Here is a 57,671-nt window from a genome sequence, read left to right as displayed (position 1 = left end):
CTGGGAACACCCACGACGGGCACCATTCTCGACCCGGTCAATTCGTACAACAGCAACGCCAGCACGACCGAAACGCGCATCAGTTCGATTTTTGGCCGGATCAACTACTCGTTTGCCGATCGGTATTTTCTGGAAGGCAATTTCCGGCAGGATGGGTCGTCTAAATTCGCGACGGGCCGACGCTGGGGTTTCTTCCCGTCGCTGGCGGGCTCCTGGCTGCTGTCCGAAGAGTCGTTCCTGAAAACCCAGAATGCGGTCAGCAGCCTGAAAGTGCGGGCGTCGTACGGGCTGGTGGGCAACCAGAACGTAAACGCCTACCAGTACCAGACCAACTACTTCAACTACGCCAATGCCTACGGGTTCAATAACGCGGTTGTGGGTGGGGCTGGCTTTAACTTGGGCAACCCTGACCTGACCTGGGAGAAATCGGCCATGCTGAACATTGGTACCGACGCCAGTTTTTTCCAGAACAAGCTGTCGGTTTCGGTCGATTATTTCAACAAAGTGACCAGCGATATTCTGTACAGCCGGCAGGATATTCCGCTTCTGTTTGGGGCCGGATTTCCAGACTTCAACGTTGCCAAAGTCCGCAACAAAGGCTGGGAAGTCAGCGCAACCTACAACCTGAATACCAACGCCGTCAAGCAAAGCTTCAGCGTCAACCTGGCCGATAACCAGAACACGCTACTGGCGCTGACCTACGGTTCGGACCAACAGATTGCCAACGCCGATGTGTTTGGCTTTATCCGGAAAGTTGGACAGCCCATTACGCAGTACTGGGGCTATAAAACAAACGGCTACTTTCAGAATCAGGCCGATATCGACAACTCGCCTAAACCGGATGGCGCTACCGTTGGCCCCGGCGACATCAAGTTCACCGACTTCAACAGAGACGGTAAAATCGACGACAGCGACAAAATCGTACTGGGCAATCCGTTTCCCCGCTACACGTTTGGCTTCACGTACCGACTGGCCGTGAAGGGCTTTGATCTGAACCTGTTTATTCAGGGCGTGGGCAAACGCGATGTGCTGCTGCGAGGGGAGGAGGTCGAACCGTTCCACTACAACTACGGGGCAACCATGTATGAGCACCAGACGGATTTCTGGACGCCCGACAACCCCAACGCGCGCTACCCGCGCCTGGCGGCCATTGGGTCGCCCTCGAACACCAACAACTGGCGCAATGGGTCCGACGTGTACCGCTACAATGCCGCTTACGCCCGGCTGCGAAACGTGCAGATTGGTTACACCCTCCCCACCAAGCTAACGCAGAAGATTGGTGCCCAACGCCTGCGGGTATCTCTGATTGGGCAGAACCTGCTCACGCTCTCGCAACTCAAATTCATCGACCCCGAAACGTCGGAGTTTAACAACAACCTGAGCCTGGGCTCGTCGTCGAACAGTGCTCGCAATTACCCACTTCCCGTTTTCTACGGAGTTGGTCTCGACCTCAGCTTCTAACCCTCTACCCCAGTACAGATCATGAACTTTCTTAACAAGATAGGCAGCCTGTGTATGCTGCTGCTGCTGGTGGCCGGCTGCGGACCGCTGGATATAGCGCCGGTCAATCGCTTCACCGAACTCAACTTCTGGACCACGAGCGAGAACGTGAACAATGCCCTGAACAACATCTACAGCGGCTTGTATACCAGCACGTTGTATTTTTACAACGAAGCCCTGTCCGACAATGCCTACACCGCGCAGGGGTCGGGCGCGGGCAATCCGGAAGCCATCGCGAGCGGCAGTTTTACGTCCACGCTGCCAAAGTTTCAGAACGACTGGTCGTTTTACTACCAGGGCATCAAGTCGTGTAACATCTTTCTGGCCAACGTCGATAAAAACACCACGCTTTCGGCGGCCGAGCTGGCCCGTATGAAGGGCGAGGTACGTTTTGTGCGGGCCTGGCACCATTTCAATTTGATGAAATGGTACGGCGATGTGCCCCTGCTCGACCGCGACCTGACGCCCGACGAAGCCAAAGTCATTTCCCGTTCGCCAAAGGCCACGGTGCTGAAATTCATCACCGACGAGCTGACGGCAGCCGCTGACCTGCTACCGGCCAAAGACGCGTATTCAGCCGCCGATAACGGCCGGATTTCAAAAGGCGCAGCCCTGGCCCTGCAAGCCCGTGTGTTGCTATACGAAGGCAACCGCATGGCCGACGTGGTCACGCTCTGCGAAAAGCTGATCAATGACCCAACGACCAACGGTCGGTATGGGCTGGCCACGAGTTATAGTGACCTGTTCAGCAGCCCCACGGTCAACAAAACCAGCAACGAGTCGATTCTGGCCCTGCAGTACGTACCGGGCCTGCGTACCTGGTCGGAGTACTTCGATTTTGCCCCGCGCTCCGTCGGTGCGCGAACAAACAGCCTGGCCCCCACGCAGGAACTGGTCAACGACTACGTGACCCTCAGTGGCAAAGCGATTACCGAAGCCGGATCGGGGTATTTGGAAAGCGCGCCCTACGCCAACCGGGACCCCCGGCTGACCGCGACCGTCGTTTACGACCAGTATAGCTGGCGCAACGCCGATGGCACCACACAGATCATCTACATCAAGCCCGGCTCAGACCCCGTTCGGCCCGCCCTGAACGAATACACGCTGAACGGACAGGGGTCGCCCACGGGCTACTACTGGCGCAAATACTACGATCCCAACAGCCTGGCCGGCTTTGCATCGGGTTTAAATCTGCATTTGATCCGGTATGCCGATGTGCTGCTGATGTATGCCGAAGCCAAACAAAGCCTGGGGCAGCTGACGGCCGATGTGTGGGATAAAACGATTCGGCCCCTGCGGCAACGCGCTGGTTTTACCGACCCAGCCGCCCTGACTTTCCCAACCGCCGGCGATCTGACGCAGGTGGTACGACGGGAGCGCCGGGCCGAACTGGCCATGGAAGGCCTGCGCATCGACGACATCCGGCGCTGGAAGGTTTCGGAAACCGTGCTCAACGGATTCGCCCACGGTGCCAAATTCGGCGACCCCACCATCGACAATGGCTACATCCGGGCGCAGCGACGCCAGTTCGACAAAGCCAAACACTACCTGTGGCCGCTGCCGGCTTCCGAGTTGAATCTAAACAAGGCCCTGACCCAAAATCCTGGTTATTAACCGTATCAATTTCCATGAAAAACCTGTTCATCAGGACCGGTACCGCGCTGGTTGCGCTCCTCGCCGTTGTGTCCTGCAAGCAAACAATTCGGGAGCTGAACCCGTCGGTTACGCCCGTCAGCACCCTCAAGGCGCCCGCCAACAACGCCAGCGTCAGGCTCGAACCCACCACGCCTGCCAGTGTGCAGTTTACCTGGGAGCCAACCCAGACCACCGAGGGTGTGTTGTATGAAGTCGCCTTCGACAAAACCGACGGCGACTTCAGCAAGCCATTTTACAAAACCGTTTCCGACGGATTGGGGGTACAGCCGCAGCTGACCCTGAGCCACAACGACCTGAAGAAAATTGCGGCCCTGGGCGGCATAGGCGCTTCGTCGACCGGCAGTGTCAAGTGGACGGTGCTGGCGTCGGTTGCCTTTAACCGGCAGGCAGCTACCGCCAATCGCGTGCTGACCATGACCCGCCCCGCCGGGTTCACCGAACTGCCCGACAGTCTGTACCTGACCGGTACGGCCACCGAAGGGGGCGACGACCTGACCAAAAGTGTGCGGTTCAGAAAAGTAGACGACGGCATTTTTGAGGTCTACACATCCCTGAAAGCCGGTACATACGCCCTGACAGACAAACTGTCGGGGACGGGCAAAAAATACTACGTGGCCAACGACACCATCCGGGAAGGCGGCTCGCGCACGACCCTGACCGGTCCGGCCAAAACCTACCGGTTACGCTATGACTTTAACATAGCCTCGACGCAGGCAACCGAAATACAGTCGGTCGGACTATTTATGTCGGCCTACAACAAGGAAATCGGTACGCTGGCCTATGCCGGCAATGGCACCTGGACAGCCGCCAGTATCCCTGTCGAGTTTTATCAGTTTTCGTGGGGCCGGGATGAGCGGTATAAATTTGCCCTTCACACCGCCACCACCACGGAGTACCTGGGTAGTTCGAACGTGAACAACAACAGCCCAACCGGCGCCCCGGCGTCTTATTTCTACCTCCAGCCGGTTACGAACGCGCAGTGGGACAATACGTACAAATTCGATCCGGCGGCCGATCTGAAGACCGTGAAAGTAGACCTTTTCCTGCGGGCCAACGCGCCTTACAGCCACCAGATAACGGTGCTGAAGTAAGCGCTGGCATTCAATCGGCACGCTGCTGCTCTTTTTAACCAGCTGTGCCAGTTGCCGTGGGGCAGCTGGCACAGCTTTACGACTCTCGTTATGAACCAACTTCTTGTCACCGGGCTTTTACTCGTTGCCGGCGTTACGCTCGTATCGTCGTGCGCGGAGAAGGAGCCTTCCCCCGCGGTCGGGCCGGTTACCACCCCGCCCGTCGTACCCATCCCAACCGTGTCGCGGTATCTGACAGCGGCCCGAAAAACGCATGACTACGTGCTGGCTAACCTGCTGACGCCCTACAAAAGCTACCGGGTCAATACCACCACCGACCCCAACTCGGCGTATGAGTGGTACAATGTAAGCCAGATTTACGCCGATGCCGCCCTGGTGAAGCTGGGCGACACGACGTACGCGGCCTACATGAACAATAGTTTCAACTGGATGAGCCACTTCTGGGACGACGCCAGTTCCAACGGTGGCTACTATGCGTTCGTGCGCATCGACGGCACCGGCAAAGGCTCCGATCCACTGAAATACATCGACGACAATTCGCTGTCGGGTGTGATCTACCTCGACGCCTACGAGGTTAGCACCGGGGCCCGGAAAACGGCGTACCTTGAGAAAGCAAAGGCATGTGCCAACTGGCTGATCAAAAGCGGCACCTGGGACAACACCTTCGACGGGGGGTTCTGGTGGAACACCGCCAAAACCGTAAAGCCGACCCAATCTAACGGGCTAGCCATGCAACTGTTCGCCCGTCTGTATAAAATCACCGGCGAGTCGGTTTACCGCGACTGGGCGTCGGCCGTCGATAAATGGCTGTCCAGCAAATTATACGAAAGCAGCACGGGCCTGTTTGTCTGGCAGATTGATCAGACGGGCAAACGCTTTACCGAAAAATTCACCTACGACAACGCGATCATGGTCGAAGCCTTTCTGCAGTACGGAGAAGCGATAAACGATCCGTCGTATCAGCTGAAGGCGCAGACGCTGGGCAACGCCATGAACCGGACGCTGTGGGATAAAACACACAACGTGTACATTTTCAATACGAGCGACCGGCGAATTAGCCCGGCCTGGTGCGGGTGGGGCTCGCAGGCCATGATCAAGCTGTACGAATCGGATAAAAATGCGTCGTGGCTGGGGTACGCCCAGGGTAATATCGACGCCATTAACACCGTCTTGCGAGACCCGAACTCAGGCGGCTACTACCAGTTTGCCGGTTTGGATGGTGCCGGTCGATACACCAACATCGAGGGCGTCGATGTGGCCTGGATGCAGCGCCTGCAAGCCTTACTGGCCCCCTATCGATAACCCGATGAACAGCCTCCAATCAATATCTTCCGGCATGAACTACCTGAAACGCATTACCCTTTTTCCATCACTACTCCTGATTGCCCTGCTGACATCCTGCGCGGTGAAGCGGCCCAACGTACTCCGGTACGTCGATCCCAACATCGGAACGGCCCACAGCCGGTGGTTCTTCTACACCCCCGCAGCCGTACCCCACGGCATGGCCAAACTGGCCCCCTCTACCAACGGCCACTACGGCAATAACCAGGGTTGGGAAGCGGTGGGCTATGATACCCGGCACAACTCCATCGAAGGGTTTGTGCACTTCCACGAGTGGCAGGTGGGTGGCGTGAGCATTATGCCCACCACCGGCGCGCTACAGGTAAAACCCGGCGAACTGGATAAGCCCGGCAGCGGCTACCGGTCGCGGTTCGATCGCAAAAACCAGGTGGCCGAACCGGGCTATTACAAAGTCTTGCTGGACGATTACCAGGTTACCGCCGAACTCACCGCCACCAGCCACGTCGGTTTTCACCGCTACACCTTTCCTAAAAACGATCAGTCGCGGGTGCTGCTGGACATTGGCAGTGTGCAGGGCGAAAGCGGGGCGGTACGGACCGCAACCATCCGCATGACCGACGATACCCACTTCGAAGGTTCGGTCGTAACGTACCCGAAGTACGTAAAAACCTACGATGCCAACGGACAGGTGGCGATGTACATCTGGGGGGAAGTGAGCCGGAAACCCCGGTCGGTTGGGGCCTTTTCAGAAAGGGGTGTTCAGCCCAACAGCCGCGAAGCAACCGGCAAGGGAGCCGGTCTGTTTCTGGAATACGCCACCAGCGCCAACGACGCTATCGAGGTAAAAGTGGGGTTATCCTACACCTCGATCGCCAATGCGCGAGCGAATTTTGAGGCCGAAGCAGCGGGATTGACGTTTGAAAAAGCCCGTAAACAGGCGCAGGAAACGTGGCAAACCGAGTTGGGCAAGCTGGCCGTCGAGGGCAACGAAACCAGCAAGGTGAAATTCTACACGGGCCTGTTCCATGCCCTGTTGGGCCGTGGTATCGCCAACGACGTAAACGGCTCGTTTCCCCGGCACGATGGTGGGATTGGCCAGTTGCCCCGCGACAAAAACGGGAAGTTTAGCTACAATTTTTACAACACCGATGCCATCTGGGGCGCCTACTGGAATTTGACCCAGTTGTGGGCATTGTCTTATCCCGAACGGTATACTGATTTTGTGCAGACCCAACTGGCGGTTTATAAGGAGCGCGGCTGGTTTGGCGATGGCATTGCCAACAGCAACTTCGTGTCGGGGGTGGGCACCAATTTTGTCGGGCTGGCCATTGCCGGAGCCTATCAGGCGGGTATCCGGGATTACGATACCAACCTGGCATATCAGGCCATCCGGGCCAACGAACTCGACGGACAGAACCGGCCCGTGGGCTCGGGCAAACTGGATGTGGAAGCCTTCGTAAAGCGTGGGTACGTACCTTACCTCGACGCCGACAAAACCGATTCGACCGGGTCGCACTTCTCGGCTTCCCACACGCTGGAATACAGTTTCAGCGCCTTTGCGGCCGCCCAACTGGCCAAAGCCATGGGTAAACAACCCGACTACGAGCAATTTTTGACGGCCTCCAACGGGTGGCAACGGCTCTACGAACCGGGCCAGAAACTGGTTCGGCCCAAAAAGGCGGACGGCACCTTCGTCGACAAGTTCGACCCGTACGAACCGTGGCGTGGTTTTCAGGAAGGTAATGCCGTGCAGTACACCTTTTTTGTGCCGCAGAACCCGAAGGCGCTGATTGAGGCCATCGGCGAAACCACCTTCAACAACCGGCTCGACAGCATCTTCACGACGGCGCAGAAAAATGGGTTCGGGGGCGGTAAAGAGATCGACGCTTTTGCCGGCATCAAGTCGATTTACAACCACGGTAACCAGCCCAACCTGCACATTAGCTGGCTGTTCAACTTCTCGAAAAAACCGTGGCTCACCCAAAAATGGACCCGCGCTATCTGCGACGAGTTCTACGGCACAGAGCCTATCCACGGCTACGGCTACGGGCAGGACGAAGATCAGGGCCAGCTGGGCTCATGGTACGTGATGGCTGCTCTTGGCTTGTTCGACGTGAAAGGCTTTACGGATCTGCGACCAATTATCGAGCTGGGCAGCCCCGTTGTCGACCGGGCCACCATCCGGCTGGGCGATGGCAAACAGCTGCAGATCGAAGCCAAAAACAACTCCGCCCAGAACGTATACGTGCAGTCGGCTACCTTCAACGGAAAAGCCCTGACCAACTGCTGGCTCTACCGCGATGAACTGATGAAGGGTGGCAAACTCACCTTTGTGATGGGCAGCCAACCCAACACAAACTGGGGTATTCAAACGCCCCCGCCTTCGGCCCAATAAGGGTAATGTTGCAGGCGATTACGCGCATCAAAACAGAAACAAAGTATGCTGTCAAGTAAAAAATGGATCGGGTACGTTGTCGGATTGCTGTTAGCCAGCGGGGTTGGCGCAGGAAAGCCGGCGGTGGGGCAAGCGCTTAAACCGTCGGCGGTCTACCTGAACCGGGCGCGGGAAAGCTACCAGAATGTATGGAACCGATACCGAGTGCCTACTTACGGATTGTTTTCTGAGAACTACCCTTCGAATCAGGTCGATTCACTCACGTACATGCAGGGGGGGGGCGTTCAGGAAAAGGCAGTTAGTTTTCTCTGGCCTTTTTCCGGCTTGTTTTCGGCAACCAACGTGCTGCTGAAAACGCCGTCGGAACGGCAAACGCAACTGCGCTACCTGGACAGTCTGGTGGCGGGTATGGAAACCTACCGCGACACAAGCCGCTCGCCCGCTGGTTATCAGGCGTATCCGAGTCAGTTTGAAAAAGCCGACCGGTATTATGACGACAATGGGCTGGTGGGCATCGACTACATGGAAGCTTACCTGAATACCCGCAATCCCCTTTACCTGACCCGGGCAATGACTGTTTTCGCCTTTATCCTGAGTGGCTGGGACGACGAGCTGGGCGGTGGCGTAACCTGGCTGGAAGGGCATCGCGATCAGAAACCGGCCTGCTCCAACGGGATGGCTACGCTTACCGCGCTAAAGCTGTATCAGGGCACCAAGGACCCCTACTACCTACAATGGGGCCAAAAATTTTACAACTGGATGCACGCCAGCCTGCTCGACTCAACCGGGGTGTATGCCAATGACCGCAAAGCTACGGGGGCGCTGAATCGGGTTTTCTATACCTACAACTCCGGCTCCATGCTCGAAGCGGCCGTACTACTTTACCAGTTTACCGGCGACAAGCAGTACCTCAACCAGGCTGAACAGTTGGCTAAAGCCACGTTTGTTTACTTCGACAAGCGACCGCATCCGGCTCCAATGGCCATTCAGATCGACCTGCCCTGGTTTGTGACGGTGTTGTTCAGGGGCTACGACGCCCTGTACCGGGTCAACGGTGATTATCGGTACGTGGCCAGGATCAGGGAAAGTCTCGATTACGCTTGGCAGCATTCCCGCGATCAGTACGGACTAGTTACGCACAGCTGGATGCCCGACCCCAAAGAACTGGCAAAACCGAAATGGTTGCTGGATCAGGCGTGCATAGCCGAGTTATACGCCCGGCTGAGCCTGCTCGAAAACGAACGCGAAACGAAACGATAAACTCACATGGAAGAAAAAGCGGTCATCGCCATCGACTTGGGAGGTACCCGTATCAAGCTGGGGCTGATCAGCGCCGGTACCGTTCTGCAGACGAGCCAGATGGAGTCGCAGTCGGGTCAGGGGTTACAGGCCCGGCTGCCTCAGCTCGAAACGGCCATCAACACAATGCTGAACCAGGCTCGCCTGACAGGCGCCGATCTGGGCGGCATCGGCATCGCCATACCGGGTATTGTTGACCCGGTCAACAAGCGGGTGCTGACGATAAACGGCAAGTACGCTGATGCACCCGACCTCGATCTGCCAGCCTGGGCCCGCGAAACCTGGGGCCTACCGCTATACCTGGAAAACGACACCCGCGCGGCTCTGCTCGGCGAATGGCGGCACGGCAGCGGAAAGGGCGTCGACAACGTTGTGCTGATGACGCTGGGTACGGGCATCGGCACATCGGCGGTCATCGAAGGTCGGTTGTTGCGCGGCAAGCATTTTCAGGCCGGTATTTTGGGCGGTCACGTGATCATCAACACCCACGGAAACCAGTGCAACTGCGGCACCGTGGGCTGCGCCGAAGCCGAAGCGTCGACCTGGAGTTTGCACCAGCGGGCAACTACCCACGCAACCTACCCACAGAGCTTATTAGGCCAGTACGATACGGTCGATTACGAAGCCGTGTTCCGCTGCGCCCAACAGGATGATGCGCTGGCGATCACGCTGCGCAATCAAAGCATAGATACCTGGGCCGCCTGCGCTTACAATCTGGTGCAGGCATACGACCCCGAAATTCTGATTTTAGGCGGAGGGGTCATGGCCAGCCGCGACGTTATTATTCCCCCCATTCAGGCGCGCCTGAATCAAAACGCCTGGGCAACTTGGGGCCAAGTGGCCGTTGTGCCGGGCACCTTATCCGACTCCGCAGCCTTGCTGGGCGTCTCCACTTTAGCATACAACCTCGATATATGAACGTTTTAACACCATCACTCTTCGACAAATTCCCCAGCATTGCCGTGGACGGGGAAGCCTGCACGACAGGCTGGGAACCGATTGCCTCGGCCCTTCGAAGCCACATCCGGTCGCTAAAGCAGACCAAAACCGTCGTGGCCGTCGACACGTACCTGGGCGTGTACACCGACGAACTGATTGCTGGGCTGCGCGCCCTGTCAGACCAGCCCATGCTCATCGAAACAAGCCAGGCCCTGCGCAGCCAGTCCGAAATCGACGCCCTCGTCAGGGACTTCGTGACTGACGATCCGGTGTTCGGGTACGTTTGCCCGTTTGAGCTGCCGGTTTTTTTCGACGAAACGAAACTGGCCGCGTGCCGGCAAACGATTCAGGCCGTTGCGGAAGGCGTGGTGCTGGTTGTAGGTGTGGGGGCCGCCCTGTTCGTCGATCAGCCCGATCTGTTGCTGTACGCCGATATGCCCCGCTGGGAGATTCAGCTTCGATTCCGCAAGCACCGGGTGGGTAACCTGGGCGCTACCAATACCGATGCCGTGTTTGCGTACCAGTACAAACGGGCCTTCTACGTGGACTGGAAAGTGCTGGACCGCCACAAAAAGCAGTACATGGATCGCTGGGATTACCTGGTCGATACCACGCTCGAAGGCACCCCCAAACTGATTAGTGGGTCAGCCCTCCGCAAAGCCATGGCGCTCACCGTTCAGCGCCCCTTTCGGGTAGTGCCGTTTTTCGATCCGGGCCCTTGGGGTGGGCAGTGGCTAAAAGAAGTCTGCGATCTGGATCGGTCGGCGCTCAACTACGCCTGGGGCTTCGATTGTGTTCCTGAAGAAAATAGCCTCTTGTACAATTTTGACGGCGAGACGGTTGAAATTCCGTCGATCGACGTGGTCTTCAGCCACCCGGTCGAACTGCTGGGTGAGGCCGTTTACGACGCGTTTGGTGCTGAATTCCCCATCCGGTTCGACTTTCTGGACACCATTGAAGGCGGCAATCTCAGCCTGCAGGTGCATCCGCTGAATGAGTACATGCGGGAGAAGTTCGGCATGGGCTACACCCAAAACGAGAGTTATTATTTTCTGGAAGCCAAAGACGATGCCTGCGTGTATCTGGGCCTGAAAGAAACGATCAACCCGGCCGATATGATCGGCGATCTGGAAAAGGCGCAGCACGGCGGAATCGATTTCGACGCCGACAAGTACGTTGAGAAGTGGCCCATCAGAAAGCACGACCACGCCCTGATCCCCGCCGGCACGGTTCACTGCTCCGGGGCCAACAGCGTAGTGCTCGAAATCAGCGCGACCCCCTTCAACTTTACCTTCAAGCTCTGGGACTGGGGCCGAACCGGCCTTGACGGACAACCCCGGCCAATTTCTCTTGAACACGGAAAAAACAACATTCAATGGGATCGCACAACCGAGTGGACGAAGGCCAATCTGCTCAATCAGATTGAGGAGATTGGGCGCGGTGATGGCTGGCGCGAGGAGCGCACCGGTCTGGATGCAGATTCGTTTATCGAAACCCGCCGACACTGGTTCTCGGCAACGGTCACGCACCATACGCAGGGCGTTGTAAACGTGATCAATTTAATCGAAGGTGACGAGGCTATTGTCGAAAGCCCGACGGGTGCCTTTGCCCCGTTCGTGGTTCACTATGCCGAAACGTTCATCGTGCCGGCTTCGGTAGGCGCTTATACCATCCGGCCGTTTGGACTGAGCGAAGGCCAGGAAATAGGTACGCTGAAAGCCTACATACGCACCGAAAAGCTGCACGATCAGCCGTTGAAGTAATGGCTTCAGAACGGGTTGGGGAATTATAAGGAACTGGTAGTCGGATCAACTTCATAGCGCCCGCCTGGTGGCCCGGCAAGCATCAAACGTATGACCTCTTACTGGCACCCACCGCTTCGGCCTTTAGAGTGTGTTGGGGAATTACGTTTTGTGATAACTCTCGATTCGTTGCAACATAAGCTGACTATTGGCCAGATACAGCCAACTCACCGAAGAAGATACTGTATGTTCGTAATCTTTGACGATGCGCCGGAAGTAGTTCGTCCAGGCAATGCTTCGCTCGACCACCCACCGCTTAGCGACTGGTACAAAGCCTCGAGCTGATTCCGGCCTAGAGGCCTTCTCAAAATCAATGCTCCAATGAGTCAACTCATGGGCGAAGACCCCGTTGTAGGCTTGGTCGCCGAAAACCTTTGCCAGTCGTTCGCCGACCCGCCACAGAATCGACGACACAAGTTGTTTGCCTAATGCCCCATCGGCTCGGTTAGTCGCATCTACATCAGCGATCCAGAGCCGCCCCTGCGTATTAACAATGAAGGTTCGCTTTCGTCCGTTGACCCGCTTATGGGCATCGGTACCCCGGTAGCTATCAATGGTGGGCGAAAGTTTAACCGACCGCCCGGCGGCCCGGTGTGAGTCAATGCATAATACAGATGGGTAAGCTTGTCGGTTAGCCTGAAGTCGGTCCAGCTGATTCAACTTCGCGTCCATCTGCTCGAAAATGCCCTTACCTTTCCATTGGGAAAAGTAATAATAGACGGCTTGCCAATGGGGCCATGCAGGGGGTAGATTCCGCCACCGCTCGGATTTCCATGGTTTATGCAAGCACCGGCATATAATTTTTGTCATACTTCTGACCTCGATGCACTACTGATCAAACCCGATGAATGAGCCGCGTCGGCGGTCCGATTATTGCGCACCGCGTTGAGCACGGACATCTTGTTTTTGCCCTCACCTACCTTGCGCTGGTTGTAATCACCCAGTTCTCCTTTCATCCGGACCGCTGACATAGCTCCCAAATGGAAGACTGATTTTAACCGCAGACGAGCATGCTGATTCACACGCGTCTTTCCTCGGACACTACTACCTGACTTATACTCGAAAGGGGCAACGCCCGCATGACACGCCAATTTCTTGGGGTCGTTGATGGCTTTAAATTCATCAGTGGCCACGATCACCTCAGTTGCAGTAGCCGGACCGATGCCAGGCACAGAAGTGATCCACTCAAACAGCTCGCTGAGTCGGCTATCCTGTTTGATAAGATCGTTGATTTGTTTGTCAACAACGTCTAAATCGGCATCGAGTGCTTTTAGCGAAGCCTGGCAGTTCTTACTAAGTTGTTTTTGCAAGGCTGCATCGATGAAGCCCTGTTGCTCAGTAAGGGGTTGTTGTAGTTGCCGACGGACCAGTATCAGCCGCTGCCGGAGACTGCTCAAAGCAGCCAGTTTCTGTAAAACAGGGCGGGGCGGTTGCCATAGGCGCATCTGATCCCGAAAGCGAAAGGCATACTCGGCGATGCGTTGAGCATCAATAGCGTCGGTTTTGCCTCGTTGTAAACCGCCCGCCTTTTTGATCTGCAAACTGCTTTCTAACCGCCCGGCGGCCCGGCAAAGAGGAAAAGAAAGCTTGTGCAGGCAGGCCAGTAAGTGGGCGTTGTAGATGCCCGTATGCTCCATACAGCAAACCGATTCGGTAACCTTAAAACCAGGCAGCACCTTGATGAGTTTGAGGGTGGCTTTGATTCCGGCTTCCGAGTTAGCCGATTGGCTTTGTAAGACGATGGTTTTACCATCAAATACAGCCCAGTCCAGTGTGGCCTTGGAGATATCAACACCAATAAAATAGCGAATGTCCATGAGCAATGACAATTTAGAGGTCCACCAAGCAATCACTTACCTAATCACTCAAACCCTTGCTAATGGGGCTGCATTCCCGAATTTCCATTTGAGTCTGGGTAAGCAAAACAGGGTGGGTCCTGAATCCGAGCATAGAACTGATACTCTGCGGCCCCATAGGCTAGTCCACCCTGTTGACTTGTTGGAAAGCTATCCTACATCTTAGAATCTTACCAAAGGCCAAACCTAAAGGGCGGCCCCGTGGCATCCAGTGCGCAACAACCATAAAATTCCATCCATTATTTGTCGAAGATCATGTTTACGCTTGCGCTGAAGATCGAAAAAGGGCGAACCGGGTCGCCGGAGCGATTGCCGCCCACTGGTAGTCAGTCATCGGACCGCCGAAGCGGTGGTTGCCACTGAGAAGTCATTATTTGTAAGCTTGCCGGGCCGCCGGGCGGTCGCTACAAAGTTGGCCTGACTACCAGCTTTTTGCAATTCCCCAACACGCTATTAGGTGTGAAAAGGTTGAAGGGAAGCAAAGGGTGATTCACTGCTAGGTATCTGTAGGATTCCAGCGCCACTCGACTCGAATTTTACCAGTCAGGGATGGATACGACGATTCTATATTCCTGTAAAATAAGACGCACCTACTGGCAAAACGTTCAAGTTCCTGAGCCTCCAGAACGCCCCATTCTTCAGACTCGATCATGTCTTCGTGTAACGCCCGCCGGTGGCGAATTGAATCATTCAGGGTACTCAAAACGGTGGGGATATCAGTTAAGATGTAGTGACCATCGTCGGCCTGCCGGACGTGTAAGGTAAATTCGCGGGTGCGTTTAACAACCTTCGCATTTTGATACGGAAATTGACCGGGACGTTGTTTCAGGCTCGTTATAAAGGCATGCTCAGCCCACTTCATGCGTTGCGGAATCAGAATTTCGACCGTTAGAGCCGCCATCTCGTCGGGTGTGAGGGAGCGAAACACGTGTTGCCCAATTTTAGGATTAATTAGGTCTTCTACCAACACGTTCAGCCGGAAGTCATCATTGTTTTCATTACGAAAAAAAACATCCGGCAATAACTGACTCAAGAAATTGCGCCGGTAGTTTTTAAACAGCCCTACGGCCGTGGGTATCTCGGCTATTGGCGACCGGTAAAAGTCCGTTACAGGATTACTGAACCAGTCGCGTTCGTCTAATTGCGGCACTACTCGTTGTACCCATTCGTTCACCCGCTGACGAGCCGTTTCGGGTTGGCTCAGATCAATCGTTAGAAAGCGATAATCGGCAATATCAAACGGGGTTTGGTCCAGTTCAACGGCGAACGAAGAGTCCTTAAGGACAATATAGGGTTTCCCAAACGCGTGGTAAATGCCCAGTTCGTACATTACATTGGGATTGTTGCCAGTCAGATCAGCCACTAATAAGTCGGCCTGCTCCAAATCAAGCAGCACCTGCCGCATAATAGAGCCAATATCACCTTCGTCGGGCGTTTTTACTGTAAATCCATAAGGCTCAAGCAACGGTTTGACAACCACGTCGCGCAGGAGGTAGAGCCGGTCCATATTTTTCATGGGACCAATAATGAAGCAACGGCGAAGGCGCTGGTTTTCATTCATATAAGAGTGAGGATAGAGGTAGAGGTGGATTATATGTTGGACAACCCGTCTTTTTCTACTGTAAGCTACTTTAAAGCATATATTTGCTGACCCTGTCCCATCACTTTTAACCGATTGAAAAAATAGGGTAGGCCCACGATCTGTGTGAAATCTTTGTTCTTCTCATCGTCTAGTAAATCGTCGAACGTCATCAGAAAATAATGATATTTTTGAGCGCGTAACGTTGCCTTCTGCGTCTTCCAAAGCGTTTTGTCCGTTATGGGTAACCACCCGGACAGTAGCTTTTCGGCGTTCCAGCGCCGGTGCTCCACCTCACCCAATAAGCGTAGCTCGCTCTCTTCCCAGTTCATTTCGTCATGAATCGAATCCCACTTTCGGTTCAGTAGTCGCAGCTTCACCCAGGCATGATCGGCGGCCTGAATGTTCGATTCCCGGTCAATCTCTTTCAGGGTCTTCCAGCAGATTTTACTCCACTTCATAAATTGCTGGTTATTTTGGTCAGCCCATTGGAGCAGTTCGTTAGTTTTCTCTACATTGGCCTAATGATAGTCTGAATTCCATTTTGTTTCGTTTTTGAACCCTAACTCCTTGAGTTTAGCTCTCAGACCAGGTAACTCATCCATCACTGCTTCGTCGTTGTACAGGCAAGCGTATAACAGGCCAATTTGCCGGGCAATCAAATTCATTGATTTGCCCTGTATTGCTTTCGCGGAACATTCATGAATGAAATTGCCAAAGCAGAAAACCGGAACGTAGGAAGCAATGCTATTTAATCTCATTTCCACATACTTTTCCTCGTCGGGGTCCGGAAAGTTATAGAAGCAAAAGGTTTGTACGTCGGTTTGCTGTTCACTCGTGGTTTGTCCTGACTTCAGCCACTCAATACGCGGTAAGATACTGCCCAAAAAAGAGGCTGATTCTAATCCTGAAGGTAAGCAGACGTAGAGGCTTACGGCATTAGTCGGCTTTACAAATTCATATAAAGAAAAGTGCGGATTTGTGAGTTCATTCTCGGCGGTGGGTAATAGCTCAAACTCAATAATAGGATTCGTATGGCAAAAAAATGTGTAGTCATTGATTTTGGCGTTGTAACTGCCTGTCTCAAACAAACCTCCGCCACGTTTTTGATCTAGTTCCGGGTGCCTCTCACGGAAAGCATCAACGGTCTTCTGTTCATCGGCTAAGTAATATACTCTAATGTGTAGTTTCTTGTCAGGGGTGAAGTGCCTCAGGCGCAGACAAGTCATGGCAACAGCCTGCCCCAGTAGTCCGAAGCCCACAATGATAACCTGAGCCGTAGTAGCCTGTGTGTGGCTGTTGGCCAGATCGAAACGGTCGATTGGGTGGCGCAGCAATAATCGCCGGGCAGTATTTTCGTGGATGCTGAAAATACGAAGGTGCTCACGGGAAATCCGCTGGAGCAGGTCTCGTTGCCGACGATTGTGCAGATGAACGTACCATGCTAAATGATCATTTTTGTTGGGTTTACTGACGATGATTTCATCCATTTCCTGCGTAGAACGGAAATTTTCTTCGTCTGATTCGCTAACAACGTACACTTCTTCAGCCAGCCAGAAATAACTGCTTGCCAGTGACTGCCGTGATGTGACGTTGCCCGGCAAAATCCAGACTTTATAGTCACTTAACATGGTAACAAATTTGGCATCCAGGTTTTCGGCTAGTAGTATGGTCCGTGTTGCCTTCTGACTGGTCAGATCAATGGCTATATTGACAGCCATAACGCCATTACCGACTACCACGCTGAATTTCCTCTGGAGCAGTTTGCGTAGGTTGCGCCACAACCAGAATTTAATTCGCGTTACATTTTCCCGACCGGCTGCTAACGCAAAAGCCAGAATGAAGATGTAACCAGCCAAAAAGCCTCCCAAAATTCGGGCGATTTCAAGAAAAGACTTTACGTTCTGCGCAACTCCATCCGGTAAAGAACAGAACACCGAAGCATTCAGTGTAATTAGATTAGCAGCCGCAAAAAAACTATCGCCAATCGAAAGCGCGTTTGTTTGCAAAAAACCAATTGTACCCAGTATTAGGACGGCCAATGCAGTAACTAACGGATACGCAAATTGGAGGAGTACTCCTCTAGCGTGCTTCCACTTCTGGTAAGCTAACCCGGCCAATACGTAAAAGCCCAACAAAACGAGCCACACAGCAATGTCCTGGAAGCCCTGATAGTCGCTGACTATGTCGATTACTAACAGTATTGCAAACAAAATTGGACCGATAATATACCAGCCAATATCCTGGGGAAAGTGGCTTCTGATTCGTTCGCTTAATGAGTCTGTCACCGGCCGGTCAGGTTTAGTATCAACCCATTCGTAAATGGAGCCTACGGGCAGGTCGATACCTTCCTTGGTAAATCGACGACCAATTGGAAAGCGGTTTTTAGAGCGGGGTACTACCAGATGGTGAAGATGTTGAATGGGTACTTTATGCTGAATAATTGATCCGTTCAGGCATTTACCCATCACCATCATGCGAGCGACGTCGGAGGTTCTACCAACGCCCCCGCCATCTATGCCATCCCAGAGAGCAATTAGGTGGTCGCAGTGCTGCACTAAGAACTGGCCTAACTTTTAGTATTGCTGATTTCGCTGCTTAGCGGTCAATTTGTCTGGATATTCCTCATACAACCTCACCCGAATAGTCGTCGACTTAGCTAAAATATCCTCAAAAGTTTTCTTGGCTGACTCGTAATAAACTTTTACTGGATTACCAGCAGCGTCTTTATCCTCCCGCTCTACGAAACTTGTATCAGTATATTCCTGTGGCTTCATTGTCAACGGTACACAGATAACCGTATCCTCGCTGGCACACTGGGCAACCCATTGATCGGCACCCATTGCGTACGCGGAAATGAGTAAAATTGGCTTGCCCGCGTTCATCTTCAACTGCGCTAATTTTACCCGAACCTTTTCTGTAATCCGAGACTTGTCCTCATCCAGCAAGTCCCGATGGCCGGTTACACCCACTACCAGATAATCGGCGTAGTCTCTGATAAGTAGTTTTTTGAACGCTTTTTCGGTAAAAAATTCTTCTTCGGTGTGGGCAGTAGGCATAACAGATGAAGATGTTGACGTTCAATATTTTGAAAAAATTATTCCGTTTCTAACTGAACATCTGTATTCCCCGATTTGGGATACTGAATCAATGTGTATGGTTTAAAACCGTCTTTTTTTAACGGTTAGCGAAAATTGTCTCGCTGCATTTGGTAAGGCTGTTGAGTACTGAACAATCCCCGCTTGTCGCTTGAGCAATGGCTTGCCCGGTTATGGTGGCTAATAAAAGGACTAAAGCAATGTAGAAACGAGTGGTTATCGAACTAGGGTGTGTGGACAATTAAATTTGCGTCATGCTACGACGCTACGAAATTAATGACACCGACTGGAAGCGAATCGAGCCTTTATTAAAAGGGAAGGCGGGTGATGTGGGGCGCAATGGAACCGATAACCGCTTGTTTATCAATGCAGTCATCTGGATGGCACGCAGTGGTGCCGCCTGGCGGGACTTGCCCCAACGCTATGGCCCGTGGAACTCGGTGTACCGACGCTTCCGGCGATGGGCCAAATCCGGTCACTGGCAAGCCATCTTTCAAGCGCTGCAAGACCCCGACCTCGACTGGGCCATGATCGATTCAACCCTTGTGCGTGCCCACCAACAGGCAGCAGGCCAAAAAAAAGTACGGCCGACCAGCAGGCCCTCGGACGCAGCCGAGGTGGACTAACGACTAAAATTCATGCTGTTGTTGATGCCTTGGGCAACCCCCTGCGCGTGCGTCTGACGCCAGGCCAGCGAGCCGACAGCCAGCAGGTGTTGGCCTTACTGGATGGGATTGATCCACAAGCCGTCATAGCTGATAAGGCCTACGATACCAACGCCCTTATTGGCCAGCTGGCCGACCGAGGGGTGGAGGTTGTCATCCCGCCTAAGCGCAGTCGGCTACACCCACGAGGCTACGATAAAAACCTGTATGCCGACCGCAACAAAATTGAACGCTTTTTCAACCACCTCAAAGCCTACCGACGTATTGCCACGCGTTACGATAAAACAGCTTCGTCGTTTTTAGCTTTCGTTCATGTTGCCTGCGCTTTACTCTGGTTACGCTAATTGTCCACACACTCTAGTTCACCGGCAACTCCGCTTTTACGTCCTGCAGATTCGAGTTACAGGACGGGCAAAAGTTATATGCGGCCTGAACCGGCGTTTTGCACTTCCCGCAGACGGTGGGGCTGTTACCTAAATTTGTCCCGCAACCTTGGCAGAAAGCGTACTCTACCTGATTAAGGGTCCGGCAACGGGCACATAGCTTGCCCCTGGGTAATTGAGGTGATGTTGTTTCCAGTTCGCCTAAGCGCTGGTACTTACCAGACAAGATACGCTGATAATGATCCGACTCGGCCCACTGGCATATTTCGCGGACTCGCAGACTGGTGTAGGGATGAGTCTGTTGCATCATGAATTGAACCCTCAGATATTTGGCAACCAAGTTATCGTCGGTCAGTTCTTCAAAATCCTGCGCCTGTTCCAACAGGGCTTCGACGCTCATCGTCTCCCCGTACAAATTGGAATAACCCGCCAGTTTACCCAGCATATGTGACACTGCTTCGATGTCTTGCGTGGCTAACAAGGCTGCCCGGTCCGCCGAGAATTCTGCCCGTCGACTCCATTCGAGCAGCGTATTCTGCATCCCAAAGTCAAAAATATCTTTAATGAACGGGATGGGGACTGGTATCTGATTGAACAGTTCAGCCCCTAACATCCGGATGGCGTTGGTGAGCGAATTGTACAGCATGTGGTCGCACTTGACGTGACCCAATTCATGCGCCAGTACACTCATCACCTCTCCTTCGTTCATAACATCGAGTAGGCCCGTATGCACCACAATAGTATAACGGTCAACGCCCATCGCGTACGCATTGACGACGTTGTTCTGCACAATGTATAAATCGGGCAAACGCCGAACGTCCAGCACGGTGGCGGCTTTCAGGTAAGCCTTGTAAAGGGATGGGTACTGCTTTGGCCCCACCCGTATGTTGGAAGAAATGAGTTTGTAGCGTTCAATGCTCTCTGAGAACGTGCGCAGCAGAGCCACGGCCGGACGCAGTTTTTCCAGCTTGGTTAACATCCCGACGGCCGAGCGGTCTAAGGTATGTTGAAACTCGAAGGGCGATAAATCTTGGAAGGTCTTTTGTTCTGAATTGGCACGCATGGTGTGGTTGGCTAAACATGGTTAGAACGGCCAGCTTTTGTTAGGCGACTTATACGAGTAGTAAGCCGCCACACCGCATCCGATGCCGATGAGGGTCACTGGTGGAAACAACAGCGGTATGCACAAGACCAGAAGGACGACGGTGCTGAATTTGACTGTGTCGGCCGCCGTTGACACGGGCGGTGGTGTGGAAGCCTGCTGTAAAGGGGGGCGGGAAACCTGAGAAATGTCTTTGCCGCATTTTTTACAGACCTGGGCGTGATAGTCATTGGCCGTGCCGCAGTAAGGGCAGTGGATAGTAGGTTCTGAAGACATGATTGAGTGGGTAGAAGTTACACCCGAATATATTGGAAAACAGATATACTATCGACGCATTATCTTAAATTTAATCGTCCACATACCGCTTGGTAAATACGCGCCAGATTTTAATTTATTGATATGAGAGTAGGTTTGTAAAGATGTTGGCTTACTAGAATATGGCAACTCTCTCACCAGCTGATTACGAACTACTGCGACGGCGCTGTGCCGCCCTCAAAGACCAGAACTGGTCCCAGGTCAAGATTGCTCAAGCACTGGGACTGACCGAAGGCTGGGTTAGCCAGACCCTCAAAAAATATCGCCAAAACGGCCTTCAGGCTCTCACCTGGAAAAAGCCGGCTGGGCCAACTTGTCGACTTAACCAGCAGCAGTTGGCTCAACTGGTGACAGAGTTGAACAAAGGACCACTTGCCCACGGCTTCGAGGGTCAGGTGTGGACCCGTCAGCGAGTGAATGCTGTGATCACCAAACTATTCGGAGTCAGCTATGACCCCACTCAGATAGGCCGACTGCTCAAAAAGGCGGGCTGGAGCCGACAGAAACCAGCTCGGCAAGCTCGCCAGCAGGATCCGCAGGCGGTTACCAATTGGCGGGAGGAACGCCTACCGGCTCTCAAAAAAAGCCAAAGCTGAAAGGCGAACCATTCTCTACGTGGACGAATCAGCCTGCTATCTGCTACCCTTTGTGGCCCACAGTTGGGCTCCCAGGGGGCAAACGCCCTTGTTAGTGGAGCAGGCCGGTCGAGCACACCTCAGTCTAATTGCGGCTATCTCGCCGACAGGCCGCTTGTATTTAGCTGGTCAAGATCAGCCATTCGACAGTGAAGCTATCTGTTGGTTTCTGAGCAAGCTCTGCTGGCAGTACCGGCGTCAAAACATGGTGGTGATCTGGCAGGGCCGCCCTTTAGGTTTGCAGCATGGTAAAATTCCAAGATCTGGCTAGTTTGCCGAAAGTAAACAAGGTAGGCTTCCCTACAGGGCCGCAGAGGTTTCGCTCTATGCTCAGATTCAGGTCCTACTTTGTCTTTTTTGCCTAAGTCTCAAATGGAAATTCGGGCATGATGGCCCATTAGTAAGGGTTTGAGTAACCAGGCGAAGATCTCCTATTTTAAACTGCCACTTTCAACGCTGTTATCACGCATGGACATTCGCTATTACATCGGTATCGATATTTCTAAAGCTACGCTTGACTGGGCCGTCTTCGACGGAAAAGTAACAGTACTACAAACGCAAACTGAGAATTCTGAAACAGGTATCAAAATCGCACTTAAAGCTATTGCTGATCTACCTGATTTCAGTAAGTCAGAAATAGTTTGCTGTCTTGAGCACACGGGAATATATAACGCCCACTTATTGACTCATCTTCACAAACTTCACATTCCCCTGTGGTTAGAAAACAGCCGCTTCGGCGGTCCGATTGCAAATCAAAAAAGCAGGTGGGCTGCAACGAGGTAAAAATGATGCTATTGATGCGGTACGCATTGCTGAATACGCTTTCCGGTTCCGAGATAAAATGCGGCTTTGGCAGCCGTCTAGGCCTGTACTGCAGAAGTTAGCGGCCTTAAGTGCCCTACGGCACCGCTTGATTGGCGTTCGACGTCAACTTGAACAACCCTTAGCTGAACAGCAGAGCTTCGGAGAGCCAACCCTGTACAAACAACTTACAAAAACCTGTCGAACGTCAATAACATCGATCAAAGCGGATTTGGAAACGGTTGAGAAGCAGATCCAAGCTATAATTGATCAGGATGATCGGTTGAAGCAGTTATTTAGCTGGATTACCTCCATCCCAGGCATAGGCCCAGCTACGGCTACCGAATTGTTGGTTGCTACCGATGAATTTATTACGATCCATGATCCAAAAAAGCTAGCATGCCACGCTGGTGTGGCTCCTTTTGAATACCGCTCAGGTAGTAGTGTACGGGGTCGCACCAGTGTGAGCCAGCATGCTCGAAAACGATTGAAATCCTTATTTCACTTAGCCGCTATGTCGGCCATTCAAGTGAAAGGTGAGATACGCGACTATTATCAACGAAAACTAGCCGAAGGCAAGAATAAAATGCTAGTGCTCAACGCCGTTCGCAACAATCGGACCGCCGACGCGGCTTATTCATCGTGTTTGCTCAGTAGTACAGCGTTAACAGAAATATGATAAAACTTATGTGCCAACGCTTGCTTAAACCATGGAAATCTGTGCGGACGGTGCCGCTATTCATCGATCACAAACCGTTCGGAACTGGCTTCATAGTCGACCCGGCCGAGTTCATCTAGAGCGATTACCCGCGTACAGTCCTATGCTCAATCCCGTAGAGCTGGTATGGAGCCAATTGAAAAGGGCACTAAAAAATCGAGTATTCACGAGTTTGGAATCGCTTCAGACTGCTGTAATGGAGGAAGTTGACTTTTTACAAGCAGATCGAAAACGAATTCGCTGTTTCTTTCGAAAGAAGCAGGTTGCGTTCTTTACAAGCTAGTTCACGCATCTATATTGATCCTAGCCAGCGCGATCATATTCGCTTCATCCGACTCTTGAAAGCCCAACAGGCTAACACCCAGAAAAAAGTGGGTGCTCTGGTCAATCTGGGCTTGCGACACGCCCAACGCGTTTGGAAGACCTACCTGGAAGGGGGCATCGAGGCCTTTACCAAACCCAAACAGCCCACTTATCTGGGCAAACTCGATACCACCCAAATCACCCGCTTCCGGGCCTATCTCCAGGATGATCAGGCCCAGACTGCCCGCCAGACAGGCAAGCCTATCTGGCGGGCAGTCTGGGCGTAGTCTACACCATCGGGGGTGTTCATGACCTCTGTAAACGGCTGGGCATCAAAAAGAAAACAGGTCGTCCGGTCCATAGTCACCAGCGACCAGGCGCCATCGAGGAGTATAAAAAAATTTGAGTCCTTGGCGGCTGATTTTCCGCCGAAGCAGATTCTGTTCATGGATGAACGACGAGCGGGCACGCGTTCCGAGTCGGGGCGCAAATGGGCCCCGACAGGTCATCGTCCCTCATGTCGGGTGCAGATTGGCTACCAGAGTTTGTCTCTCTATCTAGCCGTATGCCCCTTCACGGGTAAGGGGTACGCGGCCTTTCTACCAACGATGACAGGGTCCGGGTTTGCCTGGTTCATTCAGCGACTCAACCGTTCTATAAAGGCACCAACGTTGTTGGTAGCTGATAGCAGCCGAACGCATACAGCGGGTGGGTTCACAGCTACCCAGTTGCCCTTCAGCAAGTTGCCAGCTTACTGCCCTGAACTCAATCCCGTTGAACAAATTTTCAAGGAAATACGATACGGTTTAAAGAGCCGGGTATTCAGCACAGTAGCGGCTGCGGAAAGGCAATTGACCCGGGTACTCAACGAGCTATTTACAAGCCAGCAGCGGATCATCAAATTAACCTGCTATCTGTATATCCGAAATACGTCACAAACAATCTGAATTAGTATAAGGAGATACATCACCCACCATAAGAAAAATTAGGTGATATGGGTGATTATAATAAATCCTTTGAACCGATAAAAGGCAATATTATACAGTTTATATTCTGGTCTTAAAGATAATATTTCTAACCCGTCAGACATTAGAAGGCTTATGGGCTAGTCATATGTGGGTAATTTCCAAAGGCTAGAGATTAGCTTGCAGATAGTCTCTAGCCTTTGGAAAAATAAAAGTAAAACTATTTAGACGTTCGCAGCACCTCCTTTTCTTGGACGTGCCACTAGCTGACGTATAATAGGCCACAAGAACATTAATAGAATTAAAAAAGAAAATGCCATGTCCGTTTCATGGCTTTCTACAAGAGTGCGGAAATTGGATGGAGGAAAGTAGTCCAATATACCTGTCAATGTAATTTTCACGCCCAATAAGCCAACGACCCAAAGTGCGATTCGGCTTACGGATGGGAACCGCTCCAGTAGCCGCGAGAAAATGGATGAAGCAAACCGCATCCCTAACATACCTACGACAGTACCGAAGGCCGCAATCCAAAATCCCGGGTGTTGAATCAACATTGACATATCTGTTCCAAACGTCGCTAAGCTGGGTTTGATCACCGGTAATTTTGCCATGGCCGCAATGGCTAGTACATTATCGAGCGAGAATACTAGATCAAGGTATTCTACAATAAGGACAGTCATCCAGAAGCCAGGGCCAATTCGATTGGCCTCACCGCCTTCATCTTCTTCTTCGACTAGTCCCTTGTAGGCGATGTACAGAAGATAGACCCCTCCCAGAATTTTCAGCCAGAAAAGCTGGAGAATAAATCCTGCCATGAAGAGTAAAACACCTCTGAACACAATACCGCCCAACACACCGTAGTATGTAGCTCGTTGCCGTTGGCCATTCGGTAGATGCTGCACTCTTAGTGCAATGACCGCAGCATTATCAAAGCTGAGCATAACCTCAAGCAATGCAATATTAAACAGCATGACGCCAAGCGTCAGAATCTCATTGTTATTCATCTTCTTGCTTATGTATTTATAAAAAAACAGGAGTGTGTATTAATTGGCCACTAACTGCACAACGGCTAACCGCCCACCAGTTTCTTTGGAAAGCAGAATTTGCTGTCCGTCTCGCAACTCGAGCATTTGCCCCACGGGAATCACTTTTTTCTGATCCACATCGGTGAGGTCTGGTAAGGCTTGATTTACTAAAACCCACCGCCCTTGATGAAACACAAAATAGCCCACTGGTTTACGTTGAGTGTCAATAAGACGCTCGTTGGGGAAAATAAGGTTGTTGGCGTGCCAAGCGTAGATATACTGATTACTGTAGACCATCAGCCGGTGATTGTCGGGTTTGAAACTCCCTGGCGTTCGGGCTGAGTAGAGGTTCAATATGGGTAGTTGGCCCTGGAAAGGTGTTCCGCAGAATGGACAGACTGGTTTGGTCGTATTGTCAAATACAAACCATTTCTGTTCACAATCTGCGTTTTGACAGGGTTGCAACAGATCAATAGTTTTTACTAATGCCTGCTCCCATTCGTCTGCTGTTGGACGCAAGATTGGGTTGTGCAATCCATCAATAAACGCTTTGTCAAAAAGCGTTTTCAAATATGGCCCAGTAATCGTGTAAGGACGCTTTGACGGATCGGCCCAAGGTAAGTAGCTAGGCTTTACATCTTTTAGATTCGGCCGATTCGTATTGTTCGTAGGGTGTTCAATGAATAGAGCCTTGCTACCCATCGATAGTTCTTCATCCTTCTGCGGGTCGGAGTCGTACACTTTTCCTCCACGCAGGGGATGACGGTAAAGCAGATACATGTAGATCAATACGGCCAATGCGTGGAGATCCGTAGCACGGGAAGGGAGTTTACGATTGGGGTCGTCCTTAGCTAGTATACTACTAGCCATAACCTCTGGGGCGATAAAATCAGGCGTGCCAACCACGTCAGGCGGGTATTTACCCGGGACTACTAGCCCGTCTATATCTATGATTGCCGCCCCACCCGTAACGGGATCGACTAATACGTTTTTGTATGACAAATCAGAATGAGCAAGCCCTGCTGCATGCATACGGCGTACTGCCCGGCTTAATAAGATACCGATACGTAGATACTGCATCCAGTTACCACGTTCGCGAGTGTCCAGAAACTTATTCTGATTATTGGCAGAAGCGAACCACTTACCCTCTTTCTCCTTGCCCTTTATCCCTAAGAAATCGTTGTTTTTCGAGCCGTACTGGAAAAAAAATTGCTTCGGATATGTTGGAGCGACTAGTCCCAGCCGCCCGTTGTATTCAACTACTTTGGTTGGCCAGCAAAATTTATCTTTCCAATACTCTCCGCCGACTTGGTTATAAATACGATCGCGATACGAACCAGCAATATTTAGCAACCGGTCTTTAGCATTAAAGTCCTGTTTGTCACGGAAAAAGGCTACTACATAAGTGCGGTCAGGGCTAAAATAGACGTCTTTCATCCCGCCTGACCCAATTACTTCGTCAACAAACTCTATGTCGGAGCCGTCGAGGGCTTTAATACGAATGGTTGTGGGCATGAGGGTATAGAATTGCAATGGTACGGTCGTCATGATTGCCTGGCGACCAGAATGTAAGCCATTCCTGAAGTTGGTCTGGCGCTATGGTATTGCTAAGCGAAACATTTGAGGTAATGTCGCTCCAGAGTTCAGTCCATTTTTCAGTCTTCGCTAGATTACTATCTGTTTGAAATTTTGGATCTGTTACGCCGTCTGTCATCAGAATAACGGCGGTGAGATCAGGAACGTAGGTGAAGCGAAAACGGGCAAAGAAATTGTCTTTGAATATCTCTGGCATGGTCAGAAACCGAGTTTGCCCAGCGTATTCGCCACCGTCCGGCGTGTTCAGCAGAACAACTTCCTTCCCGGCTCTATATATACCGATGCCCCCATCGCCTACACCGAATCCCCCTACGACCCAACCGCTACAGATTGGCTTTGCTAGTACTGCAAGCAGAGTGGTCGCAAAATCCTTGGTCGCTGCTCCGGCAATCTGGGCTTCGGCTTCAATAGCTTTATAGGCTGCAAGTGCCGCGTTGCCCAACAGCGAATAAAGCTGTCTTCGTAGTTGTCCTTCCACAGTATCTGACGGTCCTGTTGCCTGTTGTTCAGCCAAATCAGACAAGTTGATCCAGTCTTCTTCCGTAACATTCGTGTTTAGATATGTCGTCAGTATGTCACAAGCCACCTGCGCCCCCCGTCGGGCGTAGCGGGCTGAACCGGCTCCATCGGCTACTGCTAACAAATGCCAATCAGGTCCAATGCTTGTCAGCAAAAAATCATCGTCGCGGAATGTACCTTCATGGGCGTGAGATCGTCCCCGCACACTTGCTCCGAGCAGAAGCGCACCGCTGGTTTGTATAGAGCTGTGAGCTGTGTCAGGTCTATGGTAGCGATCCATTGTATCGCTGGGTAGATTTTTCCAGAGCGAACGAGGATCTGGATTGACTAGCAACAGCACTTGTCTGCGCAACGCCGGGCGGTTCAACTCTTCACTTTGTGGGCGGTAGCTTAATTCGTAAGTGAATTCGCCTGCTATTGTAGGATTACCGCTGAGCGTTTGTGTAGTGTCTTCATACGTGAGCCCACTCGATGCATCAACGGTTAGAGAATGCTCGGCTAAAGGTGGAAAACCCAAAGCCATAAAATCAAATGTATAACTGTATGGCTTACCCACCGTCGCATTCGGGATCGTTATGGTTCGTTGCGATACGGGTGAGTTAAGTTGTTGCGTGGGCTGCATACGCACAGAGTCGTCAGCTAGTTTAGTTGGTTGGATCGTGTCTTGTGTTTCGCTTACCATCTCGATGGACCTAGATGGCTCTGCTGATGGCAGTGAAAGTGGGGCAGCCTCCGGTTCGACAGTGGACTCATCGGCGCTAAATAAATCAGTGCTCGGTGTTAATATCGTTTTATTCGCGTCGTTGTTAAGTCCACCCATCAGCGGTGCTTCTATAGACTCATTGGCAGGTGAGATCGGTATAATCGTGTCATCTGTCGATGTCTCATATAGTTCGTTCGTAGCGGACCAAAGCTTTTCGAGTTGACTGATTATGCACTCAGCCTCGTTTAACAGTGCTGATACATCGGGGCGAGTAAAGAAAGCGTTTCGCTGTTCAGATGTTGCGATTTCAGGCAAATATGCTGTCAGAACGTCGCGTAGAGTTTGTTGTTGGCTCATCCGGCAGAACGATTTACGTTGGCGTTTCCGTCACCAAAGCCAAGCTGCATATCACGGCGGCACCAAGGACAATTTGAAACGGCTTCGTCACCTGTGCAGAACAACTTGCCGCAGGCGCAAAGGCTAAATCCATACCGGTTGCCACAGTGTGGACAACTTGGGAAACCAACCAGCTCATCGGTGCTTATCTGTGCGTTGGTCTCACGCTCATTCGATAGTTCGAAGTAGTCGTTATCAATGCCATACGCGCCCAATAGACGGTATTCTCGCGTCTGAGCTTCTACTCCAAGATGGGCCAGTACATCATCGCCTGGGCGTTGACTAAGGCCATATTTAATCAGGTATGGCTTCCGAGTTTTCTGGCATTTACCTGTAATTACGGCGTAGCGGTCGTCGATTGGCCGACGGTTATGAATGGATGAAAAATCTACCTTTTTTAGTACGTCCTCCCCAACCTTAGATAAGTTAATTCCGTCCCCCTGACCACTGTTGACCGCGATACTCGATGATTTTACTGACTGCGAGATCCAGCGAAAAAATTTCACGTACGATGCTGAGTCGGTATCATTGAACGTAAAAACGTAGTCGGTCAAATCTGCAAGTGCACGAGTATCAACGTCCTCTCCAAAACCAATCGCTACCATGTGTACTCGGTTTTTAAAGCGCGTTTTCCACTCATACAGCGCTGCTGAATAATCATCGGTTGGTACGCCGTCTGTGAGTAGGAATACCAATGGTTTCCAATCACCTTTGGTTTGTGTCGTAGCCTGTACTACCTGCTTGCTTATATCGTCCATCAGCGTGTAGAGAGCCTCGCCAAGTGAGGTGCCCGCTCCAATGGGTAACCGGGGCGGGTAAAACTGAGGTAACTCGATCAATGGCGCGATTCGGCGGGCTTTTCCCGCGAAAACGATTAGTGAGACATAGACGGTTTCAAGAGCATAGGGATCAGTACGTAGATCACGCACAATGGTGTTGATCCCTTCCTGAACCCGATCAATAGGATCTCCCGCCATCGATTCTGAGACGTCGATGAGAAAGTAAAGTGGTAAGCGTCGCATAGGGTGTGGTTTGTGGCTAAATGACTATGTGCACTTCTGGCGGTGGTGGGGGCAGCACTGACTCGGCAGTCGTACCGACACTGCGATTGCCAACACTAACGGAGGCTGATACCCATTTAAAGAATTGCATGAATGTGGCTCGGTCCGTAGTATCGAGATGAAACACGTTTGTGGTTAACTCCTGTAAGAAACTGTCTTTAGCCTTTGGTCCTGCTGCGCAGGCTACGATGTTACCGAAGTTACGGCGCTGGACTTGGGGAATCATCTCGCGATATTTCATCAAGTCAGATGGGCTACCGTCGGTCATGATAAATAGAAGCGGCATCCAATCACCTTTCTGGTCCGCGGTTGTACGGAGAATCTCACTGTCTACCTTTTTGCAAAGTAACTCCAGTGCTTCACCAAGATGTGTGGGACCGGATTCGGGCGTGATGATATCGGGAAGTTGCAGTGTTTCAAGTTCAGTTAGGGGCAACACTTGTTTTACCTCCCGGTCGAAGGTAATAAGACTCAGATGAACGGACTCAAGAGCGAAAGGATCCTGACGCAACGTAGCCATCATAGTCTGTAAGCCTACCTTTACTGATTCAATGGGTTCGCCCCGCATTGAGCCAGATGTATCAATGAGCAAGTAAACGGGTAGGCGACGACTCATGCTTCCAGATATTGAGTTTGATTGACAAGTTGACTCACAATGTGTAGAGTAGGACTGTATTCAGCTATCTGATGATAGCGATTACCCAGCGCCATATCGTACAACTCGTTTAGAAATTCATCAGGAACTGATTCTAGGAATGGTTGAGAACTGATAGGTGGTTGATTTAAAATGTATTTAACTAGCCGTGTATTGATGCAAAACTTACCCGATCTAATAATAGGGAGTAAGTCGGCGAGACCATTAACGGCATAGTAGTTCAAGTAGTTTTCGATGTTAGGATGAGTTCTGTCATCGACTAACTCGCCGTAGTAGACAAAGACACTCGAATTCGTCAGACCATAATGTGCCATCATACGTTCTATAACCGCTTGATGGCTGCCGGTAATACGTATGTCATCGATAAAAATAAGCCGCTTACCAGTCAATAGAGCCGGATCAACCCAGAAGGTATCGTTACCAATCAACCTTAATCGTTCCTCACGCGTTAGATTGCCATAATCGTCACGGTATGTGATACTACGGCTGATTTTGACGGAGTCGGCAACATCCCGCCCTTGTTCCGCAAACGCTCGATTAAGCTCACGTAGAAAAGACTGAGCCATCCAGTAAGAAGCCGTCGGAATACACGAATATGGGCTAGGTAGCACTACCAGTGGCTCTGTATATAGTGATCCGGGTACGTAACTCGTTAGAAAGCCCCGAGCGAGTTCTTGACCAAAACGTTGGGCAATTTTCCCATCGCCAAATTTAAAGCGGCTATAGTCGGCAGGGGCAAATCCAATGGTATGGTGATTGGTAAACCGATGAAGTGCGTACCGGTCAGTCATGCAGCAATTGAGTAAAGTTCGGTTGATTCGGATTGATCAGCAGTGCACTAAGGCCAGCGTTGGTGGCTCCAGCAACATCAGCCACCGGATTATCACCAACGTGAAGTATGGTCGCCGGCTGTAGCCTGTTGCTTCGATAGATTGGCAACTGCTGTGCTTCTTGGCAAATAAGTGCGTAAAAAGCCGGATTAGGTTTTGACAGCGTTACCTCGTCGGAATAGAGTTGAAATTGGAATAATCTACCGATACCTACCGAATGGAAAAAGGCCCGCAAGTGCGTCCCTAGTATAATCCCCGTGTTGCTGAGCACTGATAGTGTAGCTCCGCTCTGTCGCAATGTTTCAAGCACGTGGAGCAACTGCTCATCCGTCAGGTGAGGTGGATATGCTCGAAACAACTCAGCCAATTCGCCTTCGATCCGAGCCACTCGTTCAGGTGTTATATGGCGAAGGTCAGCACCGAGCCGATGAGCCATTAGCAAGCAGAGTTCGAGCGAGTAGATATTGCGTCCGACCAGTTCGTTAATGCGCGTGCAGGTCACATCTACTTCTTTCACTCGCTCATCCACGTCAGCCAATGACAGACCATGAGGATTAAAATGATCGGCGAACCAGACTGTTCTGGCCTGGCGAAAGGCTGGGTTTGAACGGATCAATGTTAACCAGACATCAAACGAATAGTGGCGGTACCGCATCAGATACCAGAAACAGCCATAGTTACCTCGTTTGTGACATCCATACCACCACGCAGGTTTTTATAGAGAGCCCCGATAGTATAGACAGGACCCCAAGGAATGCCCCACCAGCCCATGATTGCGCTCAGTATAGTATAGCTCATGCCTTTTCTGATTGCGCTTTCGCCGGGTCGGATAAAATGGATATCGCTGCTTTGTCGAAACGTCATGAAGACGATAGAAATGCAGTATTGGTATATCACGAAGCGAGCACCATGCATTAGCATATGGTTTATATCTTGTTCCGACAAGCCATCGGTACCTTTAATTTTTGCCATGAACTTAGTGAAGGTTGCGTGTAGAATAACACATCGTCGAACTGCGCAATACGTACTGCATCAGCCCAACGACGTATCAGCAATCAGTTGTACTTGTTCAGAAAATACTCTAGTCCACCCTTGTATCCAGAACCAATAGCTTCAAACTTCCATTCATCACCCCTCTTATAGAGTCGACCGAATTCGACCGCAGTTTCAACAGAGAAATCTTCATCAAGGTCGTACTTCATTAACTCGGTACCTGAAGCGGGGTCAATAACACGAATAAAGGCATTACGTACCTGACCAAAGTTTTGCCGACGTACATCACCATCATGAATTGTAACGACAATGCAGATCTCTTGCGCGCTGGCGTCAATGCGGCTCAAATCGATTTGGATTGTTTCGTCGTCACCGTCTCCTGCACCTGTAGTGTTATCTCCGGAGTGAATTACGGCTTCGTTAGGATCTTTGGCGTTATTGTAGAAAACAAAGTGGTTGTCAGACAGTAGTTTGGCATTACTATTTAGAACAAACACAGATGCATCGAGGTCAAACGCAGCCCCCGTATCGAAAGCATTAGTATCCCAACCAAGGCCGACAGTGAATTTTTGCTGAGACAGCGATGCCCGCTGTCCCTTTTGTAAGTTGATAGCCATAGAGATTGAGACTATTTACATAACGACGTTTACTTCGGGTGGTGGTGGTGGTAATTCGCTTAGACCACCAACTTCCTTATTTCCTTCCACCTTTTGACTACCCATACTGATTGACGCCGAGACCCATTTAAAGAAGGCTTTAATTGTACTGGAATCAGCAGTATCTAATTGTACAACAACCTCTGTAATCTGTTGAAGTGTCTTTGTGTCTATACCTTGCCCCGCTGCGCAGGCCACAATCATGCCTGTCTTACGCTTTTTCAATTCGGTTAGTCCTCGCTTATAATCGTCAGTAGGCATACCATCGGTCATAAGGAAGACGAGCGGTTTCCAATCACCCTTTGTATCAGAGGTTGTCTTTTGCACCTCGGAGTCAATTTTCTGGGCTAGCAGGGCTAGTGCTTCTCCTAGAGATGTGGTGCCAGTAGCTTTAATGACGGGCATCTGAAACACCGATAACTCAGAAAGTGGCACTACTTGTCGCGCTGAACTATCGAATGTAATCACACTCAAATAGGCGGTTTCAAGAGCGTAGGGATCTTGACGAAGCGTTGAGACTAGCACTTGTACACCATTCTTAACGGCTTCAATAGGTTCTCCACTCATAGAGCCGGATGTGTCGAGCAGAAGGTAGACTGGAAGGCGTCTCATGCGCGTTGGGGTAAATAGTTTTGGAGAAGATGAACAAATAGGTCTGTCTGGTAAGGATTCCCTAAGGCGCGGAACTTCCAGACACCATCTTTCCGATAAACTTCAGCAAAGACCATTGAACACATACCGTTATACGTAGCATCGCCAGACAAACTGAATCGTGCCATTTCAGAACCCCGGGCATCAACAGCGCGGATGTAAGCGTTTTGTACCATACCAAAATGCTGTTTATTCTGCTGCCCTTGGTATATACAAACTAGAAAAACAATCTTCTGATAGCGTGCATCAAGTGTATTAAGCTTTACAACTATTTGTTCGTCATCGCCATCACCGGCTCCTGTGCGGTTATCGCCAGTGAGCCATACTTGCCGAGTCGGGTGTTGCATATTATTAAAGAAAATGACGTCGCCACCTTGTAACTTTTCGTTGCCAAGCATAGCTACCTTATCATTAGTATCTAGCAAGAATGCTATTGCATCTAGGTCATAATCTTTGTTAGAGCCTAGCAGACTACCAAAGAGGCCGCCTGTCTTTTTGATATCCCATCCAAGACCAATGGTCACTGTCGATAGGTCGTACTGATTCTTTTCCAGACTTATTGTCTGGCCTTTTTGCAAATTAATTGCCATGATAGGAAAGGAGATTACTGGGTGTAGAAAGATAATTGCGTTGATGAATACACTTAGATAGCGACTTTCCAGTGAAAAAGGCGTTTCAAAAGCTATCCTTGGTAGTATTTGTCAACGAGGGTCTGTAGACCCCCTGTGTAGCCGCGGCCTATTGCCTCGAACTTCCAAATACCATTACGACGATAAAGACGCCCGAACTCAACGGCCGATTCAATCGAAAAGTCTTCATCGAGTTCATATTTCGCGATTTCATCGTTGGTATTAGCGTCATAGATGCGAATAAAGGAGTTTCGCACCTGTCCAAAATTCTGTCGTCGGGCTTCGTAATCGTGAATTGACACAGCAAAGATCAACTCTTCAATACGTGATTCAATGCTCGTCAAATCGACTGTTACCGTTTCGTCATCCCCGTCGCTGTTGCCTCCGGTTCGGTCATCCCCTGAACTTTCGACCGCCCCATCGGGAGATTGTGGATTATTGTAGAAGACGAAGTGCTCGTCGGTAGGGATTTTTCCAGAACTCCCTAACATGAAACAGGATGCATCAAGATCAAAATCAGGGCCGGTTGCATTGTTGGGATCCCAACCGAGGCCAACCCCTACCTTTGAGAGGCCAATATCGACTCGTTGGCCTTTTGTTAAGTTAATAGGCATTAAAGTATGGTATGGTTGTAATTGACATGCAAAGTAGTAAACTATAAATATCTAACCATGTAGCTCTCGCTGTCTTTTTAAAACTAACATAGGTTTGGTGGCTAAAAGTAGAAACTCATGTTACGGGCTAGAAGTAAACATACGACTTTGGGCAGAAAACCCGAAGCATGTTACTGCATGCAGCTGACGCGATCAATGACTCACTAACATACTGATGTCATTTTGCGCATGGCAACTAGTTTGCTTGCGCAACCAGTTATTAAAGTGTTCATTATCAGTGCGGTGTGATTAATTGCCCAAGACGAGTTTAAGAGTGTGTTGGGGAATTAACTTTTGTCTTCTCGCTGAATTCGCTGTAACATGATCTGAATGTTAGCCAAATACAGCCAACTTACCGAAGAAGATACCGCAACGGCGGACAGTGGTGTACTCGTAGTCTTTAACAACCCGCCGGAAGTAATTCGTCCAGGCAATACTCCGTTCAACGACCCATCGCTTGGCAACCGGTACAAAGCCTCTGGCTGATTCAGGTCGGGAAGCTTTCTCAAAACCGATGCTCCAGTTAGCTAGCTCGGTAGCAAATACCCCATTATACGACTGATCGCCGAAGACCTTTTCCAGTCGCTGCCCACAACGCCAAAAAATGCTGCTTACAGGCGGAAGGGCCAGGGTGCCATCAGCCCGATTGGCCGCGTCGACATCGGCAAGCCATAAGCGTCCCTGCGTGTCAACAACAAAAGTACGCTTGCGTCCATTGACGCGTTTGTGTGCATCCATCCCTCGGTATTCTCCACTCATTGGTAATAGTTTAACCGATTGTGAATCAATGCATAGCACTGAAGGAAACGAGTCTCGTCCCTGTTGCTGTCGATCAAGTTGGTTCAGTTTGGCATTTATCTGCTCGAAGAGACCAGCCCGTTTCCACTGATCGAAATAGTAATAGACGGCTTGCCAGGGTAACCAGTCAGGGTGAATATTACGCCACTGACTGCCGGTGCGCAACAACCATAAAATACAGTCGAGAATCTTACGCAACTCGTGGCTGCGTTTGCGTTGAAGGTTGAAAAAAGGCGAACCGGGTCGCCGGAGCGATTGCGGCCCACTGGTAATCGGTCATCGGACCGCCGAAGCGGTGGCCTCCACTGTTTGGTCATGACTTTGTTGTTTGGCGACTACAAAGTTGACCCCGCTACTAGTTCTTTTCAATTCCCAAACACACTCTTAGCGTCCCAACCGGCGATCAGCCTATCGCGGTGACTTGAACGTACATTAGGGTTTGGATGGATTGATTGCCACCAGAACGACATCAATCAATTGTGGTGGTTACGGCCTCTCGCAAACCGCTTTTTTCTCACCTGTAAATGGGTCTAATTTGGTCACAAGTACAAAACCTGGTGGGCATTTAATCTCCTTTAACGTAAAAAGTGCCAAATCGTCGTCGATATCGTCAGTTAGGTCACCTTTAAATGTCAAGCTGTCCAGTTTAAGTCCTTCCAGTCCTAGCTCATCAAACACCCGTTGAATACCTTCCGCTAATTGCTCCCGTTTTTCTTCGAGCAGTTTTTGGTCTTTTCGTTTCATAACTTATTTTGATTTTTGATTAACATAAATTACTAGCGAACCACCTTCTACATTAATGAGCTTACCATCCGCGTCAAACACCGTCCCAATTAGGGTTAGGTACTGATTTGCAGTAACGGGGCCAGGGCTGTAAATGGCCGAAATTTTTGAGTTGTCGCTTGCTAAACTTTCATTTCTATAAGCCCCTTTCACCAAGGTCTTATCAGCGGTGTAAGCATTCAACTGCACCGTATAGCCCTTCGATACTCCCCCACCACTAGCATTAAACAGCTGCCCGGTTATCTCAACTTCGCTGTCAAAATTATTATAGACCTGAAATGAATTGGCCTTAAGAACCAATTTTGTCGGTACCGACGGGCTAGCAGTTATAGTCTTGGTGATCACATTAAGTCCTTTTCGGTCGGTGAGGTCCATCTGAACGCTCACCGAAATTACCCCTGTTGAGGTTGGGGCGCGGAGTTTAGCCGTAGCGAACAAATCCTTGTTAACCATTTCGGCATCGACACTCAGTTTACTACCATCCTTACTGTCAACCAAAAAACCTTTGTTGGTTTCAAACAACACTTTCCGTTGATCTAGATTGTCTTTAAGGTCAGCTTTAAGCGTAACGATGGACGTACCATCGGCTAGAATAGTCGGATTGTCGACCGTGACATCGAGAATTAGTTGGTCTGTTTGTACGTCCTTTACGCAAGCCAGCGTACTAAAACAAACAAGCAGGTAGAGAGTCAGTTGCTTCATGGGAATAATTTGCCGGTAAGTTTTTGAACGCCATTCGCAATGTCGATATCAAAAGATAATCCCACATAGGGATTAATCGAAGCTTGTTTGGCATTAATGGCTGGATTACTGTTTTGACGCTGCATAATAGCTGTACCAAACGAAAACGACATTTCCCGGATAATCTTGACATTAGCGCCTACCAGCAAGGTAAAATTGCTGGCTAAATCCGAAAACTCGCCCTTGTCGACTTTGCCGAGGGTAACGCCTAAATTAAAGGACAGGCGGTGGAGCAGTTGGTTGTTTAAATATTTATAAGGAACGGATTTATCAATGGGCCTCAAGTAAATACTGGCCCCCAGATACGGCCGGACAATCGTCTCATTTTGTTCATTTCCAATGCCGAAAATAGTAACCAAACCTATTTCAGGAATAACCTGATACGTTCCCCGGGTTTTGATATCAGTAAGTTCATTATTGGCGAGCGCCCAATTCGGGTAGTTAAGATTTTTGTTGCTTTCGATAGCTGACTTTATAAGCGTATACTTTCCTCTGATCAAGTTTCTATTCGCGATCAGATCGTCCGACAAATAGGCTAAGTCAATTTCTATGGTAACTGGCAGTGTTATGCCCGTTCTCACGCCCAGCAGGAGCAGCGTTTTTCGTATTTTTTCAAGGGCTTTTATCGAAGCGTTTAAATTGTCGATTCGTTTTTTTATGTCGTATTCATCGGCAGTGGCGCTCTCTACATTGATCGATACCGTACCGATTAATACGCCAGGGAGCTGACTTTTTTTTACCAACACAGCTAGTGTATTCAATTCAGCAGATACGATTTCAAGGGCACCAGCTTCCGTCAATATTGTTTTCAGATTACTTTCTGTCAAATTATTATAGGTGTGTGATTGAACCTGACTAGCAATCGAGTCGTACTTAGTTTTTAACTGACTATTGAAAAAACTGATGTAGTTAGGGGCGAACGTGCTATCAACGCCTTCAAAATTGAACGTAGTGACCCGTCGTAATTGATCTAGGGCTAGACCTGATAGGCCAAAAACAGGTTTCACCTGCTGTTTCACTTTGGGGGGGATGCTATTCAAACTTATTTCCGCCTGATAAGTTTGGCCTTGGCGAAGCAGCTCATTGACTCGGTAGATGTCGTCTAAAAACTCACCATCAAACTGGTGAGCAAAAAGAATAGCCAGGTTTTTGTTCGGAGGTAAGGCTGGGATGTAGACATCAACACCATCCTTCCGTTTAAATATATTACTCCGTGGTATAAACAAATTTTTAGCAATGGTATTACCATCAGCATCCTTTGCTAACACTAATGATTTGTTGTTCTTTTTTATTCGCCACTCAAGCAGGAATGCAGAAATAATAGACGTTGAGTTACCACCTCTAACTTTAATGATAAATGGCCGGTCGAAGGGCAATGATTCGTTAATCAAATTTGATACTGTATCAACCGCGAGTTGACTTATTTGCTGGGCAACAGCATTCTCTGTCACAAATAGGCCAATCATAAAACCAATAGCCACAGACTTCATCTTCCTTAAGTGTGCCATCATCAATAATAGTATTTATTGAATAATTCTGTTGCCCATAACCCGCTCACGTGGGGTAAACCGCCAACACATCTACCACTTTTATGCTCAGCGCCAAAATCAACGCCGTTGGGCCGGTCGAAAAACTCACCACTTGATGCACTGCCGTTTGTGTTGTCGTCTATAACTCAACTAGTAAGAGCACCCAAAGCTAATAAGTTGAAAAGCGTAATGATAGGGTGTTTTCCCCATAGTTTACTGCGGATATTCCACCCGATGCCCCAGGGAACTAATGGATGAGCGTGCTATTGCACTGAATGACTTGCAACCTTTACATCCCTTGCCGGTAAGGCTGACTCGCGTCCTGTTGACCGGAGAAGCACCTACACGGAGCGGACAACAACGCACCTTCCGATAAGACCGAGCGCGAAGACTAACCGACTGGTTTTAAACCAAACGCGAAGCCCAAAACTGGCCTTGCCGAGATGTGCGCCTTGTCGCACGGACGCTGACCCGCAAACCTAAACCTAGCTAACCGAGACGTTTGGCCTGTCGACCGAAACGCCGAAATGGAAGCCAAAACTTCCCCTCGCGGGGCGCACCCTTTGTCGCAGGAGATGCAGAAATGGAAACCCACCACTTGCATCACCGGGACGTGCAGCCTGTCACACAGAAGACGGAACACGCACAAGCCAAATGTTTGGACTGTTCACCCAACGCCAACAGGGGCTGATGGATGAGGAAGCAAGTTACCTGAACAGACGTACCTGCCACCTTTACACCCCTGTTTGGTTGGGCTGCCCGGTTTACTGCTGCGGCCTGCCCCCTGTCGCCCGAGAGCGACCCCACAAGGTGAGAAGAAAAGTATGTTTTATTTATGAAAAAGTGTCGGATAATAGATGATAGCCAAATCTTTTTTCCAAGCTTTGACTCATCCGTAAAATATCACTGTATAGTCCACCTTCAATGCCATGTCCCATCCAACTATAATTATCAGAAAGACTACGTTGAAATTCCTTCAAACCACTGTTGAACGCAATATTGAGACCTTCTAATTTCATTGGCTTGTAGCGAGTTTCTTTTTCATACCTTAGGTAGCAACTTATATAATAAGTAACTAACCAAATATAATCGGAACTTTCGCAAAGTTTCAGCAAACCGTTAATTAATTCTTTCCATACATCTTCGTCCTTAGTTTTTTTGTAATACTCCACTATATTGAAAAAGACGGCATTTGAATCAGTAGGAGTATCTGCGAATGAATTAACTAATTCATAATCCTTCTGACCTGTCAGCAGAAAGTAGAAATCATTCTGGTTTATTGCTCTTTCAATTATATCTGAATCTATCATTTTCAATTTTTTTCTCTGTTCACTAATTTACTATGCACAAAATGCAGATAATAGTCTGCCTCTTATATAATCGGAATATGTCGACTATAAGCCATTTTAGGGCTAGCCTAACCTTCGATTTTGCCTTGTCGACCGGCGTTATTTTGTAGTCTGTCAACTAAGTGCGCCCTGTCGACCGGACGCTGGACTTTGCAGATCAGCTCAGACGAACACCAAACAAGTTAATGTACGTAAAACCGCGGAACTACTTCTGCCTGATAATCAGCGAAATCTAGTTCCGCGAATTTTGCCAGACAGACTCTAAGCTCCTCCTCCATTTCAGTAAGTAAAGGTATTGTTCGTCAAGTCTCCTGTTCGGGGAATCTGAATTGACTAAACGGTGTGTAGCATCAACCAGCCAACTACATAGGGTAAATCGGATCATACACACTAAAGGATAAGGCACGCGTGAAGAACGATTTTCAACATTTCATACAAATCATAATTTGTACAACGTTGAAAAATCTTGTTTACTGTATTTATTCGACAACTCTGCTGGTTACTATGGGTAAGATGAATAAAGCCCAACGCGCTACTCATACCAATCAAGGCAGTGGCTTGTCGATTAATTAGTAACCACTATACAAATTAGCTCTTGTCTGATCTCATCTACGTAACCTGCGTTACATACTGTACATGAGGTGGTCCGGTTTAGCGGCACACTGGATTTGTCAGATTTGTAAAATACTCCTGTTCAAACTGTTCGGGGCTTTTATAAACAAGGATGAATGCTTACTTACTCGGTTGTAATAAGCCTCAATGTACCGCGGCGGCGGACCGCTCAAAGATTTCAGTATGAGCATCTTCGGTACTCAGAAATACCCCGACTTAAGGGCGTTGTCGTAGGGATCGTCAGCCACTGTAGTGCGGCCCGACTCATGCTGAGCCTGAATCGAATTAATCCTTTTAACTCCGTTGATACGTATTGCCCCCCCAATCAGAATCAATAAACAAGACTACTTTAGGTTTTTGCCACCTCAAAGCCCGACGTAGTAACATAATAACTAATTCATCCCCCATCGTTTCACCCACCTGCCAGCCCACTATTCTACGCGAATACAACCGCGGTGACGGCACTCGCCTGTAAGCTTCCCGTAAAAGTATGCCAGTGAAAAGTAGAGTATTCTGTTTGACTTTTAACAAAGAGGAAAAAATGAATGCAAAGCGATTTAGCGAGGCCCAGATTGTGGCCATCCTCAACCAGCAACAGACAGGCTTGACCGTTGCTCAGATCATTTGTCAGCATAGTATCAGCGAAGCCACTTTCTACAACTGGAAAAGTAAGTACGGCGGTATGCAGGTCGCTGACGTTAAACGATTGAAAGACCTTGAAGCGGACGCCGCGCGGAAGAGAACCGGCGTCTGAAAAAAATGTATGCCGAGCTAAGCTTGGAGAACGAAGTCATTAAGGAGGCCCTTCAAAAAAAGTGGTGAGGCCTGCCGACCGCCGTCAGTTGGCGCAGTGGATGGTCAAAGGCGTTTAGCCAACGCCGGGCCTGTCGAGTGGCGGGCCTCAACCGCCGTAGCTACGACCGTTCCAGCAAGCCTCAATCGGATCAAGCCGTCGAACAGGCCATTGAAGCTGTGGCTCAGAAGCACCCAGGTTGGGGCTTTTGGCGGCCGCCGCGCGGAAGATTCATCACCGATTGCGTCGGCTTAATTATAGCTTCAACCATAAGCGGGTCTGGCGAGTCTACCGGCAGATGGGATTAAACCTACCCCGACGCCGACGTAAACGCCTACCAGCCCGACTGAGGCAACCCTTAACTCCCCCAGCAGCAGTGAATCAGACCTAGTCACTCGACGTCATGCGGCCGCCGCGCGGAGCGATGCATTACGGGACGGTCGCCGGTTTCGGACGTTGAACGTCTTAGACGACTATAACCGGCAGGCCTTGGGGATAGAAATAGACTAATCTTTACCAGCCGGGCGGGTGGTTCGGCTGTTGTAGCGCTTAATCGACGCCTACGGTAAGCCCACTAAACTACGTTGTGACAACGGCCCGCGCGGCGGTCGCCCGAGTTTATCAGTGCGATCCTGAGCGAATGGTGTGAGCCGAACGGCATTGAACTGCATTGGATTCAGCCCGGTAAGCCGACCCAGAATGCCTACATTGAGCGGTTCAATGCGGGGCCGCCCGTGCGGGAGTTTTCGGCGGGAAGTACTGGATGTATATTCATTTGCTAACTTAGCTCAAGTACGTGAGATTGTCGGTGGATGGTTAGACGACTATAATACCAAGCGACCGCATCAGGCGTTGGGCTTTCTAACACCGATGGAGTACAAACAAGCGGTTTAGGCTCTAACCGCAACTGGCGTACTGAACGGGGGATAACACATACAGAGGTCATGGACATTCCCGATGGTGTAGACTACGCCCAGACTGCCTGCCAGATAAGCAAGCCTATCTTCCAGCGAGTGGGCCTGATCATCAGATAGGTCCGGAAGCGGGTGATTTGGGTGGTATCGAGTTTGCCCAGATAAGTGGGCAGTTTGGGTTTGGTGAAGGCCTGGATGCCCTCTTCTAGGTAGGTCTTCCAAACGCGTTGGGCTTGTCGCAACCCCATATTGACCAGAGCCCCCGCTTTTTTCTGGGTATTAGCCTGTTGGACTTTCAAGAGTCGGATGAAGCGAATATGATCGCACTGGCTAGGATCAACAATCTGCCTTTCAAGCTATTGTAGTTCGTCTACCGACTGGGCTTATCTTCGTGGTGTAATCCATAGCTAAAGATACGACCTACAGCTTCTGAATTAGTATACGAATATTACCAGCCCTCAAACCTAAAGGGCGGCCCGGTTTGCAAAAGCATCCCGTCCCGAATCAGCGCGTGGTTTCGTGCTCGTCGCCAAGCATTGGGTCGTTGAGCGTAGCATTGCCTGGACCAATCGCACGGGCGCCCCCGTTCTTTCGTCGTGTGATCAAAGATTACGAGCACAGCATATAATCTTCGATGTGCTGGATCTATCTGGCCAACATTCAGATTGTGTTGCAGCGAATACAGCCTTCAAGCCAAGTCTAATTCCAAAACACGCTCTAAGTGATTCACAAATTTACTGTCTTTTGTTAGTGTCTTGTTCAAAATTGTCGGAAAACATACTACCCAGTATGATTATTATTACTATTTCTGTTTATAAATAGATCATAGATAAATTCTCCAGAGGGGTATTTTAAAGCTCATATCAGGGATTAATATCTTGTTGATTTTATCAAACCTGCAGCTATCAAACCTAGTATTTTTTTTCAAAAAACCCTTCTATTGGCTGGAAACGCGGTTTTCGGGTTACAGGTTAGTATCGATAAGTAAATGTTTTCGATACTAACCTGTAATCCGAAAAAACCGCGTTTCCAGCTAACAGAGGCCTATTTTTTAGTACTACATATGATCATTTTATAAATTTACTTATTGTATATCATTGATCTACAACACATTAATCCACTGAAATTTCATCATTCATGATATATATGGCTTCCTATTTATAATAAATTTTTTTGAGTCATTCATATACTGAATTCATGTAGCTGTTATTCAAAATAAACGACTTTAATACTTGAATAGCTATAAACTATATGATTAACAAACTATCTCAGTTGATCATACTATCTGGCTTGTTTGACCAATAACTACTGGCGAAAAATCATTTTATAATTTTTATTCTGTATCAGGATAATAGCTGAAAGACAGACGAATTTTTTAAAAAATTTGGTTAAAATTCCTTATTCCTATATACCCATAATTTAAACCATAAATCATCAATTGGTAACTCAGGTTTTCTGTCTCGTATATTCTAGATATAATTGCAGCTTCTATTAATTCATGTGGAGGTCCAGGGATCTGCTGGCTTCAAATAAACCTAAGCTGATTTTATGTATAATTCAACCAAACAAGATCCTATGATTAATCAGGAGCAACTCACAGAGCCAAAGGACATGTTTGAGGATAGGGCTCAATCGACGATAGCGTCGAGTCCCTTACAGCCATCCTCGCGTCGGAGAAAAGAGGCACTTAGCGAGTTTACCTTGGGTCCAGAATATTGGCCAATACAAAATTCAGTTCTAACTCAGAATGTGTTGCCTGATAATGGCCAGGCAGAAGTTATTGCTGTTATAAACCCCAAAGGAGGAGTGGGTAAAACAACCACAGCTCATAACGTTGGTTACAACTTATCAAGCTTAGGGTATAGGGTCCTTGTCGTAGACCTTGATCCTACAGGCAATCTCTCTCAAGGACTTGGCGTAGAGAAGCCCATAAAACAGGTGTATGATGCCGTTTTCTTAGGTGAAGCCTTACCAATTGAGTCCATTACCGAAAACTTTGATTTGGCTCCTTCCGGTTCGAAACTCTATAGTTGTGAAATACCATTGGCAGTGGCTAAGGAAGGTATTTACCAACTTCGTAACGTGCTACTACCTATACTTTCGTCATACGAATATATCTTAATAGATTGCCCTCCTGGCCTTGGCATATTCTCAGACATGGCCCTAGTAGCCTCAGACTCGTGTTTACTCCCTATACAACCTGAAATACTAGCGGCCATAGGAATTAAAAGGCTCATAGCACGTATTGATTTTGTGCAACGAGAACTGAATGAAAAGCTTCGTCTTAAAGGTTTCGTCTTTACAATTGTTCATCAGCGTCTGGTAGAGCACCAGCAGCTGATGGCAACGATAAAGGACATGATGGGCATTTATTATAATTTCAAAACAGTCATCCATACCAATGTCGACATACCAGTATCACAGTCTATGAATAAAAGTATGATACAGTATAAGAAGGGTTCTGTTGGATCAAAGGAATATACTCTACTAACTGAAGAACTTATACAACTATAGTGTACCCCATTCTTTGTACAACCATTTGGCCAAACGAAATGGTCAGTTGATAGATTTATTTTGTTTTTCTTTCCCTTCTATCAAGACTTTTGCCGGTGTGCGGTAGTTCAGCGACTGGTGGGAACGTTGGTGGTTATAGTACTGAAAATGGGCTATTCTCCGTTTCGTACGCCAGTTGCGGTTAGAGTTTAAGCCGCTTCTGTAAACTCCATTGGCGGTAAAAAGCTCAAGACTTGGTGCGGCCATTTGGTGTTATAATCGTTTAGCCATCTATCAATGACCTCGCGCACTTGTGATAAGTTAGCGAACGAATACGCGTTGAGCGCCTCTCGGCGGAAAGTGCCATTGAACCGCTCAATGTACGCATTCTGGGCCGGCTTGCCTGGCCGAGTCCAACATAAGTCAATGCATTGCTGCTCAGACCATTCGCAGAGCAGTACACTAATAAATTCCGGCGGTCGCCGCGTGGGCCGTTGTCACAGCGTAATTTGGCTGACACCCTATAAGCGTCTATCAGGCGTTGCCGTAATCGGATTACCCGTCCAGCCGGTAAAGAGTAGTCGACTTCTACCCCTAGGGCCTGCCGGTCATAATCGTCCAACACGTTCAACGTTCGAAATCGGCGACCATCCCGCAGCGCATTGCTCCGCGCGGCGGCCACGTAAAGTCCAATGACCATACTTGATTTGCGGCCGTCGACACCGTTAGGGGCTGGCGCAGTCTAGCGGGTAGCCGTTTGCCTCTACGACGGGGTAAATTTAGTCCCATCTGGCGGTACACGCGCCACACCCGTTTTTGGTTGAAGACCTGTCCCAACCGTCGTAAGCGGTGATGAAACTTCCAGAAGCCCCAGCCCGGATGCTGGCGAGTAATGTCTTTAATGGCCTGCTCGACGGGCTGATCAGGGCGTCGTCTGGCTTGGTAGTCATAACTACGTCGAGCCAAACCTGCTATCCGGCAGGCACGGCGCTGACTGAGGCCTTTGGCGTTGACCAGCCATTGAGCTAATTGACGCCGGTCGGTAGGCCTCACCACTTTTTTCGCAAGGTCTCCTTAACTACCTCACGGTCTAAACTTAGCTCAGCATACATTTTTTTAAGCCGCCGGTTCTCTTCCGCGCGGCGTCCGCTTCTAGGTCTTTCAATCGTTTGGCCTCGGAAATCTGCATTCCCCCGTACTTCTGTCGCTCCGGCGCCCCGGTTCCAGTTGTAGAAAGTTGCCTCACTAATGTCATGTTCACGGGTGATGTGGGCGACAGTAGCCCCCTATTTGCTGTTGCTGAATAATAACTACGATCTGGGCCTCACTGAATCGATTTGCTGTCATGTTTCCTCCCCGCGCGGCGGCCGCCTTTGTGAAAAGATAAATAGAATCCTCTACTTCCCACTGGCCTACTTTCAAGTGAAGCGTACAACTCAACAGCCCGAGTGAGATCATTGAGTAGACTGGCTGGCCCGACAGCACATTCTGATCAGCGCGCCGGTCCTGCCTCATCTAGTCGTCATGGTCGAGATCAAAGTAGGAAAGCCAACGCTGCAGGTATCTGATGCCTTTTTGGCTATGTCGCGTCTCGACTTCCGCCAACAGGTGTGCAAGCTTATGGCAATTCCTCTTTACTGCGTTGCAGCAAAAACGCCAGCAGAATTAATCCCCCTGCTGGCGCTAACACTTATACACCACATGAACATGGACGACTACAACACCTGTAACATTTATTAATTTTTTTTGTGGTATATCCAAAAACACTATCCATGAGTAATAACAGGGCTCCCGTTTTTGATTAAATCCTGCAGGAAAGCTTTGTCGCTCTTAAGTTCTTTGATCGTTTCTTCTTTTTCAGCCAGCTTTTCTTGGGCATAACGAAGCTGCTCTTTCAATGAGTCAACGTCGTCTCCAGCTTCTATAACATGATCTTCAGATAGCTTACCCTGAAAAAGATACACCTCGCTGAACTCGTCCTTATACCCGAGTTTGACCTGACATATCGTATCCAGCGATGGATTGTACCCTTGCACTACGCTGTTTCTCAGCGCATGGATACTGCAGTTAGTCCTGCTAGATACCTCCTTAATACCTCGTTCCTTAACGAACTCTACAAAACGGTCCCTGATCTGCTTACTGTAGGCTTTGGCTTCCTCGCTAACACCTTTTTTTACATCTTCGGCCATATCGTCGTTGTGATTATATGTAATTTAACTTCGATTTACATTACAAATATACACACGACATTCACGAAAACAAAACGATTATCATTTTTTTTAATATTCATCGATTATTATCTATCTGGCTATCGATTTCCATTATTGTCTTAGTACGTTAGACTCCCTGTATCGCATCAGACCATTCACACGTCTCAATATTACACTATTGCTGCCGGAACACCGGCTGAGTTCATTCCGATGTCGATAGATGTCATTTCGTATCACATATACAGAACCGCACACCGTACACATACAACGAATTGACCGAAATTGCATTTATCTAAGTTAACGATACGTCTATTATACTGGCGGACGTCTGGGGCTGGCAGAAGAACGCCCATTTCCGCGATGCCGACTGCGGCCGTCGCTTTGGCAAGATGTTTTTGAGTAAAGCCGAAATGCGTCGTGCTGCCAGATGCACGATGAAATGGGTTATCAGTATTGAAGACGAGCGCGACTAATGTCGATCCTATTGTCGTTACGCCCATGTTTTGACGCGAGAAGCGCAGTTGACCCGCTGCTGCATCAGTCGGTGATGACGGCTGTTACGTTTTACGGCGGGCTTGATAAGCCAGCTGACGACAGGATTCACTACAGTGATTCACTACAGTACTGAGTGCGTTTGTGAATGCTGAGGCATGGCATGCAGCAATGTGAGCAGTTGCGCGTCTGGCTGGGGCGGGGTCGGTAGTGGCCCATAGGTTTATTTTGCGTGAAACAATACGATACTTCACGCGAATGTAGTGCCACACCAGGTTTACAGTGCCCGCTAGTCCCCCCCGGCCCGCTATTGGTATCAACTGGTGGATTCAAGCGGCTCCAGGATGCCGGTTAGGACGATGAACTTGCTGGAACGGCCGATTGAGCCTCAGGTTTTTCCAGTCGGTTGGCTAGTGAGCCGCGTAAGTCCACTCGGTAGTGCGCTGGTTCTGCCCAGCTCGTAAACTCATCAGCCACTCTCCACTAACTATTGAAAATAGGGGTTGAAAAGCTATTCACCACGCTATTTCGTACTGTCTCAACCGTTGAACTAATCCTATTGAAGCCAATAGGTCCACGAAACAGGGCAAAAGTGGGCAAAAGGCGGGTTGCCAGTCCACCAAAAGGGGGCAAAAAGTGGGGTAAAAGTGGTCATCCAGTATATACTTTTGTATCACTTTTCCGCGATGCGGCGGCCGCCAGTGGAAGTACAGTTTAGTCGGCTGACAAGCCGGTCCACCGGATCCTGGCCCGCCCCGATCCTCAGTCTAATGCCAGCCGGTTGGCTAGGCGGATCACCTGCGTGGCCTGAAACTGCCCGCCCCGGGCCGTCACAAAGCCCGCCCGGTTCAGTCGCTGGGCGATCGCCAGATGGCTTAGTCCCGCTGCCCGCAGGGCCCTGATCAACTCGGTCGCCTTTCGGTTGTGCTCGTTGTCGGCCGCCCGTCGACGGTTCGACTCGGCCGCTTTCATCGATACCTCGGGCTGGCTAAACGAGTTGGCCCCCTTGCGCCACTGGCCGATGCGGAGCAGTTTCTCATCGAGCGCTTTCTTAGTGCGCTCGATGATCAGCTTGCGCTCCTGCTGGGCCAGGGCGGCAAAGATGTGAATAGTGAACTCGTTGGCATCAGGCATGTCGGCGCAAACGAAGCTCACGCGCGAATCCATCAAGGAAGAAACAAACGTCAGATTCCGACTCAGCCGGTCGAGCTTGGCAATGACCAGGCGGGCGTTGTGCTGCTTGGCGAACTGCACGGCCTGGGCCAGCTGAGGACGCTGATCATTCTTCCCGGATTCGATATCGCAGAACTCCCCGACGAGTAAAGTCTGGTCTTTGACAAAGCCAATGACACTGCTGCGCTGGGCGTCGAGGCCCAAACCGGACTGACCCTGCTTTTTGGTGGAAACCCGGTAGTAAGCCACGAAGGTCTGCGGTGGGGCAAGGGATAGTGGTGGGGTTTGCATAGGGCAAGATAGTGTTCCACGCCTGTTTTACAGCACTAGTATGAGCATACTAGTTCTGTAAACCCAGCCCAATAACCCAGCAAGTAGTGATAGCTCACCGGACTTTTCATCAGCTACCCACCCCTGACCTCAAGCAAAGCAACAGTTGACGATCACTTCACTACAGAAGCACTGGCTGATTGACCAGCGGCAGAAACCACTCGCTTTCGGTAAAGTCAGGAAAGCGATCGAAAACCAGCACGTAGCGACAAACTGCCCGTCAGAGCAAACGCCTGAATCGGTCAGCAGTTTCGGACAAACCGACTTTGCTGAATGTGGCCAGCACCTGCTCCCGTGTCAGAGGTGGATTCTTCAGGTAGGAAACCTGCTGCTCAAAAGCCAGCAGCGCCTGGCTAGGATCCGCATCGATCAGCTCAGCGATAAATTGGTCCGGATGCTGAATCACCAAGTCGAACGGGCTCAATATTGATTCAGGAAAGTCCTTCAGATTGGCCGTGACCAGTACATCAGCCTGACAACGGATCGCAGCGGCCAGCACATGACGATCGTCCGGGTCAGGCAATATCAGGGAGTCAATCAGGCCTTCATGGTGCATAACGGTGGCATCCGGGAAAGCGTTGTTCATGGCCTGCGTTGTCCGCTGCAACTGAGTAGCTGTTAGTTCGGGTCGATTCGCCAACAGGTTCCGGGTCCACTCCTGATGAATCTGATCGGTCCACGTCGGTCTATACAACCCCACGTCGGCCAGGTTGAGTAACAGATCCCGAATCGGGCGGGGTAGAGGACACAGGCATCGAGTAAAGCCACCAACGGGTACGAATGGATCATTCGTAGCCCAGGTTGAGTGCCTGCGCCTGCTCAGCCAGAAACTGCAGACCCGCTTTCCGGGCCACATGACGCCCAGCGTCGTAAGCCAGTACGTCGTCGAGTCTTACTCGACGATGGCTGCCTGTCTTGTGAAACGGAATGGCCCCTTCTTCCAATAGCTTGACCATATGCGGTCTGGAGATATTCAGTAGTTCAGCGGCCTGCTGGGTTGTCAGCTCCGCATCGGAGGGAATCAGCGAAACGGCCCTGCCCTGAGCCATGCTATCGAGAATAAAGGCTAGCAGCTGCAGGGCTTTAGTAGGAATGGTAAAGGACTGTTGAGTTCCGCGGAGCTGGATGTTGACACTATCCGCTGTTCGTTCGGCCAGCGCAGCGCTAAAGCCCGCCAGTGATTCCCGAGCTACGCGTTGCTCGTGCAGGGTAGGTTTCTCCATAACAGCTTCCATTGGTCTGTCGTATTCGTGCACAAAACTAATAAACGAAATAAACGAAACAACGGTTCAACTGATTGCTTGGTTGCCGGAGCGATCGGTCGGATCACGTGAATAAGCTTATGAGTTAACCGTGGCCATGGCTGAACGAATCAACTGGCCTCTAAGCCGGAGGCTCACGTTGCTTTCCGGAANGTGCGGTTCCAGTGCGGTTCCAGTGCGGTTCCAGTGCGGTTCCAGTGCGGTTCCAGTGCGGTTCCAGTGCGGTTCCAGTGCGGTTCCAGTGCGGTTCCAGTGCGGTTCCAGTGCGGTTCCAGTGCGGTTCCAGTGCGGTTCCAGTGCGGTTCCAGGTCAGAAGCTCGCGCTTCTGACCTGGGCATTTAGCTACCTATCGTGGATCAACACACGCAAAGCGAGTCTACCTATCCATCGTTCGACTTGGCAGGTTGCTATCACAAGCGGGTTGAGCTACCCACATCACCTAGGCTCCTTACGTTAGACAGGTCCAGTTTAGTCGGGGAAGGTTAATGCTACTTGTTTAACAACACCCATCTTAAATCGCTGTCGGTCTGAAAAGACCCGACTAAGCGTAGCATCGTAGCTGCCAGAAGACATCTTGTCCTCTGTAGGGTGGAAATCGCTCCCCTCGGCGAAACCGTAGACTAGTGGCCGCATGTCCCACCGCTTTCCATACTCCACTTTCAGGGCAGCGTTCGTGGGTGCGTACTTGAGTACCTAAAGGCGTTTTCATAAGTCAACTAAAAAAGAGTCAAAACGACAGACCTACTTCCCATTTGCGCCTTTTCTTGTGCTGGTTGGCCCTTTCTGGCGTGAAGCTTCCTGGTAGGAAAAGCAAACTACTGAGCCAGGTTCTCAGCGCATTCTGTTGTACCCACCGCTCGACTAGCACCGCCTATCAACCACAAACCTACTCACGGATCAACAGGGCCAATGCCTCTCAGTTGCTGGTAGACGATCTCGCTTATCAAGTTGAGTGTTGCTGTACAAGGTATCAACCATACACTGGTCAGTTCAAGCGACACCGGATCCGTAGCTTATTAAGTATACTTATAAAATAAATAAGAACATAAAATATTACCTTTTAATATATATAGTATCCTATGGACAGGATAGGTATAAATATTGAGCTATGTACGCAAACTAAGACCATTAGATCATGAAACGATTCTACCTCTTTTGCCTACCTTTTCTCCTCCTTCTTTCCTTAACCGCTACTGCTCAAGTCGGCATTGGCACTACCACACCAGATGCCAGTGCTCAACTGGAAATTAAAGCTGCCAATAAAGGACTACTTATTCCCCGCGTCAACAGTACAAGCGACGTAAGTAGCCCGGCCAACGGGCTTCTGGTATACCAGACGGGGGGAACCTCGGGTTTTTACTACAATAACGGCTCGGCAGAAAGTCCTGTCTGGCTCTTGTTGAGTACGAATTCCTCCACTACACCAACTGGTTCAGCGGGTGGCGATCTGACCGGTAGCTATCCCAATCCAACTTTGGCTTCGGGTGTCGTTACGGCTGCCAAAGTAGCTGACGGTGCCATTACCCTGGCTAAGGTAAACCCATCAGGCGCCTTGCCAGGTCAGGCACTTTTATACGATGGCACGAACCTCGTCTGGAGCAGCCCCCAGGCGACAGTCGCTGACGGTAGCATTACAAACGCAAAGGTTGCGTCAAGTGCGGCTATCAGTTACAGTAAGCTGAGTCTGACCAATTCGATCCAGAACTCAGATATTGTCGCCAACGCGATTACGACCAGCAAAGTGGCCAACGGAACCATTACAACCTCGAAGATGGCTGACAGCTGCGTTTCCAGCTTAAAACTGCTGACCTACGCCGTTACCACCAGACATATCGCCAAGCAAGCTATTACGACGGATCGGCTGAATTACTCAGGTGCCACGACGGGCCAGGTATTAACTTATAACGGAACAAATGTAGTTTGGGCCACGCCAACCGGGGGAACAGGAACGGCTACCTACGGCTACGGCACGAATTCATCAGGGTCTATAATTGCAGTGGTTCTTGGCGGTACCAACATCCCGCTACCCAATAACCAAGTTCTTCAGAACGTAACCGCCAACGGATCAAATACGGCCTTTACCGTATCGGCGTCGGGTACGTACCGAATTCATTACGCTATTAACCTAACGGCCAACCTGCTGGCCTCATCACGGCTGCTGCTGAATGGTACAGAGGTCACAGCCAGTGTACTCAACTCCTCACAAGCCAGAAACAGCTATTCTGCCGAAACCATCCTCAACTTATCGGCCGGGGACGTCCTGAATGTTCAGCTGTACGGACTGTTAGGAGCCGCTACGCTTATATCGGGTCAGGGAGCAGCGCTCACCATTCAGCAAGTGCGATAGGCGACACAACGCCATCTGAGGAGTCTCGCTACCAATCCATCAATCGCACATCTTGCTGTCGTACCCATGAAGCATATCTTAATTACAATCGGGGCACTGGTGTTGTCCAGTTTGCAGGTGACAGCTCAGGTCGTCAACCAGGGGACTTTTTACATCAGTAGTGGTACGCCGGTCGCTACGAATGAAGCGTTTACAAACGCGGGCGTGCTCACCAATCGAGGCACCTTAGTGCTTCGATCAGATTTAACGAACTCGGCACAGTTCGATGCCAGTCAGGGCGAAGGCATAGTGGCAGGTAGTACCCTGCAGACGATCAGTAGTGTCAATCCCCTGTCATTTCAAAAACTAACGGTTCAGAACACAACCAGTGGCGAATCGATCCGACTAAACTCTTCGGTGGAGGTGACAGGGCAGTTGGCATTCACCACGGGCGTTATCAAAACGACCGCTGCCAACCCATTGTTGCTGGGCGAATCCGCTCAGGTTACCGGGGCTGGTAATGGTGCCCACGTGGTCGGGTACGTTAGTAAAACCGGGAACACGGCGTTCGTTTTTCCGCTGGGTAACGGCTCCGTCTATCGGCCCGCTTACATAGCTCCCCAGGGACTACCGACAATGACCTTGACGGCCGCTTATATAGAGTCCGCCCCGGCAACCAGCAACCGGTCCGCCTGTTTACAGGCACTCTCGGACAAGGAATACTGGACAATCAATGGCTCAGGATCGGCTCAGGTAGGACTACCCTATCAAAACGTAGCCACATCGTCCGACATTACCGGCAACCTGCCTGGCTTGCGGGTAGCTCGTTTAGGTACTGTCTGGGAGGCCATGACATGCATTGATAATGGCGGTATTACGCAGGGGTTTGTGCTCAGTCAGGGTATTCAGCCCCAGCTCGGCCAGTTCACCTTAGCCAAACAGGGGTTATCGACCCAGATTCTTACCCAGCCGGTCTCGGCATCGACCGTGTGTCTGGGCGGATCAGCCACGGTTTCGGTAGTCGCTACGGGAGAAAATCTCAGCTACCAGTGGCAGAAAGATGGGCAGCCCTTAGCCGGTCGGCAGAGTGCGACCCTGCCACTGTCGCTCATTGGCCAAGCTGATGCGGGTACGTATACGGTCGAGGTAACGGGCACCTATGGCACTGTGACATCGACAGGATTTATACTGACTGTCAGCCAGCCGGTAGCTTCACTGATCAGTAGCGGTCCGATTACCTGCTCCAGCACGTCTACTACGTTAACCGCCACCGGCGGGGATAGTTATAGCTTAAGTGACGGGCAAACCAGTATGTCGGGCCGTTTCATCGTGCGTGCTACTGGCATTTACTCTGTGACCGCCACGACGCCCCAGGGCTGTACAGCCGTCGCCCAGACTGGCGTGAATGCATACGTGCAAACGCCGTCGGTATCCTTGAGTAACAATGGTCCGCTCAGTTGCGCCAGACCAACCGTTACCTTGACGGCTGACTCCTACGTGCCAAACTGCGCGGCTATCTCGTATTCGTATAGTGGTCCCGGCCTGGTCAACCCGGCGGCCTCGTACGGTACAGCCGACGTGACCCTGGCGGGCGTCTATTCGGTAACACTAACCGACGCTTACGGGTGCACGGCAACCGCACAAACCACAGTAGCCGCCAACCAGAGCGCCCCAGCCGCTCAACTGGTGAGCGACGGGTTGCTCAGTTGCGCTAAGCCAAGCGTCTTACTGACAGCCAGTGGGGGCAGTTCGTATCAATTCAGCGCCGGTGCCACTCAGCTCAATGGCGGTAACACCGCATCGGTTAGCATAGCCGGCATTTACAGCGTTACCGTAACTACTGTTGATGGGTGTACTGCCACAGCACAGACTACGGTTACGGAGAATACGGTCTTACCCACCGTTAGTCTGGCTAACGATGGGCCCCTGACCTGTGCCAAAACGACGGTGACCCTGACGGCCGCCGGTGCGGGTAGCTACCGCTTCAGTGAGGGCGCGGCCCAGCTCGGCACCAGCAATCAGGCGTCGGTCAGTACCCAGGGCGTCTACAGCGTAACCGTCACGGCCCCCAATGGCTGCTCGGCCACGGCCCAGACCCTAGTCGAGCTCAATGCTACCCTCGCGGCTCCGACCTTAACGGCCTCCGCCCTGGGCACCGAGAATACCCCCATCAGCGTGACGGCCAGCGGCTGCAGTGGCACCATCACCTGGACAGCGACGGGGGGGACCGGTACGGCCGATGGCGCGCTCTACACCGTCACCCAACCCGGCAACTACGGGCTGACGGCCACCTGCACGGTGGGAAGCTGCACCAGCCCGGCCGCGCCGGCGCTGACCCTGCAGATTCGGCCCGGCGGCTTTGCCATCCGGTCCGTCGATCTGGTGCGCTGTCAGCTAATCGACGCGGGTCGCGGGCAGTATGAAATCAGTTTGACGCCCCAGTACAGCGGCCTGAGTGGGTCGCCCGTCAGCTTCGGGGTAACCAATGAACTGGCGACCACCACGGCCCCGGGCCCCTATACGCTGCGGCTTTATGCCGACAATGCCACCATCGCGCTGGTGGCCAGCCAGCGTGAGGACCAGGCCACCTACCGCTTCAACTGGCTGGCCGCCTGCACTAGTAGTGAGCCGGCCCCCAACCGCCCGCCCCTGGCGCAGGCCATCCCCGATCAGGTGCTGATCGTCGGGCAGCAATACGGCCTCGAACTGACCAGCTACTTCACCGATCCGGACGGACAACCGCTGACCTTCAGCTCGACGAGCCTGCCCGCCGGCCTCCAGCTGAGCGGCAGTCGAATCACGGGAAGCCCGATCCAGCCGGGCTCGACCACGGTGCAGGTGACGGCGCTGGATCCGGGTGGCCTGCCGGTGGTGGGCAGCGTGCGGCTGCGCGTCGATCCGGCACCGGTCACGCCCACGCCGGGCGTGTTCGCGATCGCCGGCGTGACGGGAGTGCGTTGTGAGACGCTGAGCGCAGGGGAGCGGCAGCTGAGCTTCTCGCCGGTGTATGCCGGCCTGACGGGGGAGCCCCTGCGTTTCGGGGTGACCAACGAACTGGCCGCCACCAGTGCCCCGGGTCCCTACTCGCTGCGGCTTTATACGGACAATCCTCTCATCACCCTGACGGCCACCCAGGGGAGCAGCACCGTCACCTATCGCTACGACTGGCTGGCCTCCTGCCCGACGGGTTCGACGACGCCACCGGCTGCGAATCGCCCGCCCGTGGTCGGGACGGGGCTGGGCCATCAGACCGCGCAGGCTGGGCAGGGTTACACGCTGTTCATTCCGGCGGGTGCGTTTACCGATCCGGACAACGATCCGCTTGGACTCAGCGTCAGCGGCTTACCGGCCGGGCTGACCTTCTCCGCGGCCCAGCCTGCCATCACCGGCACACCGGCTCAGGCGGGCAGTTGGGTCGTGCAGGTGACAGCGACTGACCCGGGCAACCTGTCGACCAGTTTCAGCTTTGTGCTGACAGTCCAGTCGGCCACGCCCCCGACGCCCACGCCGGGCGTGTTCGCGATCGCCGGCGTGACGGGGGTGCGTTGCGAGACGCTGAGCGCGGGGGAGCGGCAGCTGAGCTTCTCGCCGGTCTATACCGGCCTGACGGGGGAGCCCCTGCGTTTCGGGGTAACCAATGAGCTGGCGGCCACCACGGCCCCGGGCCCCTACTCGCTGCGGCTTTATACGGACAATCCCCTCATCACCCTGACGGCCACCCAGGGGAGCAGCACCGTCACCTATCGCTACGACTGGCTGGCAGCCTGTGGGACGACGCCCAACGGTCGTCAGGCCGTCGCTGAAGCCGCTCGTGGGCTATCGGTGATTGTGCTGGGCAACCCGGTCGTGGGGGAGTCGGTCGACGTAGTCATACGCGGGGTGGGTGGCCAGGCGGTGACGCTGAGTCTGTTCGATCTGGCCGGCAACCGGCTGCATCAGCAGTCGATTGCGCAGGCCGCAGCTGACGAGCGGGTGGTGATACCGTTTTCGGCTCGTCAGGCCATCACCATCCTGAAGGTGAGTACGGCGACGCACCAGCAGACAGTCAAGCTGATACGCCCCTAGTCCGTTCACTGTTGAATGCCACAAAGGCCCAGCTACCAGGTAGTTGGGCCTTTGTTTGTAGGCTGTCGAAATCGGCGGCAGGATTATGCCAGTAGCCTGACGACAGCGCGTATTCCCCATTTGCCCGTGCAGCCGCATGGCCTGCACAAATCGCTCAGGCGAACCCGTTCGTCCGATATCTGCTCATCGATCAGGCGCATCCGGTTCTGCTGCGGCCTGCTGGCGGTAGGTGGTCTTCAGGCCGATCGGGCGACAACAAAGCAAGACTCATTACCCCATCAATTCTCCGCCCACTCCTGGAGCGTACGTCTTTCCACTACGATGTCGCTTAGAAGCAATTGCGGCTCGTCGAGGAAAAGGCTGATCCCCTGGCTGTACCGGGTGCGTTGATACAGCCCGCTTAATCTGACAGGCGTTGCGAACCGAATGAGCACATTGGGTGACCTGCCCACTACTTTGGCTAGATTATCGGCGGCCACCTTACGGGAATCAACGTTCACGGGCTCAGCCTGGGTAATACTCGCCAGGGGAACGTAAGCCCGCCAGAAGAAACCGACCCAAATCCGTAATCACCCCTCGGTTAACAGAGTGGGCCGTTTACGAAGCGACACCAGACAGCCGATTACAATCCGCATGGAGTACAGGCGCAGTCCAACCAGCAGCCAGGCTGTTGGCGCTTGCCAGCGTCTGACGAACAGGTGAACCACCAACGTTTCTACTCCGCCCACCAGTAGCACCGTGACGCCCAGCGCTGTTACCCCCTACCTACCCCCAGTTGGAATCAATAAGAAGCAGCTAGTAGTCGTGCTTATAAGATGAGCCTTATTGGGCCACGCACGGGTTTAGACGAGTTGTCATGGCTACCCATCTATAATCCCTTGACCAAAACACGTCGTAAAATGGACAACAGGTCGCTTACCTGCAGACCACTTCCGCACCACTTCCGCACCACTTCCGCACCACTTCCGCACCACTTCCGCACCACTTCCGCACCACTTCCGCACCACTTCCGCACCACTTCCGCACCACT

The 57,671-nt window shown here is 51.1% G+C and carries 51 protein-coding genes and 5 pseudogenes (1 of these 56 running past the window's edge); 22 read left to right on the top strand and 34 right to left on the bottom strand.

Annotated features, from left to right (window positions below):
- The 8 genes from ACYVAC_RS13805 to ACYVAC_RS13770 all read left to right on the top strand — a co-directional run.
- Window positions 1-1,461 carry the final stretch of a SusC/RagA family TonB-linked outer membrane protein gene (locus ACYVAC_RS13805; RefSeq protein WP_461098277.1) on the top strand. It extends 1,596 nt beyond the left edge of the window, so 1,461 of the gene's 3,057 nt are visible here — the last part of the coding sequence; its start codon lies off the left edge, out of view; its stop codon occupies window positions 1,459-1,461.
- 21 nt (window positions 1,462-1,482) lie between these two features.
- Entirely contained in the window at window positions 1,483-3,114 is a 1,632-nt protein-coding gene (locus ACYVAC_RS13800) for a RagB/SusD family nutrient uptake outer membrane protein (protein WP_461098276.1), read from the top strand.
- Between the two features lie 14 nt (window positions 3,115-3,128).
- Window positions 3,129-4,247 (top strand): SusE domain-containing protein, encoded by a 1,119-nt coding sequence (locus ACYVAC_RS13795; RefSeq protein ID WP_461098275.1) that lies wholly within the window; start codon window positions 3,129-3,131, stop codon window positions 4,245-4,247.
- Window positions 4,248-4,337: 90 nt separating this feature from the next.
- Window positions 4,338-5,549 (top strand): glycoside hydrolase family 76 protein, encoded by a 1,212-nt coding sequence (locus tag ACYVAC_RS13790; RefSeq protein WP_461098274.1) that lies wholly within the window; start codon window positions 4,338-4,340, stop codon window positions 5,547-5,549.
- 34 nt (window positions 5,550-5,583) lie between these two features.
- Window positions 5,584-7,944 (top strand): GH92 family glycosyl hydrolase, encoded by a 2,361-nt coding sequence (locus ACYVAC_RS13785; protein ID WP_461098273.1) that lies wholly within the window; start codon window positions 5,584-5,586, stop codon window positions 7,942-7,944.
- 45 nt (window positions 7,945-7,989) lie between these two features.
- The gene (locus ACYVAC_RS13780) at window positions 7,990-9,204 is read left to right on the top strand and encodes a glycoside hydrolase family 76 protein (protein ID WP_461098272.1); all 1,215 of its coding nucleotides are present in this window, start codon (window positions 7,990-7,992) and stop codon (window positions 9,202-9,204) included.
- A 6-nt stretch (window positions 9,205-9,210) separates the two neighbouring features.
- Complete coding sequence (locus tag ACYVAC_RS13775) at window positions 9,211-10,161, top strand: ROK family protein (protein ID WP_461098271.1); 951 nt, start codon at window positions 9,211-9,213, stop codon at window positions 10,159-10,161.
- A complete protein-coding gene (locus tag ACYVAC_RS13770) occupies window positions 10,158-11,945 on the top strand; it encodes a class I mannose-6-phosphate isomerase (RefSeq protein WP_461098270.1) in 1,788 nt (595 codons plus the stop codon). Before ACYVAC_RS13775 ends, ACYVAC_RS13770 begins: the two co-directional genes overlap by 4 nt.
- Before the next feature lie 141 nt (window positions 11,946-12,086).
- Here the strand turns inward: ACYVAC_RS13770 and ACYVAC_RS13765 are convergent, their stop codons facing one another.
- The 7 genes and pseudogenes from ACYVAC_RS13765 to ACYVAC_RS13735 all read right to left on the bottom strand — a co-directional run bounded on the left by ACYVAC_RS13765 (window position 12,087) and on the right by ACYVAC_RS13735 (window position 18,478).
- On the bottom strand, window positions 12,087-12,794 hold the full coding sequence (locus ACYVAC_RS13765; RefSeq protein ID WP_461098269.1) for an IS5 family transposase: 708 nt from the start codon (window positions 12,792-12,794) through the stop codon (window positions 12,087-12,089).
- On the bottom strand, window positions 12,791-13,801 hold the full coding sequence (locus ACYVAC_RS13760; protein WP_461098268.1) for an IS110 family RNA-guided transposase: 1,011 nt from the start codon (window positions 13,799-13,801) through the stop codon (window positions 12,791-12,793). The genes ACYVAC_RS13765 and ACYVAC_RS13760 overlap by 4 nt, the downstream gene beginning before the upstream one ends.
- A 243-nt stretch (window positions 13,802-14,044) precedes the next feature.
- Window positions 14,045-14,174, bottom strand: a pseudogene (locus ACYVAC_RS13755) (transposase); the annotation flags it as partial.
- 162 nt (window positions 14,175-14,336) lie between these two features.
- Entirely contained in the window at window positions 14,337-15,401 is a 1,065-nt protein-coding gene (locus ACYVAC_RS13750; protein ID WP_461098267.1) for an STING domain-containing protein, read from the bottom strand.
- A 65-nt stretch (window positions 15,402-15,466) separates the two neighbouring features.
- Window positions 15,467-15,880 carry a hypothetical protein gene (locus ACYVAC_RS13745; protein WP_461098266.1) on the bottom strand — a complete coding sequence of 138 codons (414 nt, stop codon included), beginning with the start codon at window positions 15,878-15,880 and terminating at the stop codon, window positions 15,467-15,469.
- A 60-nt stretch (window positions 15,881-15,940) separates the two neighbouring features.
- A complete protein-coding gene (locus tag ACYVAC_RS13740) occupies window positions 15,941-17,896 on the bottom strand; it encodes a hypothetical protein (RefSeq protein ID WP_461098265.1) in 1,956 nt (651 codons plus the stop codon).
- A gap of 99 nt (window positions 17,897-17,995) precedes the next feature.
- A complete protein-coding gene (locus tag ACYVAC_RS13735) occupies window positions 17,996-18,478 on the bottom strand; it encodes a hypothetical protein (protein ID WP_461098264.1) in 483 nt (160 codons plus the stop codon).
- A 293-nt stretch (window positions 18,479-18,771) separates the two neighbouring features.
- Here ACYVAC_RS13735 and ACYVAC_RS13730 point away from each other — a divergent pair.
- Window positions 18,772-19,526 (top strand): annotated as a pseudogene (locus ACYVAC_RS13730) (IS5 family transposase).
- A gap of 13 nt (window positions 19,527-19,539) precedes the next feature.
- Here ACYVAC_RS13730 and ACYVAC_RS13725 read toward each other — a convergent pair.
- Together ACYVAC_RS13725 and ACYVAC_RS13720 are read right to left on the bottom strand one after the other, a co-directional pair.
- Window positions 19,540-20,628, bottom strand: a complete 1,089-nt coding sequence (locus tag ACYVAC_RS13725; protein WP_461098263.1) for a M48 family metallopeptidase — start codon at window positions 20,626-20,628, stop codon at window positions 19,540-19,542.
- Window positions 20,629-20,649: 21 nt separating this feature from the next.
- Window positions 20,650-20,943, bottom strand: a complete 294-nt coding sequence (locus tag ACYVAC_RS13720; protein ID WP_461098262.1) for a hypothetical protein — start codon at window positions 20,941-20,943, stop codon at window positions 20,650-20,652.
- A gap of 161 nt (window positions 20,944-21,104) precedes the next feature.
- Here ACYVAC_RS13720 and ACYVAC_RS13715 point away from each other — a divergent pair, with 161 nt between their 5' ends.
- The 8 genes and pseudogenes from ACYVAC_RS13715 to ACYVAC_RS13680 all read left to right on the top strand — a co-directional run bounded on the left by ACYVAC_RS13715 (window position 21,105) and on the right by ACYVAC_RS13680 (window position 24,386).
- Window positions 21,105-21,578: a winged helix-turn-helix domain-containing protein gene (locus ACYVAC_RS13715; RefSeq protein WP_461098261.1), complete on the top strand. Its 474-nt coding sequence runs from the start codon at window positions 21,105-21,107 to the stop codon at window positions 21,576-21,578.
- A gap of 19 nt (window positions 21,579-21,597) precedes the next feature.
- Complete coding sequence (locus ACYVAC_RS13710) at window positions 21,598-21,888, top strand: transposase (protein ID WP_461098260.1); 291 nt, start codon at window positions 21,598-21,600, stop codon at window positions 21,886-21,888.
- Window positions 21,889-22,085: 197 nt separating this feature from the next.
- Window positions 22,086-22,400, top strand: coding sequence for a hypothetical protein (locus ACYVAC_RS13705; RefSeq protein ID WP_461098259.1), 315 nt, complete (start codon window positions 22,086-22,088; stop codon window positions 22,398-22,400).
- Entirely contained in the window at window positions 22,363-23,097 is a 735-nt protein-coding gene (locus ACYVAC_RS13700; RefSeq protein ID WP_461098258.1) for an IS110 family transposase, read from the top strand. The genes ACYVAC_RS13705 and ACYVAC_RS13700 overlap by 38 nt, the downstream gene beginning before the upstream one ends.
- A 46-nt stretch (window positions 23,098-23,143) precedes the next feature.
- Window positions 23,144-23,419, top strand: a pseudogene (locus ACYVAC_RS13695) (transposase); the annotation flags it as partial.
- Between the two features lie 55 nt (window positions 23,420-23,474).
- The gene (locus ACYVAC_RS13690; RefSeq protein ID WP_461098257.1) at window positions 23,475-23,726 is read left to right on the top strand and encodes a hypothetical protein; all 252 of its coding nucleotides are present in this window, start codon (window positions 23,475-23,477) and stop codon (window positions 23,724-23,726) included.
- Window positions 23,705-23,845, top strand: a complete 141-nt coding sequence (locus tag ACYVAC_RS13685; protein ID WP_461098324.1) for a helix-turn-helix domain-containing protein — start codon at window positions 23,705-23,707, stop codon at window positions 23,843-23,845. The genes ACYVAC_RS13690 and ACYVAC_RS13685 overlap by 22 nt, the downstream gene beginning before the upstream one ends.
- 40 nt (window positions 23,846-23,885) lie before the next feature.
- Window positions 23,886-24,386 carry a transposase gene (locus ACYVAC_RS13680; RefSeq protein WP_461098323.1) on the top strand — a complete coding sequence of 167 codons (501 nt, stop codon included), beginning with the start codon at window positions 23,886-23,888 and terminating at the stop codon, window positions 24,384-24,386.
- A 242-nt stretch (window positions 24,387-24,628) separates the two neighbouring features.
- Here ACYVAC_RS13680 and ACYVAC_RS13675 read toward each other — a convergent pair whose 3' ends face one another.
- From ACYVAC_RS13675 to ACYVAC_RS13595, 17 genes are all read right to left on the bottom strand, one after another.
- Complete coding sequence (locus tag ACYVAC_RS13675; RefSeq protein ID WP_461098256.1) at window positions 24,629-25,408, bottom strand: TerC family protein; 780 nt, start codon at window positions 25,406-25,408, stop codon at window positions 24,629-24,631.
- A gap of 39 nt (window positions 25,409-25,447) precedes the next feature.
- Window positions 25,448-26,944, bottom strand: a complete 1,497-nt coding sequence (locus tag ACYVAC_RS13670) for a protein kinase domain-containing protein (RefSeq protein ID WP_461098255.1) — start codon at window positions 26,942-26,944, stop codon at window positions 25,448-25,450.
- Window positions 26,922-28,604 (bottom strand): PP2C family serine/threonine-protein phosphatase, encoded by a 1,683-nt coding sequence (locus ACYVAC_RS13665; protein ID WP_461098254.1) that lies wholly within the window; start codon window positions 28,602-28,604, stop codon window positions 26,922-26,924. Before ACYVAC_RS13665 ends, ACYVAC_RS13670 begins: the two co-directional genes overlap by 23 nt.
- Window positions 28,601-29,665, bottom strand: coding sequence for a TerY-C metal binding domain-containing protein (locus tag ACYVAC_RS13660; RefSeq protein ID WP_461098253.1), 1,065 nt, complete (start codon window positions 29,663-29,665; stop codon window positions 28,601-28,603). Before ACYVAC_RS13660 ends, ACYVAC_RS13665 begins: the two co-directional genes overlap by 4 nt.
- Window positions 29,666-29,681: 16 nt before the next feature.
- Window positions 29,682-30,320: a vWA domain-containing protein gene (locus ACYVAC_RS13655; protein ID WP_461098252.1), complete on the bottom strand. Its 639-nt coding sequence runs from the start codon at window positions 30,318-30,320 to the stop codon at window positions 29,682-29,684.
- Window positions 30,317-31,150, bottom strand: coding sequence for a phosphoribosyltransferase family protein (locus ACYVAC_RS13650; protein WP_461098251.1), 834 nt, complete (start codon window positions 31,148-31,150; stop codon window positions 30,317-30,319). The genes ACYVAC_RS13655 and ACYVAC_RS13650 overlap by 4 nt, the downstream gene beginning before the upstream one ends.
- Window positions 31,143-31,844 carry an HAD family hydrolase gene (locus tag ACYVAC_RS13645; RefSeq protein WP_461098250.1) on the bottom strand — a complete coding sequence of 234 codons (702 nt, stop codon included), beginning with the start codon at window positions 31,842-31,844 and terminating at the stop codon, window positions 31,143-31,145. The genes ACYVAC_RS13650 and ACYVAC_RS13645 overlap by 8 nt, the downstream gene beginning before the upstream one ends.
- Window positions 31,844-32,161: a hypothetical protein gene (locus tag ACYVAC_RS13640; protein WP_461098249.1), complete on the bottom strand. Its 318-nt coding sequence runs from the start codon at window positions 32,159-32,161 to the stop codon at window positions 31,844-31,846. Before ACYVAC_RS13640 ends, ACYVAC_RS13645 begins: the two co-directional genes overlap by 1 nt.
- Window positions 32,162-32,244: 83 nt before the next feature.
- The gene (locus ACYVAC_RS13635) at window positions 32,245-32,799 is read right to left on the bottom strand and encodes a TerD family protein (protein WP_461098248.1); all 555 of its coding nucleotides are present in this window, start codon (window positions 32,797-32,799) and stop codon (window positions 32,245-32,247) included.
- A gap of 15 nt (window positions 32,800-32,814) precedes the next feature.
- Window positions 32,815-33,450: a vWA domain-containing protein gene (locus ACYVAC_RS13630; protein WP_461098247.1), complete on the bottom strand. Its 636-nt coding sequence runs from the start codon at window positions 33,448-33,450 to the stop codon at window positions 32,815-32,817.
- Window positions 33,447-34,079: a TerD family protein gene (locus tag ACYVAC_RS13625; protein ID WP_461098246.1), complete on the bottom strand. Its 633-nt coding sequence runs from the start codon at window positions 34,077-34,079 to the stop codon at window positions 33,447-33,449. Before ACYVAC_RS13625 ends, ACYVAC_RS13630 begins: the two co-directional genes overlap by 4 nt.
- A gap of 92 nt (window positions 34,080-34,171) precedes the next feature.
- Window positions 34,172-34,732 (bottom strand): TerD family protein, encoded by a 561-nt coding sequence (locus ACYVAC_RS13620; protein ID WP_461098245.1) that lies wholly within the window; start codon window positions 34,730-34,732, stop codon window positions 34,172-34,174.
- Window positions 34,733-35,104: 372 nt separating this feature from the next.
- On the bottom strand, window positions 35,105-35,767 hold the full coding sequence (locus ACYVAC_RS13615; RefSeq protein WP_461098244.1) for an IS5 family transposase: 663 nt from the start codon (window positions 35,765-35,767) through the stop codon (window positions 35,105-35,107).
- 288 nt (window positions 35,768-36,055) lie between these two features.
- Window positions 36,056-36,313, bottom strand: a complete 258-nt coding sequence (locus ACYVAC_RS13610) for a hypothetical protein (protein ID WP_461098243.1) — start codon at window positions 36,311-36,313, stop codon at window positions 36,056-36,058.
- A 3-nt stretch (window positions 36,314-36,316) separates the two neighbouring features.
- Entirely contained in the window at window positions 36,317-37,054 is a 738-nt protein-coding gene (locus ACYVAC_RS13605) for a hypothetical protein (protein WP_461098242.1), read from the bottom strand.
- Entirely contained in the window at window positions 37,051-38,604 is a 1,554-nt protein-coding gene (locus ACYVAC_RS13600) for a hypothetical protein (RefSeq protein ID WP_461098241.1), read from the bottom strand. The genes ACYVAC_RS13605 and ACYVAC_RS13600 overlap by 4 nt, the downstream gene beginning before the upstream one ends.
- Before the next feature lie 851 nt (window positions 38,605-39,455).
- The gene (locus tag ACYVAC_RS13595; protein ID WP_461098240.1) at window positions 39,456-39,938 is read right to left on the bottom strand and encodes a hypothetical protein; all 483 of its coding nucleotides are present in this window, start codon (window positions 39,936-39,938) and stop codon (window positions 39,456-39,458) included.
- A gap of 1,186 nt (window positions 39,939-41,124) precedes the next feature.
- Here ACYVAC_RS13595 and ACYVAC_RS13590 point away from each other — a divergent pair.
- Window positions 41,125-42,270 (top strand): annotated as a pseudogene (locus ACYVAC_RS13590) (IS3 family transposase).
- A gap of 73 nt (window positions 42,271-42,343) precedes the next feature.
- On the opposite strand, the gene ACYVAC_RS13585 reads toward ACYVAC_RS13590, so the two are convergent.
- Window positions 42,344-42,589: a hypothetical protein gene (locus tag ACYVAC_RS13585; protein ID WP_461098239.1), complete on the bottom strand. Its 246-nt coding sequence runs from the start codon at window positions 42,587-42,589 to the stop codon at window positions 42,344-42,346.
- Between the two features lie 1,276 nt (window positions 42,590-43,865).
- Between ACYVAC_RS13585 and ACYVAC_RS13580 the strand changes: the two genes are divergently transcribed.
- Complete coding sequence (locus ACYVAC_RS13580) at window positions 43,866-44,804, top strand: ParA family protein (RefSeq protein ID WP_461098238.1); 939 nt, start codon at window positions 43,866-43,868, stop codon at window positions 44,802-44,804.
- Window positions 44,805-44,992: 188 nt separating this feature from the next.
- On the opposite strand, the gene ACYVAC_RS13575 is transcribed toward ACYVAC_RS13580, so the two are convergent.
- The 3 genes and pseudogenes from ACYVAC_RS13575 to ACYVAC_RS13565 all read right to left on the bottom strand — a co-directional run.
- Window positions 44,993-45,211, bottom strand: a complete 219-nt coding sequence (locus ACYVAC_RS13575; protein WP_461098322.1) for an integrase core domain-containing protein — start codon at window positions 45,209-45,211, stop codon at window positions 44,993-44,995.
- 199 nt (window positions 45,212-45,410) lie between these two features.
- On the bottom strand, window positions 45,411-45,836 hold the full coding sequence (locus tag ACYVAC_RS13570) for an IS3 family transposase (RefSeq protein ID WP_461098237.1): 426 nt from the start codon (window positions 45,834-45,836) through the stop codon (window positions 45,411-45,413).
- A pseudogene (locus ACYVAC_RS13565) lies at window positions 45,833-46,057 on the bottom strand (transposase); the annotation flags it as partial. The gene ACYVAC_RS13570 and the pseudogene ACYVAC_RS13565, both read right to left, overlap by 4 nt.
- A gap of 250 nt (window positions 46,058-46,307) precedes the next feature.
- On the opposite strand from ACYVAC_RS13565, the gene ACYVAC_RS13560 reads away from it, so the two are divergent.
- Window positions 46,308-46,523: a hypothetical protein gene (locus ACYVAC_RS13560; protein ID WP_461098236.1), complete on the top strand. Its 216-nt coding sequence runs from the start codon at window positions 46,308-46,310 to the stop codon at window positions 46,521-46,523.
- A 26-nt stretch (window positions 46,524-46,549) separates the two neighbouring features.
- Here ACYVAC_RS13560 and ACYVAC_RS13555 read toward each other — a convergent pair whose 3' ends face one another.
- The 4 genes from ACYVAC_RS13555 to ACYVAC_RS13540 all read right to left on the bottom strand — a co-directional run bounded on the left by ACYVAC_RS13555 (window position 46,550) and on the right by ACYVAC_RS13540 (window position 50,223).
- Window positions 46,550-46,972 (bottom strand): hypothetical protein, encoded by a 423-nt coding sequence (locus tag ACYVAC_RS13555; RefSeq protein ID WP_461098235.1) that lies wholly within the window; start codon window positions 46,970-46,972, stop codon window positions 46,550-46,552.
- 1,275 nt (window positions 46,973-48,247) lie between these two features.
- A complete protein-coding gene (locus ACYVAC_RS13550; RefSeq protein ID WP_461098234.1) occupies window positions 48,248-48,949 on the bottom strand; it encodes a recombinase family protein in 702 nt (233 codons plus the stop codon).
- A 259-nt stretch (window positions 48,950-49,208) separates the two neighbouring features.
- Complete coding sequence (locus ACYVAC_RS13545) at window positions 49,209-49,844, bottom strand: PIN domain-containing protein (RefSeq protein WP_461098233.1); 636 nt, start codon at window positions 49,842-49,844, stop codon at window positions 49,209-49,211.
- Window positions 49,774-50,223: a helix-turn-helix domain-containing protein gene (locus ACYVAC_RS13540; protein WP_461098232.1), complete on the bottom strand. Its 450-nt coding sequence runs from the start codon at window positions 50,221-50,223 to the stop codon at window positions 49,774-49,776. Before ACYVAC_RS13540 ends, ACYVAC_RS13545 begins: the two co-directional genes overlap by 71 nt.
- 1,162 nt (window positions 50,224-51,385) lie before the next feature.
- Here ACYVAC_RS13540 and ACYVAC_RS13535 point away from each other — a divergent pair.
- Together ACYVAC_RS13535 and ACYVAC_RS13530 are read left to right on the top strand one after the other, a co-directional pair.
- Complete coding sequence (locus ACYVAC_RS13535; protein WP_461098231.1) at window positions 51,386-52,597, top strand: BclA C-terminal domain-containing protein; 1,212 nt, start codon at window positions 51,386-51,388, stop codon at window positions 52,595-52,597.
- A gap of 66 nt (window positions 52,598-52,663) precedes the next feature.
- Complete coding sequence (locus ACYVAC_RS13530) at window positions 52,664-56,641, top strand: putative Ig domain-containing protein (RefSeq protein ID WP_461098230.1); 3,978 nt, start codon at window positions 52,664-52,666, stop codon at window positions 56,639-56,641.
- The last annotated feature ends 1,030 nt before the right edge of the window (window positions 56,642-57,671 follow it).

The organism is Spirosoma luteolum (assembly GCF_054778875.1).
Note: the sequence above shows the minus strand (reverse complement) of the source record. Positions and strands in the feature narration are given on the sequence as shown.

What these genes read in the sequence shown, in the direction of transcription:
- ACYVAC_RS13770 (WP_461098270.1), top strand. Translation starts at nt 10,158, where the DNA reads ATGAACGTTTTAACACCATCACTCTTCGACAAATTCCCCAGCATTGCC.
- ACYVAC_RS13800 (WP_461098276.1), top strand. Translation starts at nt 1,483, where the DNA reads ATGAACTTTCTTAACAAGATAGGCAGCCTGTGTATGCTGCTGCTGCTG.
- ACYVAC_RS13620 (WP_461098245.1), bottom strand. Translation starts at nt 34,732, where the DNA reads ATGCCTATTAACTTAACAAAAGGCCAACGAGTCGATATTGGCCTCTCA.
- ACYVAC_RS13680 (WP_461098323.1), top strand. Translation starts at nt 23,886, where the DNA reads ATGGATGAACGACGAGCGGGCACGCGTTCCGAGTCGGGGCGCAAATGG.
- ACYVAC_RS13740 (WP_461098265.1), bottom strand. Translation starts at nt 17,896, where the DNA reads ATGATGGTGATGGGTAAATGCCTGAACGGATCAATTATTCAGCATAAA.
- ACYVAC_RS13715 (WP_461098261.1), top strand. Translation starts at nt 21,105, where the DNA reads ATGGCAACTCTCTCACCAGCTGATTACGAACTACTGCGACGGCGCTGT.
- ACYVAC_RS13750 (WP_461098267.1), bottom strand. Translation starts at nt 15,401, where the DNA reads ATGAATGAAAACCAGCGCCTTCGCCGTTGCTTCATTATTGGTCCCATG.
- ACYVAC_RS13610 (WP_461098243.1), bottom strand. Translation starts at nt 36,313, where the DNA reads ATGAAACGAAAAGACCAAAAACTGCTCGAAGAAAAACGGGAGCAATTA.
- ACYVAC_RS13775 (WP_461098271.1), top strand. Translation starts at nt 9,211, where the DNA reads ATGGAAGAAAAAGCGGTCATCGCCATCGACTTGGGAGGTACCCGTATC.
- ACYVAC_RS13725 (WP_461098263.1), bottom strand. Translation starts at nt 20,628, where the DNA reads ATGCGTGCCAATTCAGAACAAAAGACCTTCCAAGATTTATCGCCCTTC.
- ACYVAC_RS13640 (WP_461098249.1), bottom strand. Translation starts at nt 32,161, where the DNA reads ATGGCAAAAATTAAAGGTACCGATGGCTTGTCGGAACAAGATATAAAC.
- ACYVAC_RS13720 (WP_461098262.1), bottom strand. Translation starts at nt 20,943, where the DNA reads ATGTCTTCAGAACCTACTATCCACTGCCCTTACTGCGGCACGGCCAAT.
- ACYVAC_RS13735 (WP_461098264.1), bottom strand. Translation starts at nt 18,478, where the DNA reads ATGCCTACTGCCCACACCGAAGAAGAATTTTTTACCGAAAAAGCGTTC.
- ACYVAC_RS13790 (WP_461098274.1), top strand. Translation starts at nt 4,338, where the DNA reads ATGAACCAACTTCTTGTCACCGGGCTTTTACTCGTTGCCGGCGTTACG.
- ACYVAC_RS13630 (WP_461098247.1), bottom strand. Translation starts at nt 33,450, where the DNA reads ATGAGACGCCTTCCAGTCTACCTTCTGCTCGACACATCCGGCTCTATG.
- ACYVAC_RS13625 (WP_461098246.1), bottom strand. Translation starts at nt 34,079, where the DNA reads ATGGCAATTAATTTGCAAAAAGGCCAGACAATAAGTCTGGAAAAGAAT.
- ACYVAC_RS13645 (WP_461098250.1), bottom strand. Translation starts at nt 31,844, where the DNA reads ATGCGGTACCGCCACTATTCGTTTGATGTCTGGTTAACATTGATCCGT.
- ACYVAC_RS13785 (WP_461098273.1), top strand. Translation starts at nt 5,584, where the DNA reads ATGAACTACCTGAAACGCATTACCCTTTTTCCATCACTACTCCTGATT.
- ACYVAC_RS13670 (WP_461098255.1), bottom strand. Translation starts at nt 26,944, where the DNA reads ATGCCCACAACCATTCGTATTAAAGCCCTCGACGGCTCCGACATAGAG.
- ACYVAC_RS13665 (WP_461098254.1), bottom strand. Translation starts at nt 28,604, where the DNA reads ATGAGCCAACAACAAACTCTACGCGACGTTCTGACAGCATATTTGCCT.
- ACYVAC_RS13600 (WP_461098241.1), bottom strand. Translation starts at nt 38,604, where the DNA reads ATGATGGCACACTTAAGGAAGATGAAGTCTGTGGCTATTGGTTTTATG.
- ACYVAC_RS13550 (WP_461098234.1), bottom strand. Translation starts at nt 48,949, where the DNA reads ATGCAAACCCCACCACTATCCCTTGCCCCACCGCAGACCTTCGTGGCT.
- ACYVAC_RS13760 (WP_461098268.1), bottom strand. Translation starts at nt 13,801, where the DNA reads ATGGACATTCGCTATTTTATTGGTGTTGATATCTCCAAGGCCACACTG.
- ACYVAC_RS13745 (WP_461098266.1), bottom strand. Translation starts at nt 15,880, where the DNA reads ATGAAGTGGAGTAAAATCTGCTGGAAGACCCTGAAAGAGATTGACCGG.
- ACYVAC_RS13655 (WP_461098252.1), bottom strand. Translation starts at nt 30,320, where the DNA reads ATGAGTCGTCGCCTACCCGTTTACTTGCTCATTGATACATCTGGCTCA.
- ACYVAC_RS13765 (WP_461098269.1), bottom strand. Translation starts at nt 12,794, where the DNA reads ATGACAAAAATTATATGCCGGTGCTTGCATAAACCATGGAAATCCGAG.
- ACYVAC_RS13650 (WP_461098251.1), bottom strand. Translation starts at nt 31,150, where the DNA reads ATGACTGACCGGTACGCACTTCATCGGTTTACCAATCACCATACCATT.
- ACYVAC_RS13535 (WP_461098231.1), top strand. Translation starts at nt 51,386, where the DNA reads ATGAAACGATTCTACCTCTTTTGCCTACCTTTTCTCCTCCTTCTTTCC.
- ACYVAC_RS13560 (WP_461098236.1), top strand. Translation starts at nt 46,308, where the DNA reads ATGGTCGAGATCAAAGTAGGAAAGCCAACGCTGCAGGTATCTGATGCC.
- ACYVAC_RS13540 (WP_461098232.1), bottom strand. Translation starts at nt 50,223, where the DNA reads ATGGAAGCTGTTATGGAGAAACCTACCCTGCACGAGCAACGCGTAGCT.
- ACYVAC_RS13605 (WP_461098242.1), bottom strand. Translation starts at nt 37,054, where the DNA reads ATGAAGCAACTGACTCTCTACCTGCTTGTTTGTTTTAGTACGCTGGCT.
- ACYVAC_RS13705 (WP_461098259.1), top strand. Translation starts at nt 22,086, where the DNA reads ATGGACATTCGCTATTACATCGGTATCGATATTTCTAAAGCTACGCTT.
- ACYVAC_RS13780 (WP_461098272.1), top strand. Translation starts at nt 7,990, where the DNA reads ATGCTGTCAAGTAAAAAATGGATCGGGTACGTTGTCGGATTGCTGTTA.
- ACYVAC_RS13530 (WP_461098230.1), top strand. Translation starts at nt 52,664, where the DNA reads ATGAAGCATATCTTAATTACAATCGGGGCACTGGTGTTGTCCAGTTTG.
- ACYVAC_RS13675 (WP_461098256.1), bottom strand. Translation starts at nt 25,408, where the DNA reads ATGAATAACAATGAGATTCTGACGCTTGGCGTCATGCTGTTTAATATT.
- ACYVAC_RS13795 (WP_461098275.1), top strand. Translation starts at nt 3,129, where the DNA reads ATGAAAAACCTGTTCATCAGGACCGGTACCGCGCTGGTTGCGCTCCTC.
- ACYVAC_RS13660 (WP_461098253.1), bottom strand. Translation starts at nt 29,665, where the DNA reads ATGCGACGCTTACCACTTTACTTTCTCATCGACGTCTCAGAATCGATG.
- ACYVAC_RS13580 (WP_461098238.1), top strand. Translation starts at nt 43,866, where the DNA reads ATGATTAATCAGGAGCAACTCACAGAGCCAAAGGACATGTTTGAGGAT.
- ACYVAC_RS13635 (WP_461098248.1), bottom strand. Translation starts at nt 32,799, where the DNA reads ATGGCTATCAACTTACAAAAGGGACAGCGGGCATCGCTGTCTCAGCAA.
- ACYVAC_RS13545 (WP_461098233.1), bottom strand. Translation starts at nt 49,844, where the DNA reads ATGTGGCCCGGAAAGCGGGTCTGCAGTTTCTGGCTGAGCAGGCGCAGG.
- ACYVAC_RS13555 (WP_461098235.1), bottom strand. Translation starts at nt 46,972, where the DNA reads ATGGCCGAAGATGTAAAAAAAGGTGTTAGCGAGGAAGCCAAAGCCTAC.